Below are 57,671 nucleotides of genomic sequence, written 5' to 3'. Positions count from 1 at the left end.
GGAACCGGAGAACGCACCGGAATTGACAACCAGCTTTTTAGTTTAAATCCGCTCAACACAAGTGATGTGGCCGGAGTGAAGAACTATTTTGAAGACAGTAATAACGGTAAAACTTTGGGTGTATCCAATCAGTTTGACGGATCAGCCGGCGGTAATGTATCGACCTATGAAATTACCGGTTTGAAAAATCAATTTGACAACGCAGGATTATCGCCTAAGTTTGGCTGCCGAAATATCTTTAGTGCCTACTCAGCCGGCGAACAAGTTGGGGTTGAAAATCAATTTTTAAGTAGTGATAATTCATCGCACTACGGCATCAAAAGTACCTTTGAAGGCAGCGGGAACCTAGCCCTTACATATGGATCATACAATTATTTTAGATCAGGGGTTAATTCATACAAATATGGCAGTTACAACTTTTTTCAGAGCACATCGAATGATGACTACGGGCAATATAATTATTTTGAATCCTTTGGTAGAAACACAGCGCACTACGGATTGCTGAATCGTTTTAATGGAGATGGAGGCAACATGGTTGGGGTTGAAAATGACCTTTTATCTTCTGGAACGGCACATGCTATAGGTGTTTCAAATTATATTATTGCCCCCAATGGTGCTCATGGCATTTATACGTTAATAGATGATTCAACAACGGATAATACCCAATACGTTTTTGGAAATTATGCCCAAATCAACGGAAGCGGTTTAACTAGGTATTACGGCAGCTATGCGCAATTGAATAATAGTAATGCCGCTTCTACAGAAGATCGATTTGGATATGCGGCTGAAATATCCAGCGCTGGTGGAACAGGAACAAATTATGGTATTTATTCGATGGTTCCGGATGATAGCAATAGCTACAGCGGTTACTTCTTAGGACGAGTCTCCATTGGCCCGAATGATGGTTTTTTCGGAACAAACAATTACATCATGCCACTGCAACGCGGAACCAACGGACAAATCATGCAAACCGATGCCTCTGGGAATGTTACTTGGCAAAATCCTTCATCTGTAATGGGAAATGTAGGTTGGCTGTTGAACGGAAATTCGGGGACGAATCCGGATACTCATTTCATCGGAACTTCTGACAATGCCGATTTGGTTTTTAAGAGAAATGCCACGGTTTCTGGGAAAATAGGTATAAACGCAACTAGTTTTGGTTTATCGGCTTTAGGTTTATCTGCTACAACATTAAACAACAGTGCTTTTGGCAAGAGTGCTTTATCGGCCAATACAACAGGCGATAACAATTGCGCCTTTGGGCACAGCGCTCTTTTGTCAAACATAACCAGTAATTCTAATTCAGCATTTGGTTCTGCTGCATTGCGCAACAACAATGCGGGTTCCAATAATTCAGCAGTAGGTGCCTTTTCTTTATATTCCAATCTTTCGGGAAATTTCAATGTAGCACAAGGAATTGCCACAATGTATTACAATAGTTCAGGGAGTAGTAATGTTGCCATCGGTAGTTCTTCAATGTATTCAAATAACAGTGGAAACAACAATACTGCTGTCGGAACTAATACTTTGTATACCAACACGGCTTCAGATAATGTGGCTGTTGGAAACAATGCCTTATTTGGCAATTCCTCAGGTACACCCAATACTGCTGTGGGCTCTAATGCAATGTCGCAAAATAGCACCGGTAACAACAACGCTGCCCTTGGCTATTACGCTCTTGCCAGCAATTCTACAGGAAATCAAAACACGGCCATTGGCGTTGATGCTTTAAGGGTGTCAACGGCGAATAACAATACCGCGCTTGGATATCGAACAGCCTACCAACAAACCGGTGGAACCCGAAATGTGGCTATTGGTTCACTGGCTCTGTCAGGTTTGACCAACAACAGTTTTAATACCGCGGTGGGCAGCTCCACTTACATTACCGGGAATTTTAGCAATTCAATGGCTTTGGGCGATGGAGTAACTGTTACCGCTAATAACCAAGTGCGTGTGGGTGATACCGGAATTGCCAGCATCGGCGGTCAAGTAGGTTGGACGACTTTGTCAGACAAACGTTTTAAAGAAGATATTCAAGAAAATGTTCCCGGACTGAGTTTCATAAGCAAACTCAAACCAGTAACCTATCATGTCAATGCCCGAAAAGTTTATGATTTCACGCACAAAGACCAATCTGATGATGAAAAGGTTGCCTATGTAAGCCAGCTTCCAAGTTCGGTATATTCAGGGTTTTTGGCTCAGGATGTCGAAGCCGCTGCCCAATCTATCGGCTATGAATTCTCCGGAGTGGACAAACCCAAAAACGAAAACGATTACTACGGATTGCGCTACGGTGAATTTGTAGTTCCGCTGGTCAAAGCTGTACAAGAACAGCAACAAATCATCGAACAACAACAAAAACAATTGCAAGATTTAGCTACAAGACTTGAAAAATTAGAGCAATTCATCAAACGTTGATGCCTCAAAAGTTAAGGTAAAGGTACTGCCAGCATTTTTTTCAGATGCTACCTTAATCGAACATCCGATAGCCCGGGCCAAATCGCGTATCAGATGCAGCCCTAATCCCGATTTGACGCCGACGATTTCGCTTTCGTCATAGAGCGCCTTCAGTTGCTCTTGATCGGCACCCGGGCCATTATCGGTGATGCTCAAAAAAATTTGATTGTCTTGGGTAAACGCCTTCCAAGTAATAGTAGGATTCGGTGTTTGCGAAAGCGCTTTTAGTGCATTTCCGGTCAGGTTCCGAACAATGGTTTTCAGGTAGTTTTCATCGGTTGTCAAAACCAGTTGGCTCGCGTTTTCAAAGTTGATTTTGATTTTTTCACTGCTAAAATAAAGCGCGGTATCTTGGAAGATTTTCTCGACCGAAACGGTTTTAAAATCAGGTTTAAAATGCTCCATTTGCCCTTTGCTCCACAGCAACAAATCCTCCATCGAATGCAGTAAATTTTCTGCTGATTCTAGTGTAGTTTCACTCAATCGTTCGCGGGTTTCTGAATCCAGTAAATCAGGACTGTTTTTTTGTAGGTGTAAAAAGTGAATCAAATTCGAAATTGGGCTGCGTAAATCGTGATTCAAAATACTAAAAAAACGGGTTTTATTGCGGTTTGCTTGTTTTAATTCGGCATTCAAAAGTTGCAGTTTTTCGTTGTTTTTTTTGCGGTTCCGACTCTGATAAAACAGTAAGCCTCCAATGATGACCAAAAAAGCAATTCCTGAGAGGAAGAACCATTTTTGTTTTTCTTTGGTTTCGATTTTCAGTTGGTTGATCTTGATTTCACGGTCGCGCAATTCGATGGCTCTTTTGTCTTCGAGGTTTTTGATGGTTTCCTTGTTGTCAGAATTGTACATCGAATCTTTAAAAATAGTACAACGCTCGAAATATTCTAGGGCTTTGGCATAATTGCCTTTGAGTTTTTGGGCTTCATATATGCTTTCATAATCGTCATACAAACCGCGCAAGCTGTTTAACTCGCGGTGCAATTTTGCCGCTTTTTCCAAATAAAAAATAGCACTGTCTATAGATTTTCGATTGTTCTTTTCTTGTTTTGCTATCTCGATATATGAATCGCCAATTACTCCAAAACTAAACGAAGTATTGTGCTTTTTACCAAGTATCGAAGGATCAGTTTTGAGCGACGCCTGACTGTAATGAATCGCTTTTTGGTATTGTTTCATTTCTAAAAAAACCAACGCCAAATCAGACAGTAAACGCGATTCGAGATTGGCATCTTTTTGGGCTTTGATGAGTGTCAGACTTCGATTCAAATAGTCGAGTGATTTTTGATTCTCTCCGAAATTGTAGTAGACGGTTCCAATGCCTCTTAAAATAATTTCTTCTTTAAAATTACTGACGGTTTTACTCACTTTCAATGCTCGATTATAACTCTCTAGGGCTTCTTTGTTTTTACCAAAACCGGTATACAAACTTCCCATTGAGATCAAAACCTTGACAATCCCTTTTTTGTCATTTGTAGTTTCAAATAATTTTAAAGCCTGGTGATACGTGGCTAGCGCTTGAACATAATTGCTCTCTTCAAGATATACATCGCCAATGGAAAAATAAATATTGGCGCGAATTTTCGGATTCTTAGTGTTGCGCAAAGCCAGTTGAAAATTGGAAAATGCTTTCGAGCGATGGTACAAACCTAAATAATGTTCTCCTAGAAGAAAATAAGATTGTGCTACACCGTCATTCCAGTTGAGTTTCTGAGCCAATTCGAGGCTTTTTCTTAAATATAAAGTGGTTTGGCTAGAATCAGCTGCCGGGTAACCTTGAGCAATTTGGTGGTAATAATTGACTTTCAAAGTATCGTCTTTCATTCTCGAGACTTTGCTGATCCATTGACTTTGATGGCTTTGAGAAACCAACAAATAAGGAAAAAGCAATGCAAAAAAGGCAACTATCTTTCTCATAATAAACTCGTTGCAACGGCTTTGTAACTTCTGCCAATAGGAATAGAAACCCCATTATTCAACACAATTTCATGGGTAAGTTTTTTGTCGACATACTGTTTTTGAACGGCAAAACTTCGGTGAACTCGAACAAATGACTGAAAATGACTTTCCTTCAATAAATTGCCGATTCCAGAAAATACACAATGCCTTTTTTGATGGGTTACGACCAAAGTATAATCTTTCAAGGCTTCTAAATACAATATCTCGTGGAGTTTTACTTTGGTTTGCTCTTGGCCTTCTTTGATGTATATCGTATCGCCTCCAATACTCGATTCAAAAAGTTGTGCTTTGAGTCTGATTTCCATAAACTCTTCAATCCGACGCATGGTTTGGGTAAACCGATCGCTCTTGATTGGTTTTACCATAAAGTCTAAGGTTTCCAATTCGAAACTCTCTAGGGCATGTTCTGGGTGCGATGTGATGAAAATACAGACCGGTACTTCGCTTGCTTTTTTCCGAAACTCTAAACCGCTCATTTGGTCCATGTCAATGTCTAAAAAAAGAATATCTATCGATTCTTTTTGAATGATTTTCAAAGCCGAAACCGCCGACTCAAAAACACCAAGAATGTTTAGGTTTTCAAATTTTCTAGCATACGAAAGTACCGTCAATCGATCGATTTCATCATCGTCAACAATAATACAGTTTAGTTTTCTCATACTCTAAGAATCTCTCAAATGTAAAAAAAATTGCATTCATGTCGTTGGTCTATTTAAAATGTCGTTGGTCTATTAGTGGTTTTTTATTAAAAAGGAAAGTGGCAATTTGGTTGATTAAATTCATAGTATGAAAGCCAAGCTACTATTTATAAGCTCTTTTTTGATGGCAAATTATTGTTTTTCTCAAGTGGGAATCAACACGACTTTGCCCAATGCCCAATTGGATATTAGTTCAAGCAATCAAGCCACGCCCAGCAATACTGACGGATTGTTGGTTCCGAAAATAGATGCCTTTGCGGCCACGAACCCAACTGCGGCGCAACAAGGAATGATGGTGTATTTGACCACTGACATTACTTTTTCGGGCAACCCAAAGTCTAAAGGATTTTATTATTGGGACAATACCACTTCCGATTGGATTGCTGTAGGAAATAATCAAACATCGGGTTGGTCAATTACCGGAAATTCTGGAATTAATGCAGCAACACATTTCATTGGAACTACAAATAATGCTGATGTAGTTTTTAAAAGAGGAAACACTCGCGCTGGATTATTAGCATTTACAACAACTTCATTTGGAACCAATGCCTTGAATCCGTTGTCGACAGGAATTGAAAACGCGGCTTTTGGTTCTAATGCACTACTGTCTAATACAACCGGGCAGCAGAATGTGGCCTTGGGCAGAAATGCGATGTTTAGTAACACCACAGGAAATAGTAACACAGCAGTCGGATTTGCCACTCTAAGTTCCAATACAACTGGATATTACAATTCAGCCTTTGGTCAAAATGCGCTGATTTCTAATATATCGGGGCACAATAACGCTTCATTCGGTTTTAATTCGATGCAACTAAATACCACAGGAGACAATAATAATGCTTTTGGAAATCAATCACTGGCTAACAATACAACAGGCAGGTTCAATACTGTTTTCGGAAATTCATCTATGTATTCTAATACGACCGGGCAGTATAATGCGGCTTTTGGTACTTTTGCTTTAAATGCGGCAACTACCACAAACGGATTATCGGCTTTTGGTTATTCGGCTCTTGAAAAGAATACCTCAGGAACAGAAAACGCTGCTTTTGGTTATTTTTCCCTTCGAAATAATACTACTGGCAATGTCAATTCGGCATTTGGATATAATTCGCTGTCTTCAAATGTGACTGGAACTGGCAATTCGGCTTTTGGAAGATCAACTTTAGCATCCAACACAACAGGTCAAGGAAACTCGGCCTTCGGAAACAGTTCGCAATTATTCACTACCACAGGAAGTAATAATTCTTCCTTTGGTAGCACTTCATTAATTGACAATACCACCGGAAGCTTGAATTCGGCTTTTGGAGCTTACGCAATGACCAATAACACCACGGCATCGGCCAATTCCGCTTTTGGTTCGTATACTTTGTTTTCAAATACGATTGGTAATTCCAATTCGGCTTTCGGTAATTCGGCGCTTGGAGCTAACACAACAGGTGCTAGAAATGCTGCTTTCGGGAATAGTGCATTGAACGCGAATACAACGGCAAACGACAATGTTGCTTTCGGTTATAACGCCTTGCTTTCCAATACAACCGGAACTAGCAATACTGCCGTTGGAGCTTCTTCATTGTCGACTAATACTGTTGGAAATGAAAATTCGGCTTTTGGTTATCAATCATTAGCGAACAATACCGCTAATGGCAATTCGGCTTTTGGTTTTAATTCGTTACGATTAAATACTACAGGATTTGGAAATTCCGCTTTTGGTAGCTCTGCATTATCAGCAAACACAACGGGTAATTCTAACGCAGCTTTTGGGTCATTGACTCTTTTGGATAATACAAACGGACAAAGTAATAGTGCTTTCGGAATTGCATCCATGCTAAATAACACAACAGGAAACTCAAATTCAGCTTTTGGCGCATCATCATTGAATGTCAATACAACTGGCAATAATAACTCGGCATTTGGCTTTTACGCATTAGAAAACAATACAGCAAGTGGGAATTCGGCGTTTGGCTTTGAATCGATGAGAGCCAATACCACTGGAACTAATAATGTTGCTTTTGGTACAAATTCATTAGACTCAAATACAACAGGTAATAATAACTCAGCAGTTGGATATGGATCTTTAATCAATAATACTACAGGAACTTCAAACTCTGCTTTTGGATATAATTCAATGCAAAATAACACCATAGGAAATGAAAATATTTCAATTGGGGTGGCTTCTATGGCTGCGAATGTATCTGGAAGCTTAAATACGGCTATTGGTGTTCTTGCTTTAGCGGACAATTCAACAGGAGTTTCTAATGTTGGGATTGGAAGCGCTTCTTTAGATAGTAATACAACGGGGGCTTCAAACTCTGCCGTGGGTTCCTTTGCTTTAAGATCAAATTTTACCGGTTCTAACAATTCTTGTTTTGGTTATGAAGCCGATGTTGCTTCGGGAAGCTTAACCAACGCTACTGCCATTGGATATCGAGCAGAAGTAGCTGCTAGCAATGCAATGGTTTTGGGAAGCATCAACGGAATAAACGGTGCAACAGCAAGTGTCAATGTCGGCATTGGAACTAATGCACCGCAAACGCGATTGGACATTCAAGATGAAAATGTAACCACTACTTTTGGTGTTGATGGGAATTTATTAGTTCGTACCAACAATCCGCAAGCAGCCGATATTGGGGGTTCGATTACCTTGGGCGGAATGATTGACGATGCGGCTTTGCTACAACGAAATTTTGCCTCAATCGAAGGAAGAAAAACCAATAGTGTTCTCAATAGTAATTCAGGCTATTTGATGATGAAAACCAATAATGCGGGCGCTTTGTCAGAACGAATGAGAATTACTGCAACGGGCGACGTCGGCATCGGAACCGCAACACCTGGCGGACAATTCGAACTTTCGTTAAACGAAGGCAGAAAACCCGGTTCAACTACGTGGACAGTCGTTTCAGATAGCAGATTAAAAACAGTTGATGGTCATTATACCAAAGGCTTGAACGAAATCATTCAATTGCAACCCATTCGCTACCATTACAAAAATAATGGCGACCGAAAATTTGAGCAAGAAGTGTTAGATACTGAATTCGCCGGATTCATTGCTCAAGAAGTCCAACCGCTTTTTCCGGATGCCGTTCAAGTCGATGATGACGGATTTCTCAATTTCAACATGCACAGCATTTTAGTGGCTTCAATCAATGCGATCAAAGAGCTGAATACAAAAACAACCGCTATAGAACATCATCAATCCGAAGTGGAGCAACTCAAAAAACAGGTCGAGTTGCAACAACAAATCAATCTGGAGTTGCAATCGCGTTTAAAAGCCTTGGAAGAAAAATGGAAGCAGTAGTTTGTAGTGAGCTATATCCGTATTATTGCGCTTTGTGTTTTTCCGAGCCAATCTATAAGTTCTGACAATCATTTGCCAAATACTACTGTTTTGTTTTTTTAGATTCTTTTAGCTTTTTAATCCTAGCTCGATTCGCTACATTTGACCCATGAACATCGAATCGCAATTACAGAGAATATCGAGTTTCCAACACCTAGAACTGCTGGCCAACCAAGTGGTGGAAGGCTTTATATCGGGCATGCACAAATCGCCATTTCACGGATTTTCTGCCGAATTTGCCGAGCATAAAGTTTACAATTCCGGCGAAAGTACCAAGCACATCGACTGGAAATTGTTTGCCAAAACCGATCGTTTATACACCAAACGTTTCGAGGAAGAAACCAATTTGCGTTGTCATTTAATTGTAGATAATTCCTCATCGATGCACTATCCGAAGCTAAAAGATGGCCAACCGTTCTACGAAAGCAAAATTGGCTTTTCGGTACTGGCTTCGGCGGTGTTGATGAACTTACTTAAAAAGCAACGTGACGCCGTAGGATTGAGTTTATATTCTGACACTTACGAATATTATGCGCCCGAGAAAGGCAGCGATCGCCACCACCGCATGTTGCTCAGTAAACTCGAAGAAATACTCGATTCACCTGCCACAACAAAAACCACCGATACCTCAACGTTCTTGCACCAAATCGCAGAGAAAATCCACCGCCGTTCGATGATTGTGCTTTTTACCGATATGTTGCAAACCGACGACGACAGCAAACTATTCAACGCCTTGCAACACCTCAAACACGACAAGCACAAAGTGGTTCTGTTTCACGTTATCGACGACAAAACCGAATTGCATTTTGATTACGACAATGTACCTCGCAAGTTTATCGATATCGAAAATGGTGAAGAAGTGACGCTTTTTGCCGACAACGTCAAGGAAATTTACGAGAAAAACGTTGCAGCCTATTTCAAAAAAATCGCCGAGACTTGTATTCAGAATAAAATCAAGTATGTTCCTGTGAATGTAGGTGCCGATTTCGAGAAAATCCTGACCACTTATTTGGTTGAAAAACAATCGTTTGGTTAAGCAAAAATTAAATTCAAAAATATTTTCACCCAATCGCTTGCAGATACAAAAATCTGTTCTATATTTGCAACCGCAATCGCAAGATCGCGCACAATGATGCAGAGGTTTGGTAGTTCAGTTGGTTAGAATACATGCCTGTCACGCATGGGGTCGCGGGTTCGAGTCCCGTCCAGACCGCAAAATTGGGAAAAGGTTTTCGGAAACGGAAACCTTTTTTGTCCCAAAGGCGAACGCCGAAGATAGTTGTGTTGTTTTCGCTGCGACTTTGTAACTCGCAGCTGGTTTAGTAGTTAGACCAATGAAAAGCTTTCCACTTTTGTGGATGGCTTTTTTGTTTTTTAGGCCACACCGAAGCCAAACAATTTTCAGTACTTTTAAAATAAAATTGTACTTTTAGCCAGTCTTAAACCCTAGTGGCTTGCCCAGATGAAAAAACGAATTGCCTTATTGATCCTGATTTTGCTGAGCATTTCTTCCTGCCAGTATTTCACCAATCAGGTTCCCGACGAGAAAACGCTGCTGGAAAAAGAACTCAAAAGCATCAATTGGACCCAAGTCGATGAGCTGCCTCAATTCGCCTCTTGCGATTCCGTGGCAGACAAAACCCAGAAAAAACAGTGCTTTTTTGAGTATCTCACCCAACTCATCCAACAAAAGCTCAATGGCGACACGCTTAGTGTTTTATATCCGCAACTCGACACCATCAACGTAAAAGTTACCGTTTCGGCCGATTCGAACCTCGTTTTCGAGCCACAACTCGACTCGCTTTCTTACGACACAGCCAAAATCGACAGCATCATCAAAACCCGCCTAGTCGATTTCCCGAAAGTCAGCCCGGCCATCAAACGCGGCATTCCGGTCAAGACGCAATTCGTCCTTCCGGTGATTTTGAATGTCGAAAAACGTTAAGGAATTTATTTTTTAAGAAGCTGTTCCGGCTGTCCGCTATATCTTTTGTGTGGAGGCCAAATCGCACAGAAAAGCACCAACCGAGGCACAAAAGGATGCCGCTGCCATCCGGGCTAGGGCTTTGCGTTATCTTTTGAACTTGCGGCCTTTCCAAGTATAATTTCCAAACCAGGAGAACACCGCGACACTCACACAAAAAAACGGGTAAATCACACTCGCAGGCAAAAGCCACCATAAACTTTTAGTTTGCAAAAATCGATTGGTTTTATAGAGCAAAATTGCATCGGTGAAGAACTTCAATCCAAACAAGGCGACCAGCATTTCAGGGGCCAAAAGCCGAGAGCCAAGAATCGTCAATCCACAACATACAATCAGGGAAAAGTTCGCCAAAAACACGATCACAGCCAAATCTTTTCCAAAAACACTGTAATAATTCCCGGTTTTTGAAGCCCAACGCACCCGCTGTGAAAATAATGCGGCCCAACTTGATTCGGGTTTTGTCCGTACAATAATTTCAGTCGATTTCAAGAAACTAACTTTATCCGGACATTCACGCATCGCCTTTTGCAACAGAAAAACATCATCACCGCTCGCGATTTGATTGTTGCCGACAAAACCGTGTAGCTTGGTGAATAAATTCTTGGTATAACACAAATTCGCGCCGTTGCACAAAAAGCCCAAGCCCATTCCAAAACTTCCGATCGTCGTGCCTTGCAAACTCATCAAGTCCAGTTGCTGGAAATGGTGTAGCAACGTATGCTTGGCATCATATTTCACTGCTCCAACAATTAGCTCCACTTCGTGGCTTTGAATGTGTTGATCTAGAGCCAACAACCAATTTTCGGGCAACAAACAATCGGCATCAGTAGTAACAATCCAATCGTGTTGCACTATAGGAACCGCGCGCGAAATCGCATCTTTCTTCGGTGAATCCGACAACCGGATATTTTCTAAAAGCGTGGTTTGAAAGACGCCGTTTTCCATGCGCCAATTGTAGATTTGCTTTACCGAATCGTCACCCGAAGCATCGTCCACCAAAATAATTTCGAACAAATCTTTCGGGTAGTTCAGGTTTTTAATGCTTTCTAAAAGTAAAGGCAAATTCCGGCTTTCATTGCGAAACGGAACCACAAGGGCGAAAAAAGTTCTGGGCTGAACTGCTTTAAAAGGCGTTGATGTTATTTTGCCAAAACCAATGATCAGCTGGGCCATCGTGAGCACATACACCAGCATGATTAAAAAAAACACAAGTATCATGGAGTTGGTTTGAGTTTAAAATTCAAGACATAATAACTGCCAATCACCACCGGAATGACCACATTGAGCAACCACATCAGCGTGGTGATAAATATAACAATCCACTGGTTAACGCCCAAAAAACCAAAGAAATAAACTGCCACACTGCCTTTCACAGCAAAATCTAGGAACTGAAAACTCGGTAACGATGAAGCCAGAAAATAAACACTAGTCACGGCCGACATTACCAAAAAATAAGGCAATTGCACCTGAAAAGCCAAGAGCAAAAAATAATATTGGTGCGAAAAAACCAAATAACGGCACCAACCCAAAACCACATTTTTCTGATGAACAGGTTTGGGAATTTCATTGATTTTGCGAATCAGTTTTTCAATAGAATAGCCTTTGACAGTGAATTTTTTTAAGAAGAAAGAGCCAAGAAACAAGAACAAACACAATCCGGTAACAATAGCCACGGCTTGCGAAGTGATGATGGGATATTGCGTGTTGAAATACAACAGCCCTAAAATCCCGAAAACTACCGTGAGCAACATTTGAATGCCATTACAAACCAGGTTCAGAAACACGATTTTTTTGGCCTTTGCCTTTTCGTAAAACAGGGCTTTTCCGGCATATTCACCCAAACCATTCGGGGTAAAAATCCCGGCGGTCAAAGCCCCTAAAACTTGGGCAGTGGCTTGGCTTAAGGAAATGCTTCGGAACGACGACACCAGATTTTGCCATTTTAAAATCTCAAAAAACCGGTTCAAAAAACTGAGCAGCAACAAAAATAAAACGCCGCTTATTGAGTAATTTTTCTTGAACAAAACCACAAATTGCTGCCAATCCAATTGTGGGTTGTCCGACAGTTGTTGGTAAATAAAGTAAAAAGCCGCACAAACAATTAAAACTTTAACGGCAAAGACTAGGAATTGTTTAGCTTTGTTGGGAATTGCAATCATCGCTGCAAAGTAAAGCAATATAATTCCAAAGCATTCAAAACGCGTCAGGATTTTCAATCAATAATCTGTGAAAATCTGTGCAATCTGTGTTTCAATATGGCAAACGAACGCATTATCTTAGGCATTGATCCCGGAACGACTATTATGGGTTTCGGCATCATCAAAGTCGTCCATAAAAAAATGGAATTCCTCCAACTCAACGAATTGATTTTGAGCAAATACGACGACCATTACACCAAGCTTAAAGTGATTTTTGAACGCACGATAGAACTCATCGAGACGCACCATCCGGATGAAATTGCCATCGAAGCGCCTTTTTTCGGAAAGAACGTCCAGTCGATGCTTAAACTGGGTCGCGCTCAAGGTGTAGCCATGGCTGCCGGATTATCGCGCCAAATTCCCATTACCGAATACGAACCCAAGAAAATCAAGATGGCCATTACCGGAAACGGAAACGCCAGCAAGGAGCAAGTAGCCAAAATGCTCCAGCAGTTGTTGGGCTTGAAAACGCTTCCTAAAAACCTTGACAGCACCGATGGCTTGGCGGCTGCGGTTTGTCATTTCTTTAATTCGGGAAAAACAATCGGCGAGAAAAGTTATTCAGGCTGGGATGCGTTTGTGAAACAGAATGAAGAACGAATTAAAAAGCAGTAAGCATTCGCACTAACTCCTAACTACTAATTACTATTTCATGAACATCCAACAATACTTCGACTATTGCCTATCTAAAAAAGGAGTGACCGAACATTTCCCGTTCGACGAGGATACTTTGGTTTTTAAAGTAGGCGGAAAGATGTTCGCACTCGCTTCGCTCAAAGAATGGGAAGCCGGAAACCCTGCCGTGAATCTTAAATGCGATCCAGTTTGGGGTGAGGAATTACGCGCGCAATATGATGACATTCAGCCGGGTTACCACATGAGTAAAGTGCACTGGAACACCGTCAAAATTAACCGCGAAGTAAACGATGCTTTCCTGAAAGAACTTATTGACCATTCTTACGAATTGGTTTTTAAAAGCCTCACAAAAAAAATACAAGCGGAAGTTTTGTCCGGCAAGTAAACAAAAACCCGACAGTGATTTTGCCGGGTTGTTTTTTTTAAAGTGTTCTCTTTTGTTTTTCGAGAAAGCCGTTGGCTTGCAATTCGAGCAGTTCAGTGGCCTTTTTGCGCTGCAACTCGTAGAGTTTTTTATCTTGGGCTATATCTGCATATACTTTGTCGTGCATGGAAGCGCTGGTTTTTACCAGTAAATCACGTTGGTATTTGTCTTGCGATAGTGTGGCTTTGAGCGCAGTTTCGATGTCTTCTAGCTTAAAATCGTATTCGCCTTTTGGAGACAGCAGTTTGGCAATAATCGGTGAAGTTTCTATCGCAAAAAACAGCAGCATGATAAACAGCGAAGGAACCAGAGGCAATTTGCCCAAGGCGTTGATGCGCGCCATGAGCCCGTCGAAACCGTCAATGATTGGCTGGGTTTGTGTGACTTTTTGGTCCAGATCGGCTTGTAGGGTTTTGATTTTTTTTTCGTGTTCGGCAATTTTTGTCAAGTTGTTTTTGCGCAAGGTATCGAGTTCGGCTTTGGCCTGATCGTGCTTAGCGATTTTTTCCTTGAATACAGGGCCTTTCCCCATTTTCATAGTGCCTTTTGTGCCTTCTGCTTCGGCAATATAGGTTTGATAAAGCGAATTGACTTCTATTTCTTTTTTAGTGATTTCAGATTTGAGGCTATCGATTTTTGTCTGGTTCTTATCGAGGTCAGATTGGAAATAACCCGCAACTTCCTTCTTATTGTTCAGCGCCATAGCATTCTTTTCTTTGAGTAGCACCGTGTTGATTTCCTTCTCGAAAATTTTAATTTCAAGCGGTTTTGAAATCACAATAGCAATGATAATCGCCAACAGAATCCTCGGTGACGCTTGCAGGAATTCGCTCAAGAAACTATCCCGCTTGCGGATGGTAGAAACAATAAAACGGTCGAGGTTGAAAATTAAAAAACCCCAAACAACACCGAAAAGGATTGCAGGGTAAACACTGTCAAAAACTGTGAAAAGCGCATACGCACTTGCAATAAAGGCCATTACAGCAGTAAAGAAAACTGTGGCGCCAATGCCGACGAACTTGGTTTGTTCGCCCTGGGAGCAATCCCGAAGCAGGTTTTTGTCGGCGCCAGAACAGAGAATAAAAAACGATTTTAACATGATGATTGATTTGATGCCTTAGTTTCCCGAGGCTGATTTTTTGATGATGATTTAGTTTATGTAACGCCGAAATTTTCAAGTTGTTACAGTCTGGAATTTATTTTTTAACCGTTGCGGCCAAAATGTGTTATTTTGCAAGGCATTATGAAAACCACTTTTTCGCTACTCATTATTGGCACCGTATGGCCTGAACCTGCTTCTTCAGCGGCTGGTTCGCGCATGTTGCAACTCATAGTTTTGTTTCAGAAACAGGGTTGGAAAATCACTTTTGCCAGTGCTGCAACCGAAAGCGAATGGAGTTTCGATTTGGCTTCACTTGGGATTGAGAAAGTGGCGATCCAAATGAATGATTCTGGTTTTGACCGTTGGGTTAAGGCGCTGCACCCGATGGTTGTTTTGTTCGACCGCTTCATGGTGGAAGAACAATTCGGCTGGCGTGTAGCAGAAAATTGCCCCGATGCTCTGCGAATGCTAGACACCGAAGACCTGCATTGCTTGCGGGCCGCGCGGCAAAAAGCTTTTAAAGAGAAGCGCGACTTTAGACTTGATGATTTGTATTCCGATACCGCCAAAAGGGAAATCGCCAGTATTTTAAGGTGCGATATCTCTTTGATTATTTCAGAATTTGAAATGGAATTGTTGCAAAACCAATTCAAAATCGACTCAAATCTGCTGCACTATTTGCCTTTTTTGGTCGATGAAATTGATGAGACAATAACCAAGAACTGGATTGGGTTTGAAGCGCGGCAAGACTTTATTTTTGTCGGGAATTTTCTGCACGAACCCAATTGGAACACCGTACAGTATTTAAAAGAAACCATTTGGCCGCTGGTGTATCAAAAATTACCCGAAGCTTCGATGCGAGTTTATGGTTCTTATCCGTCGCAAAAGGCGCTGCAATTGAACCAGCCTAAAGAGCGGTTTTTGATAATGGGAAGAGCAGAAAATGCGGCTAAAGTAGTCGGGCAAGCACGTGTTGTTTTGGCTCCGATTCGTTTTGGAGCGGGCGCGAAAGGCAAATTGCTCGAAGCGATGCAATGCGGAACGCCGAGTGTCACTACTAATATTGGCGCTGAATCAATGTGCGGAAGTATGCCATGGAACGGAATTATTGCCGACTCACCCGAAGCCATTGCTGAAGCAGCTATCAGTTTATATGTAGACGAAAAATCATGGAATCAATGCCAACAAAATGGGGTTGCAATTGTAAACAATCGGCATAAGCAATCTTTGTTTGAAAACGACTTTATTGAACGGATTTTGAGTGTTTACCAGACGGTGAAATCGCATCGACAGGCCAACTTTTTGGGCTCGATATTACTGCATCACACCGCAGCGAGTACCAAATATATGTCGCGCTGGATCGAGGCCAAAAATAAAAAGTAGTCAGTTGGTTTCGGTTTCTTGAACCAACGTCCCGTTTTCATATTTTTTGACGGCAATCGGTTTGCCATTGGGATCAAAATAATACCACTGGTCGAAATAATACCAATGCATCTCGGTCTCGGTTACCACCAACTTGGTTTGGCCTAGGGACGAAATAGCGCCATTGTCGTGATAGGTAGTCACTCTGCAAATCTCATGTTCATATTTTTCTTTTTTGATGAGGGTCTTCCCGGCATAGTACTTCCAGGTTTTCTTTTCCATACCTTTTTTGTATTTTCCTTTGGTAAGGTAAACAATGCCATTGACTGTATCGCGGTAAACCCAACGCCCTTGTTTCTGCTTGTCCTTGTATTGGTTGATTTTACAGCCCACCCCACTTAGGATGAGCAGCAAACAGGCCGCTATTTTTATAAAGCGCATTTTCTTAAACCGTTTAATTTAGATATGGAATCGGGTTTTTACAGAAAGTTATTGACAAAGGGTTCAATGGCTCGCTTTATAATCGATTATCCGATCAAGAGCCAAAAATTCCTGACGGCCATGGTTTGCGTTAGGGATAGCAGTGGAAATCCTTTTGCGCTGGTGTTCAGCGTAAAAGATTGCAACGGAAAGCCCGGCCCGCAGGGAAACGCCCAAAGAATAAACACGAATTCCACCAATTGACACGAAAAATTAGTGCTAATTAGTGGAATTCGTGTTAAGATTTATTGGCTGAGCTCCACGAAATACTTGTAAAACAGCGGAATGGTTTCGATGCCTTTAAGGAAGTTAAAAATCCCGAAATGCTCATTTGGCGAATGGATCGCGTCGGAATCCAGACCGAAACCCATGAGGATCGTTTTGCTTTTGAGTTCTTTTTCAAACAGCGCGACAATCGGAATGCTGCCGCCAGAACGCACCGGAATAGCCGGAACGCCGAAAGTTTCCGTATAAGCTTTGTTAGCCGCCTTGTAGCCGATGCTGTCAATCGGGGTTACGTAACCTTGCCCACCGTGGTGCGGTTTTACTTTGACGGTAACGCCTGCCGGAGCGATGCTCTCGAAATGTTTGGTGAACAATTCGGTGATTTCTTCCCAATCTTGGTGAGGCACCAATCGCATCGAGATTTTTGCGTAGGCTTTGCTGGCAATGACAGTTTTTGCACCTTCGCCGGTATAGCCGCCCCAAATGCCGTTGACATCTAAAGTTGGGCGGATGGAATTTCTCTCGTTGGTCACATAGCCTTTTTCGCCATAAATGTCGTTGAGGTCTAAGGCTTTTTTATATTTCTCCAAATCAAACGGAGCTTTGGCCATTTCGGCACGTTCGGCGGCAGATAATTCTTCTACTTTGTCGTAAAAACCAGGAATGGTAATGTGGTTGTTTTCGTCGTGTAGGGAAGCGATCATTTTCGCCAATACATTGATCGGATTGGCTACCGCGCCGCCATACAATCCTGAATGTAAATCTCGGTTCGGGCCGGTTACTTCGACTTCTACATAGCTTAGGCCGCGGAGCCCAGTGGTAATTGAAGGTTGTTGGTTGGAAATCATGCCGGTATCGGAAATCAGAATGACGTCGTTTTTGAGTTTTTCCTGATTGCGCTCTACGAACCAGCCCAAACTTTTCGAGCCGACTTCCTCTTCACCTTCAATCATAAACTTCACATTGCAAGGTAAAGTATTCGACTGTACCATATATTCTAAGGCTTTGACGTGCATGTACATCTGGCCTTTGTCATCACAAGAACCTCTGGCGAAAATGGCGCCTTCTGGATGGATTTCGGTCGTTTTTATGACAGGTTCGAATGGCGGTGAAGTCCAGAGGTCCATCGGGTCGGGTGGTTGTACATCGTAATGGCCGTAGACTAAAACGGTGGGCAAGTTTCTATCGATGATTTTCTCTCCATAAACAATCGGATAGCCTGGAGTGTCACATATTTCGACTACATCGCAGCCGGCCTTTTCGAGACTTTCTTTGACCGCGTTGGCGGTGTCGATGACATCTTGGGAATAAGCTGGATCAGCACTTACCGATGGAATTTTCAGAAGCTCGATCAGTTCGTTGATAAAGCGGTCTTTGTGCTGCTGCACATAGGATTTTATATTGTCCATAAAATTTTTGAAATTGATAGTTTCAAATATACAAATACGGGGTTGGAAATTCCAAAATTCAAGAACTAAATTCCAACTGAAAACTGGGCATTTGAAAAAAAAATGGAATTTGGAATTTGTTGTTTGGTTATTTCAAAGTTATGGCTATATTTGCACCCAGTTTTCGCGGGTATGGCGAAATTGGTAGACGTGCCAGACTTAGGATCTGGTGCCGCAAGGCGTGTAGGTTCGAGTCCTATTACCCGCACAGAAGAAAGTCCCTAAAATGTTCAAAGTTTTAGGGATTTTTTGTTTTTTTTGGCCTATTCGTTTCTTCTTTAAATTACAAGATATGATGAAGATAAAATATTTATTGCTGCCGATGTACCTGCTCGCCTTTTCGGGATTTGCACAAGAAATAGTGCCGCAACCTGAATCCAGTTTGGTAAAGATGTATGCTGTGAAAGATTATCCCGACGGGTTCTACATAACTATCGACGACTTCATCCAAAAAAAGCGAACACCATATCCTTTACTGCTCAAAAGAACTGTGCGCGGTATGAAGCCAATTGCTTTTGACGTTGATGCAGACCAGTTGTTTTTTATTACCAAATCGGACTCTACCAAACTGAGCAATGTATTTGCAGTTTCATTTCGCGGCAGCTTATATATTGAACAAAAGTATTTCACGAAGTATGCTAAGAAAGGCAATAAAAATGAAGAAGGAAGCAACCCCAATTCCTATCACCGCGTTTTAAAAGACGGTCGGTTTCTCTATATGGAGGGTGTTTTCTTTAACGCATGGAAAAAAGGCTTCGCTTACGGAATGGGCGGCGCTGTTGGAGGAGCTGTTGCCTCAAGTATGGATGAATTGAAAGCAGTAGTGTTCGATGTCGACAAAAAAGAATTTGATTTCATTAAAGATTGCGAAGACTTCAATATATTTTTAACCGAAAGGCAAGCAGCCGAAAAAGTAGATTGTAAAACCTATTCTATAGAGAAAGTGCGGGAAGCTATTGACAAGATTATCAAATAAATTTCATTGCCAATAAAAAAACCGCCTCAAGCCGAGACGGTTTTAATAGTTGTCTTTTTTTTGATTTTAATTAACAGGAACCTTATAGAAAACCCCTTCCTGTAAATTCACTACAGGTTGACCTTCTGAATCAGGGTCTTCATTAAAAGCATTAAAACGGAAAGTACCTGAAACGGTATTGCCGTCATATTGTGAAATGACTACTTCACCATCCCCAACTCCGATACCGGTTTTATAAATAAATTGCTCTGTTGGAGTTGTTAATATATAGGAGGCATAATTTACATTGTTGGTACCTAAGGCGTAACGAACAAAAGTATTCTCGTTTCGTGGGTCTATTGAAAGCGGTGGCAGTTGAATTCTCAAACTCATAATTTCAGTCAGGGTAACTGCTTCAATGGTCAGTTTGCTGCCTACACCAATGGTAGCTTTGGCATTTCCGCCTTCCCACAAACCATTATCTTTAATGCCTCTGAACACTCCGGTATTGTCATTTCGTATGTCTTCACCGCACGAAGCCAAAGTGGCGGCAATGAATAGCAAACAAAGAATTTTTTTCATTCGTTTTTAAATTTTGAGAAACAAAAATAACTTTTTAAAGGATATATTCTAATGAAATGCCGAAAAAAAACACCGTTTTACATTTAGTCTTGAAAATGAGGATATTATTTTCTTTTAAAAATCAGTTTCGAATTAGTATTTTTCATTTTAAGTCGTATATTTGCGCCCTCAATTAACAGAGGTCGAGTACCTCAAAATTTAATCATAAGATTATGTCTGTAAAAATTAGACTTCAAAGACACGGTAAAAAAGGAAAACCTTTTTACTGGGTAGTAGCGGCAGATGCTCGCTCAAAAAGAGATGGTAAATACCTTGAGAAAATCGGTACTTACAATCCAAACACGAATCCTGCTACAATCGACTTGAACCTCGAGAGTGCAGTTCAATGGTTACACAACGGGGCACAGCCTACTGACACGGCAAGAGCTATCCTTTCATATAAAGGAGCTTTGTTAAAGCATCACCTTGACGGTGGTGTACGCAAAGGCGCTTTGACCCAAGAGCAAGCTGATGCTAAATTGGCAGCTTGGTTAGAGGCTAAAGCTGGAAAAGTAACTGCCAAGAAAGAAAACCTATCAAAAGCACAAGCAGACGCTAAAGCCAAGGCTTTGAAAGCAGAGAAAGCCGCTAACGAAAAACGTATGGCCGCAGCAGCACTGGTAGAAGCTGCAACAGAGGAAGCAGCTGTTGAAGAAACAGCCGAGGAAACTGCAGAAGCTCCAGTAGCAGAAGCAGAAGCACCAGCAGTAGAAGCTACGGCAGAAACTACTGAAGAAGCTCCAGCAGCAGAAGAAGCTAGCGAAGAAGCAGAAGCTTAATCATAGCCGCGATCATGCGTAAAAAAGATTGTTTCTATTTAGGCAAGATTGCTAAAAAATTCAGTTTCAAGGGCGAAGTCTTGATTTATCTCGATACCGACGAGCCCGAAGCTTACCAAAACATGGAATCAGTGTTTGTTGACTTTAACAACAACCTGATTCCATTTTTTATTGAACACAGCGCACTGCACAAAAACGATTTCTTGCGCGTGAAATTCGAAGACGTCAAGACAGAGTCTGAAGCCGATCAACTCATCGGCAACGAAGTGTATCTTCCACTGAAAATGCTACCCAAGCTCACCGGTAACAAATTTTACTTCCACGAAGTTATTGGTTTTGAAATAGAAGATGAGCGTTTAGGTGTTTTTGGCATTATTCAAAGTGTCAACGACAGTTCGGCCCAACCTTTATTTGAAGTTAAAAACGGCGAGGTGGAAATCCTTATCCCGATTATCGACCATTTTCTGGTCAAAATCGATCGAACTGGCAAAAAAGTCATCATGAACCTGCCCGAAGGGTTAGTAGAAATGTACTTGTAAGACAGTAGTTAGGTAATTTTTTCCATCATCTTTTCCGGATGTGCCAAGGCTTTGAATCCGAATTTTTCATATAGAAAGTGTGCGTCGGAAGTGGCAAGTCGCCAAATTTTAACTTGCTGTAGTTGCGGTTCGCTCATCATCGCCTCGATCAACATTTTCGAATAGCCGTGCCCGCGATGCTTTTCGTCAATAAAGACATCCATTAAATAAGCAAAAACCACATAATCAGTAATCACGCGGGCAAAACCAATTTGCTGTTGGTCAAGGTAAATCCCAAAGCAGAACGAATGGTCAATAGTGGTTTGTACTTCTTCAATGGTGCGTCCGGCTGCCCAATAAATATCTTTGAGAAAGTGCTGGATAAAAGCGATATCCAGTTGGGTTTTATCGGTAGAAACGGTAATCATTTTTAACTTTCGATAGCGTAAAGTATAGGTTTGCTTGGGCTGGCGTCGTTTTCAAAAGAAGCTATTTGGAGATTAAGCAAATAACTGCCGTCTATTACAGAATCTGGAACAAAAATCATTTCGGTGATGGTGGCGTTCATTCTCGCATCGGCATTGAGTTCATGGACGTTTTTGACATTCCAAAATGCCTTGTGTGCGAGCAGCTTCCCCTCGTCGTGTTCTTTATCGACACTGGGCAAATCTATGAGCAAATGTTCTATGCCCGTTTCGCGCATGAAATTAGCCGCAGCCGCTTCTAGATAAGGCGGATTTGTGTTGGAGTAATTCTGGTGCAGTTTAGAATCGTCGTTCGGCAAAGTGCGGATAACAATAGCTTGTGGTTTTTTCCCGGCAAGGGCTTTTTCGACCTGAATTTTGGTAATCACCCAATCGTCGGCTTGCCATTCGGGGGCAATCGACACGAGTTCAGTGGTAAAGAAAAACTGCTTAAGCGCTTGATTCACACTGTAAAAATCGCGCGTGATATGCCCCAAACATTCCGTGTGCGTGCCATGACCGTGCGGATTGAAAAAAATATTGTTGAAATTCGTCGATGAGCTGCCTTCGGAGACTTTTCCAATCCAATCACCGAAACGAACCGGCTCAATCACAGGCTTGTCGATGTACCACGCAATCGGGTTTTGGTCAGTATTGGTCAGTGGGATAGAAACATCAATCGGGGCAGCCAAATCAATTTGATAAGTCTGTTCTAAATGGGTAATGGTTGCTTTCATTTACCGAGTTCACAAGTTTTTAAAATAGAAAATTTGCCGATAGTAGCCCATCAGCGCAATAAAAGCATCATGATAAGACCCCTTTTATTCTACTTGGTTGAGATAAGCCACGCCCATCCATACCAGACCTAAACCTAAACCTATGGGCGCGGAAAGCGACATTGAATCGGTAAAATAACCGATGAGAGCACTGACAATGACGCAACAGAAAAACACAGTGAGCGCTTTCAAGAACCCAGGTTTCTTGGTTTCGTTAATCGCTTTTTGATACAGGCTGGGCTTGGTTTGATTTTCCATAATGGTACTTTTTAAAAGTTAGTTCATTGTTCTGTTCTCATCATTGAATATTAGATTTTGGGCTGATACTGTCATTGTTCAGAAGGAAGTTCCTGAAAATCTTGGAGTTGATTATTCCAAATTTATCAAAAATAAATCACTGGCAATACCATCGGTTAAAAACTTTCCTTTTTGAGTGGTTTTTAAAGTTTTATTCTCCAAGCAAAGTAATCCTTCAGTGATAAATTTTTTTGCTTGTTTTTGTAGATAGTTCAAAGCCGATGTGCCGAATTCATTTTCAATGCGTTGCAGATCCACACCCCAAATGGTGCGTAGTCCGGTCATGATATATTCGTTGTAGCGATCGGCTTGCGTTAGAATTTCAACTTCGCTAGGTAGTTTACTTTGTGTCATCGATTTCAAATACAACGCATTGTTGGCAACATTCCAGCTTCGGGAATTTCCGTCGTAACTGTGCGCCGATGGACCAATGCCAAGGTATTTCTTCCCAAGCCAATAAGCCGAATTATTCCGAGAGAAATAACCCTGTTTTCCAAAATTTGAGAGCTCGTAATGCACATAATTCTCCGACTGTAGTTTCTCAACCAAGATTTGAAACTGTTCATGCGCCATTTCATCACTAGGTTGTGCAATACTTCCGGTTGCAATGAGTTTTTTAAGTGCAGTTTTGGGCTCGACTGTTAGTGCGTAGCTTGAAATATGCGGAATACCGAAGGATAAAGCCGTTTGAATATTTTGGAGCCATTTTTCGTGACTTGCTCCGGGAATGCCATAAATCAAATCGATAGAAATGTTCTTGAAGTATTTTGTAGCTTCTGTTAGACAGGCTTTGGCTTGGTTGGCGTTGTGGGCGCGGTTCATTAATTTCAAATCTTCTTCAAAAAAAGATTGAATTCCGATAGACAATCGATTGATTTTGTTTTGTAAAAGTTCAAGAATTCGCTTTGAAGATAAATCATCAGGGTTGGCTTCGAGCGTGATTTCAGGATTTGAAGTCACTTTATAATTTTCATAAATGGTATCCAGCAGCAAGTTCAACTCAGCTATATCTAAAACCGATGGAGTACCGCCGCCGAAATATATCGTTTCTACTATTTCATCTTGAAATTCCCCAGCGCGCATTTGAAGTTCTTTGACCAAAGCCATGACCATCTCATTTCTCTTTTTCATCGAAGTCGAAAAATGGAAATCGCAGTAATGACAGGCCTGTTTGCAAAAAGGAATATGAAGGTATATGCCAGACATTCTAGTAGTTTCTGTTATTGGTTTTTAAAACAATCAATTAGAAATTGGCTTTATGTAGTTTTTTGGAAAGCTTGCGCCGCTTCAAGAATGCAATCCGGAATCGTTCGAAACTCCAACCCCAATTCCGACTTTATTTTTGCATTATCATAATGATGTTCTTGGTGCAAGGTGCGCGCGGTAATTCGGCTCAAGGTTCTTTTTCTACCAGACAATAAACTGATTATTTTATCAAGCCTCCAATATATTTCGGTCATCCAAGGTTTGGCGTAACGGTTCGGGATTTTCACTTGTAAAGCTTCGGCAATTAACTTTAATACAATTTCATAAGATTGGTTCGCTGCCACGACGATATATCGCTGCCCGTTTTGCTCACTTTCCATACTTTGAATGAGGCTCTTGACGACATCCTTCACGCCTACCCAACCGGTGATTCCTTTGGTGTAAAACGAAAATCCATCTGCAATTTGCGAAAACAATTTTCCGCTGCCACTATCCCAAAACCCCGGCCCGATAATCACACCGGGATTAATGATACGCACCGAAAGCCCTTCTTGCCATCCGCGCCAAACTTCCATCTCGGCCCCATATTTTGAAATCGCATAATCAGAATGTTCGACCTCAGGGTTCCATTCTGTGGTTTCATCGATAATTGCTTCGTAGGACTTCAAATCGCCCAAGGCCGCGATCGAACTCACATAGCAAAGTTGCTTGACGCCAAAGGCCAATGACAGGTTAACGACGTTCGCCGTGCCTTCGATGTTGGTTTTACGCAACGCATTTTCATCGGCCGGATCGAAAGAAATCAAAGCAGCACAATGATACACTTGTTCGATGTGGTGGAAAGCCAGCTCCAAAGCCGGAATATCGAGAATGTCGGCCCTAACCCATTGGACTTGCTCAAACAGCGGCAACTTCCCATAAAACTGAAACAAAGATTTGACTTTACCGAGCGACTTTTCACTGCGGTAAATCGCCCGAACCTGCTGCCGGTTTTCAAGTAATTGCAACACTAAATGTGATCCGACCAAGCCGGTGGCTCCCGTTACTAATATCATGTGGTAAAAATAAGGTTTAATCGTCGAATGTGGTACCAACAGGCAAAAAATAGGGCAAAAAAACCCGTCTTCGGTTGGCATTAAATTTTATCTTTGCGCAAAATTTACCTGAAATGAAAAACATAGTAGCCGAATTGCAATGGCGCGGATTAGTACACGATATGATGCCCGGCACCGAAGAGCAATTGCTCAAGGAAATGACGACCACTTACATCGGTTTTGACCCCACTTCTGATTCGTTGCATATTGGTAGCTTGGTTCCGATTATTTTGCTCGTGCATTTGGGCCGTTTCGGACACAAACCGATTGCTTTGGTGGGCGGCGCTACGGGAATGATTGGCGATCCTTCCGGAAAGTCTGACGAGCGCAATTTGCTCGACGAAACGACTTTGAATCACAACGTGGAAGGCATCAAACGAGTGCTTTCGAGATTTATCGATTTCAATTCTACTGCTGAGAATGCGCCTGTTTTGGTGAACAACTACGATTGGATGAAAAACTATTCGTTCATCGATTTTGCTCGTGAAGTAGGCAAACGCATCACGGTCAATTATATGATGGCCAAAGATTCGGTCAAGAAAAGGCTTTCCGGTGAAGGCGAAGGCATGTCGTTTACCGAATTCACTTACCAACTCATTCAAGGATACGATTTCTATCATTTACACAAACACTATAATTGCCTGCTTCAAATGGGTGGCAGCGACCAATGGGGCAATATTACTACCGGAACCGAGTTGGTGCGTCGTATGAATCCCGAGGGTGCGAAAGCTTTTGCGATGACTTGCCCACTGATTACTAAGGCCGATGGCTCGAAGTTCGGAAAATCTGAAGGCGGTAATATTTGGCTCGATGCCGATAAAACTTCGGTCTATAAATTCTATCAGTTTTGGCTCAACACCACCGATGTTGATGCCGAGAAATACATCAAGATTTTCACTTTCTTGGATGAGGCAACAATTAATCAACTCATAGAAGAGCATCAGGCTGCACCGCATTTACGAGTATTGCAACGAAGGCTGGCGGAAGAAGTAACCACTTTTGTACATTCAAAAACCGAACTCGACAAAGCCATCCAAGCTTCGAATATTCTGTTTGGAAACGCTTCAGCCGACGATTTGAAACAACTTGACGAAAGTACTTTTTTAGAAGTTTTCGACGGCGTGCCGCAAGCAAAAATTGCAAGAACAGACCTTGAAAACGGAATGGATATCGTTTTGGTACTCAATGAAAAGTCGGGTTTTTTAAAATCCAACGGAGAAGCCAGAAGAGCACTGCAAGAAAATTCAATTTCGGTCAACAAAGAGAAAGTAGGCGAAGGTTTCACACTTACCAAAAACGATTTAATCAACAACCAATTTGTGTTGTTGCAACGCGGCAAGAAAAACTATTTCGTGCTTCGGGTATGCTAACCCATCACCATTAAATTACATCCGCGGATATCGCTGTGGTCAAAACGTCCTAATACTTCGAAAGTGGTGTTGGGATATTTTTTGCCCAAATCCTGCGTGGCAATGAATGAGCACGAATTCACATTCGCCAAGTCAATTACATTGATACCGCCGGTTTTGCCAGCCGCGACATAGGCCAGCGCATCTTCAGTATCGCGAATCAAGACTTGCATCCAAGGCGGACATTCAAAAACACCATCGCCTAACGAATACGCTTGCGATAAAAGCTCGGTCATGCCATATTCGGAATGTATTGCATTCACGCCAAAACCTTCACAAAGTTGCCGGTGCAAATCCTCCCGAATGAGTTCTTTGCGCTTGCCTTTCATGCCGCCGGTTTCCATGATGATAGTATGGTTAAGCCGGTAGGTCTGCTTTTCGATTAAATCCAGTAGTGCATAGGTAACGCCAATAAGAATTACGTTTTGTCCGGCTTGGTCTAAGGAAATCAACTTTGAAATCAACTCCTGATCATTGCGCAAATAAAAACCGCTGTCGGGATTTTGGCTCAAACGAATTAAATCCTCGACCATATAAATCAACGACGAACCTTCGCGCTCAAGATAAGACGGAAGCAGCGCCAGAATTACATAATCTTCGATGTTGCCATAAGCGCGAGAAAATCCTTGACGATAACTTTCCTCGTACCAGCATAAATCCGAAATTAAGTGTTTACTAGTGGTGGTTCCTGTGGTTCCGCTGCTGGTAAAAATTTGTTGTATTGGCTCATTTCCAGACACCACCTCGTGGCTTTTAAAGAACTGAATCGGTAAAAACGGAATCTGCTCAAGTGATTTGACGGCCTGTTTGTCTGTTTTCAAATGATCGCAAAAAGTCCGATAGACCTCGTTGTTTTCGTATTGATAACGGAACACTTTCAGCGCCATTTTTTCAAATTGCTTTTGGGTAGAAATCGAGAATATGTCGGCTGGGGAAATCAAGTGGAATTTTTTGTAAAAATAAGCAATATGCCCATAAAAAAAGCCCTGACTTTCGCCAAGGCTTTTTTAATATGTTTAAGTGAGAATTACTTCACCATCAATTTGCTGGTAGCAGTTTTACCGGCTTCAGTAATTTTAAGGATGTAAGCACCCGATTTCAATGAAGCCACATTGATTTCGTTGCTTGCTGTAGTGGTATTCAAAACTTGTTTTCCTAAGATGTCATAGATGGCTACGTTTTTCTCAGCGTTTGCTTGAGTGTTGATGAACAATACGCCTCTAGTCACTGGGTTAGGATAAACGCTCAAACCAGGAATTTCGTTTTGTTTTACGGTCAATAATTGCGCTGTTGTTGTAGCCACAGTCAATTCATCGATAATCATTGTTGGCGTAGCATTGTTGTCTTGTCTCAAGATGAAACCACCAATTTGAGTGATTGCAGTAGCAGGAGTGGCAGTTAAAGATGCTGGAGTGCTGGCACTAAATGAAGTCAAATCAGGATTGATCCATGCACTTAAAGTGTTAGAAGCAAAATCATAACCCATTACTACAAATACTACATCACCAATATTTCTTAATGTAGCATCATAATTTGTTGTAAATGATGGTGCATCAAGACCCAATTGGTATTGTGTTCCGGTTCTTTTAAAGAACATACGCGCTTTGAAAGATCTTGAAGCATCAGTAAATGCAGCAAAATAAGTTTCCGCAGCATCAACAGACGCAGCCAAATCAGTTACATTCATCATGAATGAAGCATAAATAGTTCCTTCAGTAGTTGATGTAAATGGCGAGTAACAGTCAATTCCTGAACCTGTAAAAGTTACCGAATTCCCTGCTGAAGTTGCGTTAGGATAGTTCAAACTTCCAGCAGCAACCAAGATATTATCCCCTGAATTGATGTTGGTCCATTGTTCTTGAGCACCTAGAGAACTTCCTTCAGCATAGTTGAATCGATCTCTCATTGGCAAAGCATTTATTGGCTTGCACTCAGGAGAAGCAACACCAGCACTTAAATTACAAGTGCCTCCAATAACTGTAGCTGAGAAAGCAGTTCCTTCTGGAACGCCTGTGATTACAATGTTTCCGGCTTCTACAGAAGAAGGGCTATCTCCTCCAACACTTCCTACATTTGGTGTAACAGTGTAAGCGGCATTACCACCACCGGTGTAAGGAATGGTTACCGTATAAGTATCTATACCTAAATTATATCCATCGCAAACTGCAGTTGCAGTTCCTAGTACTAAAGTACAAGAAGCAGAAACGTTGCTCAACTTAATATCATCAAGTCTAAATTGTGCTGTAGAAGTGGATTTGAAACGGATAGAAAGCGTTGCAGATGATGGAATCACACCTCCGCTAACTGTAGCTAATGTCCAACCTGTTCCTGAAGGTGTGTAAGTAATTGGCGTCCAGTTGGTGGCATCAGTACTTACTTCTACTGTTAACACATTGGTTACTGGGCTTGGGGTATTAATTCCGAATGACAATTGGATATCAGCAGTGTTGTAAGGTGCAGTATTCAAACCATCGATTTGGAAGTACTCGTCAACAGCGTTGATAAATACGTTTCCGGCACCAGTAGCTCCGTTATAACCCGAAGAAGGCAATGAAGCTCTAACATCACCAGTTCCTGAATAAGCGATAGGCGCTGAATTTTGGAAAACATTGTCAGCAATGGCTGTCGTTCCTGATGGAGTTCCCATGTTCTCAGCGTAAAAAGTCTGTCCAAAAGACGCAGCACTTACCACTGATAATAGTAAAATGTAAAGTTTTTTCATTTTTAAGTTTTTAAAATTCAAGACTACAAATATAGGAAGTATTTCCTATGAAGAAAATAAATTAAGGTAAATTAAAGACAAAGAAATTGGTTGTTAAAAAAACAACTACTTAACAATCAGCTTTCTAGTAGCTGTCGCTTCTCCTTCGCGGATTTTAATGATATAAACCCCTGGAGATAGGCTTGCAATGGAAAGCTCTTTCGCATTGATAGTCGCCTGTAAAACTTTTTTCCCAAGAACATCGAAAATTGTGATGTCTTTGTCTAAAGAAGTTTTTGAAGTGATGAAGATTTTACCTGTATTGACCGGATTCGGGTAAAAACCCAAAACCTCTGCGCCTGTAACTGTGGGTCTGTTATCCTGCGCCGAAACCTTCAGCGAGAACAAACAAAGCCCCAAGGCAATTGTATAAAGGTAATTTTTCTTCATGGTAAAATTCAATGCGGTAAAGATAGAAATTAAAATTAAAACAAAATCATAAAAAAACACCTCTGAAATTAGAGGTGTTTTTTTATGATCATTTGAAAATTAGTTCAATAAATTCACGCCCTCTACGATGGTCCAAGCTCCTGAAGTGATTGTCGCTCCGGTAGCTGTGCTGCTCAAGGTGTAATCTGCTTCTGCAAATACTGGGGTAATACCACTGGCTCCAGTATATTGAGGTGTGCCATCGTTGATTTTAACATTAATCAATTTGATTTTGTGTCCGTTGACTTGATCATTGTTGGTAGCCGCATCTTGAATTCTTACTGCTGTAGCTCCGGCTGTAGTGTAACCTGAGATTACAATGTTGGTGAATTCTCCGTTTCCTTGCTTTTTGAATTGGATAGCATCGTATTCTGCCGCTGAACTTCCACCTTCTGTAACGGTACCGGCAGCTCTTTTTAAAGTGATATTGTTGATTTTAGGCCAAAAATCGTTATTGACACTTTTAGCTTCTATTTCCATTCCAAAGTTTCCGGTTCCTACTTGTGAAGCATACCAATTGCTATTGGATTGTCCGCGCCAGCCGTCTTGCCAGTCAAACGAATCGTCGCTGTTTCCATAAGAAATAAGGTTGGTTGCGCTTACCGTTCCGCCATAAAATTCGTAACCGTCATCAGCACCTTTATATGAAACTAAATTCTCTAAAACCGTTCCTGAACCAACTGAATAAAACGAGAAACCATTCATTTCGCTGGTTCCATCAGTGATTTTTTTACCAGCATACTCCACGCGAACATAACGCAAAACTCCGCCGTTGTGAGCCGCATTGCTTCCGCCATAAGTGTACGCAGTTCCAGTAACTGAACTAGTAAGCCCATCTTCTGAAGTAGCAGAAGCTACACCACTGGCACCTACAATCGGAGCATCTCCATACATAATAATTCCACCCCAAGAACCAGGAACTTTTGTAGTATGAGTGAAAACAATCGGGTCGGCAGCAGTACCATTCATGAGCACTTTTCCGCCATTTTCAATCACTAGCGCATCAACGCCATCGGTTACATCGGCAGTGATTACTGAACCCGCATCAAAAGTAACTGTCACTCCAGATTTGATTCGAACTGTACCTTTTAATGTATAATTCCCTTTAACGTAAACTCTGTTCGCGCCAAAATCTCCAGAAATTTCTCCGGTAGGCGTTGGAGTGCTGCTTGAACTTTCGTCATCCGAAGAACAAGAAGTGAAGATGCCAGCCATTACAGCTAGACTAAGAAGTAAATTTTTACCCATGATTTTTGAGTTTAGTTTTTGAGATTGTTGAATTCTCGATTTCATTTTGAATATCGTTTAAGTTGTTGAGCAAAAATAATTTCTCGTTTTATTAAAGCTGTTAACCCAACATTGCATTATGATTATAAAAGCGTCAAGTGAATGTAAAGTCTGCGTTAAAACACAAACGTTTTCTTAACCTAAAGTTTAGAAGGTGTAATTGATGCCTAATGAAAATCCGGTGCCTCTTTTGAATTCACGCACGGTCAAATCACTCTCGGTAATGGTCTGCTGGCTTTCATCGCCGAGTTCTCTTTTGAAACTTGGATTCAGGATGTTGTCGATGGCTAGTTTCGCTTCGATGTTTTTCGATAATTTACTTGACCAAACAAAGTCGAGTTTGTGGAACGGCTTCTCATAGATATGGTCGATTCCTGCAGTTCCAACTGCATAAATTCTTTCGCCAGCCACTCCGTAAACCAATGAAATCGTGTTTTTCATGTCTTCATTGAATTTGAACTCATATTTCAAATCTGAATTCACGAGCCAATTGGACGCGCCTTGTAAAGCTCTGGAACTGCTGTTTTCCAATGGATTTTTAACGCGATCCACCTTTACTTCACTTTTCATGATTGAAGTATTGAAGCCCCAAGAAAAATTGTTCAAGACCGCGCTGAGTTTGTTCAAAGGCAAAATCATTTCGAGTTCAACTCCATACAATAAAGCACTTTTAGAATTGGCATAAGTGATGATTTGACCACCACTACTAGCTGTTGGGATAAATATTCGCTCAATCGGATTCTGGATTTGCTTTCCGAACAAACCGACCACAAAAAGTTGGTTGTTCTCTGGGAACATTTCATATTTCAGATCGAAATTCAAATTGTCACTGTTTTCAATTTTCGAGTTTCCGATTTCTACGGTTCCGTCAGGATTAACAAAATTCACCGGAAGAATTTCTATAGAAGTCGGGCGTGTGATGGTTTTCGATGCAGCAAAACGCAAATTGTTTTTTTCAGTTACCGCATATTTTACGTTGAGCGAAGGCAATACATCGACTTTGTCTTTTTTGAGTTTGCGATAATTTGCGTCGAAAGCATCGCCGGTTTGACGGTATTTGATCTCACGCAGGGATTGCTCTACTCGAATTCCTCCGTTGATATCCCATTTTTGGGCTACATTCAAAAACAAGTTGGCATAGCCCGATTGCACATTTTGATACAATTTCGAACGCCAGTCTCCGGTAGATTCTTCGGTAAATTTCACCAATCCGTTGGCTACATCATTTTGAATAGTTTCGCTGATGTTGTTGATTTCAACCGTAAAAGGATTCGCCAATAAAGGTCTGCCAAACACAAAACGGTAAGATGAAATTTCTTCGTGACTCATTCCGTTGTAACCTAGTGTTAGTTTAGTGTCTTTACCGTTGTCTTTCTCTTTGAGCTTTACCGCATATTCTAGCATGCCTGAGAAGAAACGATTGCCCGACACATCAAAATACTGACGGATTAAATTATCCGCACCATAAGTGGTGATAATTTCATTCTCATTGATTTTCTCGCCGGTGATTACTTTTCTGTCTGGCAAATTGTAGGTAGTTTTTACCATCGAAAATCCACCTTTTAAAGCGTGTTTGCCATTAGCTGTAAGTTTGTAATTGGCCAAAATTTGGTTGTTCCAATATTTAGTCTCTTCGAATTGATTGAGTCGAATCAAAACATTCGGGTTGGTGTTCAAACTGTTCTTATAACCCAATTGGTCTTGAATGGTGCTGCTGGTGGAGCGAAGTAAGAACGAATTGAAAGCCACATCAAAACGCTCTGATTTATATTTCACACCTGCCAAACCTGAAAGTGAAGTCGTGTAATTATATTTCGAGGTTTTGAAATTATTGTCATAGTTGCCTTGTCCTTGATTGAACGTACGGTCGATACCTTCCAGCACTTGGTATTTGTTTTCAGCGTTCAACGAAAAAATGTAGCTCACTGAACGGTTCTTATCTAAACTGAATTTCTCGGTGTGCAAAAATCCGATACCAGAATTGATCGGGCTGGTTGAATTATCAACGTCCCACGAATTTTGTTTGCTTGAAGAATTGTACTGTTCTGGTGTAAGAATTTTTCCGGAAGGCACGCCGCCAAAAGCAGCTGGAAGTTCTCGGTCTTTCTGAAGCAATCCTAAAAACCCTTGTGTGGTGTTGGCATCTTCAGAAATTAAGAAATCGCGGCCGTTGTTATTGGTAGTATAACCCAAACTCGTGCTGATTTTGGTTAGGCTGGCTCTAGGCTGCGACGTTTCAATATTAATGGTCGCTCCAGCAAAGTCACCGGGAATATTGGGGTTGAAAGTTTTATAAACATTGAGTACCCCAACAATATCAGTAGGAAACAAATCCAATGGGATAATCTTTTTAAAAGGGCTGTTCGAGGGTGCCTGTAAATCATTAATCAAGAGGTTGTTGTAACGCTCTTCCAACCCACGAACGAACAATCCGCGCGATTCTGTTTTGGATACTCCGGTGATTTTGGTTAATCCCTCCTGAACGTTGCTGACGCCTTTTCTAGCCATTTCCTGTGCGCCGATGCTTTGCTTAATTTCGACCGCTTTTTTCTGGTCTAGGAGCAATGCGGTTTCTTTCTCGCGTGATCCAGTAGCTTTCACCACAACATCTTCTAATTTGTAACTGCCAGAACCTAAAGCTCTATTGACTGTAATAGTTTCTCCAGCCTTAACATTTACAGGTACTTCGACATTTTCGTAACCTAAGAAACTCAAAACCAAAGTGTAGTTTCCGGCTGCTACCGACAAGGAGTATTTCCCGTTTTCGTCTGTTTGGGTTCCGATAGTCGAGCCTTTGATGGCGGCATTGGCAAAAGGTAATGTAGCGTTGTTGGCATCTTTATCGGTGAGTGTTCCAGTAATGGTTCCTTTGGTTTGCGCAAACGAAATCACACCTATAAATAGCAAAAACAATATCAGTTTGGTTTTCATTTCTTTGGAATGTTAAATTTTCGGCAAAGAAACGCCTGCGTTGTAAAGTTCGTGTTACTGGGTTGTTACGTTTCGGTTGCTTTAAGATTACCTAATTGTTAACAAATTAAATTACAGTTAAGCGCATTTAACCATATTCTTTTATCTTTACTTTTACAATCGCAAACCCAAACCATCTGGGCAGAAAGCTAGCTGCCACAGCAGGGTTTTATAGATTAATTTGCGTTATGAAGAAAAAAGACATCAAGATTTTACTGGTCGATGACGAGGCGGACATTCTAGAAATTGTCGGGTATAATCTATCTCAGGAAGGTTATCAAATTGTTACGGCCTCCAACGGTAAAGAAGCGATTGTAAAAGCCAAAAAAGAATTGCCGCACTTGATTATTATGGATGTCATGATGCCCGAGATGGACGGCATGGAAGCTTGTGAAAACATCCGCAAAATTCCCGAGCTTAGCCAAGTAATCATTACCTTTCTGACCGCACGCAGTGAAGATTATTCTCAGGTGGCTGGTTTTGATGCCGGCGCCGACGATTACATCACCAAGCCCATCAAGCCGAAATTGCTCGTGAGTAAAGTCAAGGCGTTGTTGCGACGATTAAAAGGCGATGAAAATAAAAATGCTGAAACCTTGAATGTAGGCGATATCGAAATCAATCGCGAAGAATATAAGATTATCAAAAATGGCCGCGAGATTGTATTGCCCAGAAAAGAATTTGAACTTTTTTACTTGCTGGCTTCCAAACCTGGAAAAGTTTTCAAACGCGAAGAAATCCTTGATAAAGTTTGGGGCAACGAGGTCATCGTCGGCGGTCGTACCATCGATGTACACATTCGCAAACTGCGTGAGAAAATCGGCGACGATTTCTTCAAGACCATCAAAGGCGTCGGTTACAAATTCGAAGTGTAAGGAAGTAGTTTTTAAGCTATCTTTGAAGCAATTTCGGGCCACTGACCAACTGCAAAATGGGCGTTAAATTTAAAAAGACTTATACTTTTGCCGGTATCTCGGCGCTCTACATCACCTTTTTTTCTACGGGTGTTGTGGCTTTTTTGACTTACTTTTTCTTCGAATTTTCTTGGCTGTTCTGCTGCTGTTTTGCCATCGCTGTGGCTTTCTTCGCGTTTTTTGTTATTCAGTACCGTGCAGAACATTTTATTTATCGAAGGGTCAAAAAGATTTATGACGATGTGTCATTGCTCGAATCTACTACTTTCCGTAGCCAGCCCATCACTACTGATATGGAAACGTTAACCCGCGAAGTACAGAAATTCGCCACCGATAAAAAACTAGAAATTGAAATGCTCAAAGTGCGTGAGGAGTACCGTCGGGAATTTATCGGCAATGTATCGCACGAATTAAAAACCCCGCTATTTACGGTTCAAGGCTATCTTTCTACCTTGCTTGACGGTGCGATGAACGACAAACAAATTCGCAAGAAATATTTGCAACGCGCAGAAAAAGGAGTCGAGCGCTTGATTTATATCGTGCAAGATTTAGACATGATTTCCAAACTCGAACTCGGCGATTTGAACCTCGAAATCCATTCGTTCGATATCGTCAGATTAGTACAGAACGTTTTTGATCTGCTCGAAATGGAAGCTTCCAAAAAAGACATCCTACTGCTGTTCGATATGAAATACCACAAACCCATCATGGTATCGGCCGACAGTGAAAAAATAGAGCAAGTGCTCATCAACTTGGTGATGAATTCCATCAAATATGGCAAAGAGAAAGGCTCGACCGAAGTCAGTATCGAAAGCCTGACCGACAAGAAAGTCATCGTTCGCATTAAAGACGACGGTGAAGGCATCGAGAAACAACATATTCCGAGGCTTTTTGAACGTTTTTACCGCGTCGACAAAAGTGGCGCTCGCAGTGAAGGCGGTTCGGGTTTAGGATTGTCGATTGTGAAGCACATCATTGAGGCGCACAACGAGAAAATCTATGTAGAGAGTGAGTTTGGCAAAGGCTCAGAGTTCTCCTTCACGCTCGAAAAGGCAGAATAATTGTTTCCAATGAATCGGTTCGGTTAGAAAAGTCGGCTTTTGATACAAGTCTAACTCGAGTAATTTGTCAAAGCTGAAATCTTCCTGCTTACAAGACGGAAATACGCCGTGTTTCTTCAATCTTTTAGCTAAATATTCCTGTTCGAATTGTCCGGGCGTCGGGATTAAAAAAGCCTTCTTGCGCAGTTTTACCAAATCCATGATGGTAGTATAACCCGAGCGACACAGTACTATTTTGCTCTGGTTGTAGGCTTGTTCCAATTGCTCCGAAGTCATGAAATTATAGAACGTTACATGCTCAATCTGGATTTTGGATTGCTGCAAGGCCATCTTCCCGCACACAAAAATTACCTTTCCCTGAAACGTGTCAATTTGATCGCGAAGCCGATGTTCAAACATACTGCGTTGTGGTTCAGGCCCAGACAAAATGACCATTAAATCGTATTGCGGCGGAACTTCTTTTTGCTCCAATCGACTCAGTGGCCCTAAATACTTAATGTGTGGCTGCGACTTTTTCAGATGGCCGAGTTTTCCGGAAAGATTCGGCTTTTCTTCGAGATCCGGTACCCAACATTCGTCGAATTTCTTAATGATGCGCTGGTGCAATTGACTAGAGAACCAAGTCGTGTTTCCGCTCAAGACGTTGAGTTGGTGCGTGATAAAAACCGATTGCACTTTTTTGTGGTAAACCCCAAGGCGGTTGTCTGAAATAATACCAACCAAATTGTGTTCTTTCACCCATTGCTTAACGATTTTCTTTTCTTCAAGAATGGCTTCGTACATCTTGGGCAGGTGGCGCAACATTTTCCACTTGAAGTCTTGCCCGTCTTTGGGATACTCAATTTCGTAGGATGGCAATTCGAGTGTTTTGAGCGTTGGAAATTCTTTGCGCAATAACGCCAAAGCTTCGCCATCGGAGGCCAAAATCGGCGTATATTGGTTTTGCACCAGCGCCCGAATAATCGGAATACAGCGTGTGGCGTGACCCAAACCCCAATTAAGCGGGGCAACTAAAACGTTCTTTTCCATCAGAAGAAATTCAGCAACATCAACTTAAAAACGACGCAAAATAAAAACATTCCGCATCTTGTATATTTCCTTAATTTTGCCAAAACATTAAATAATATCGTGGGAAGTAAAAATAAGCTAAAAAGATTTAAGGAAAATGAAACCTTCCAGAACGTTTTCCAACCTTCGCGCGAGGAAGTCATCTCCGGAAATTTTCCACTAAAGGGCCACTGGAACAAGGATTTCTTTAAAAACAACCATCCGTTGGTACTCGAACTCGGTTGTGGCAAAGGCGAATATTCGGTGGGCATGGCCGAGCGCGACCCAAACACCAACTTCATCGGCATCGACATTAAAGGGGCCAGATTCTGGCGTGGAGCCAAAACAGCCATCGAAAACGGCTTACCCAACGTAGCTTTTCTGCGCGCGCAAATTGAACTCATCGACCACCTTTTTGCTGCGGGCGAAGTAGACGAAATTTGGATTACTTTCCCCGATCCGCAAATCAAATACAAGCGCACCAAGCACCGAATGACCAACGCTGAATTTCTGGCGTTGTATAAGAAAATCCTCAAACCTGATGGCGTGGTGAACCTAAAAACCGACAGCGAATTCATGCACGGTTATACCCTGGGTTTGCTCCACGGCGAAGGCCATCAGGTGTTGTATGCCAACCACGACGTATACAAGAACCACGGCAGCCCAGAAATCGTGACCTCTATTCAAACCTTTTACGAAAAACAATATTTGGAAAAGAACAAGGCAATTACGTATATTCGTTTTAAAATCAAATAGATGGCTTTGGTCTTACCGCTTTTTCTGGGCTTTTGCATTGCTTTTCTGGCGGTCATCCTCCCGGGTTTGATTAACATGACAGCGGCAAAAATCAGCCTACAGGAAGGCCGCTCACAAGCCATCAGTTTTGCAGCCGGAGCGTCGGTGGTTGTTTTTTTCCAAACCTATTTGGCGGTTCTTTTTGCTCGGTTCATCAGCATCCATACCGAAATTATTGCCATGTTGCAGGAAATCGGCATCCTAATTTTTCTTGGGCTGAGCATTTACTTTTTCTGGATCGCCAAGAAACCGAAAAATGCCAAAAAGGAAATCAAGATTAAAGGCAAATCCAACCGTTTTTTCTTTGGTATGTTGCTCTCTATGATTAATTTTCTGCCGATTCCATTTTACGTTTTTGCCTCAATGAGCCTCGCTTCTTCCGGGTATTTTAGTTTTGGCCGATACGAGATTTTTGATTTTGTGTTGGGCGTTGTGCTAGGCTCTTTTACCGTGTTCTACCTTTATGTAGTGGCGTTCAAATCGATTGAGAAAAAAACACAACTGCTGATGCAGAACATCAATACAATTATTGGCTCTGTAACCCTTGCTATGGCCCTTTTTACCTTATTCAAACTGATCTATCCTTAATATGGAAGCCAATTTTTTCGAACGGGTTTACCAAGTGGCACGGCAGATTCCTTATGGCCGCGTCACTTCTTATGGTGCCATTGCCAAGGCTTTAGGCAGCGGACGTTCGGCAAGAATGGTCGGTTGGGCGATGAATGCTTCGCATAACCTAGACGATGTTCCGGCGCACCGCGTAGTCAACCAAAAAGGAATCTTAACGGGCAAGCACCATTTTGACGGTACTAATTTAATGCAGCAGTTGCTCGAGAGCGAAGGCATCAAAGTGGTCGATAACCAAATTGTGGATTTTGAGAAGCATTTCTGGAAACCCGAGGTAGCAAACAGCTAATAGCTTACAGCTGACAGCTAAAAACCCCAACAAAACTTTGGCAGTTGTTCGTTTGCTCACATCATAACTTCTTCACTATCTTTGCAATCTAAAATCAGTTTAAATAAAATTAAACCGGTAACGATTTTTCCAAATGAAATTAGACAGAAAAGAAATCCTTAAAGCGCTCGAAACCATCACTGTGGCGGGCGAAGGTAAAAATATGGTCGAAAGCGGTGCGGTCACCAATGTGCTCACTTTCGGCGATGAAGTAGTGGTAGAACTCGTGCTGCACACCCCAGCGATGCACATCAAGAAACGCGCTGAAGACGATATTCGCAAAACCATTCACGATCTGGTCTCGCCCGAGGCCAAAGTCAAAGTCAATATCAAGGTAGAAACGCCTGAGAAAAATGAGGTCAAAGGCAAATCGATTCCCGGAATCCAAAATATTATTGCCGTAGCATCAGGAAAAGGCGGCGTAGGAAAATCAACTGTTACCGCCAACTTAGCGGTTACTTTAGCCAAAATGGGCTTTTCAGTCGGTGTACTCGATGCCGATATCTACGGGCCTTCGATGCCAATCATGTTCGACGTAGAATCTGAAAAACCAATTTCCGTAGAAGTCGACGGCCGCTCGAAAATGAAACCGATTGAAAGCTACGAAATCAAAATCTTATCAATTGGGTTCTTCACTGCTCCAAGCCAAGCCGTAATCTGGCGTGGTCCGATGGCAGCCAAAGCGCTGAACCAAATGATTTTTGACGCCGATTGGGGCCAGCTCGATTTCTTGCTCATCGATTTGCCGCCCGGGACCGGAGATATTCATTTGTCAATCATGCAATCTTTGCCGATTACCGGAGCTGTCGTGGTAAGTACACCACAAGCCGTCGCGCTGGCTGATGCCAAAAAAGGAGTTTCCATGTTCCTTTCAGAAAGTATTAATGTTCCCGTTTTGGGAATCGTCGAAAACATGGCTTACTTCACCCCTGAAGAACTACCGAACAACAAATATTACATCTTCGGAAACGGCGGTGCGAAAAACCTCGCCGAAGATTTACAAGTACCGTTCTTAGGCGAAGTGCCGATTGTGCAAAGCATCCGTGAAGCCGGAGATTACGGTCGCCCTGCCGCCATGCAAACCGCCTCGCCAATTGAAAAAGTATTCGAGGAAGTCACGCGCAACGTAGTGCAAGAAGTCGTTCGCAGAAACGAAAACCTGCCACCGACTGAAGCCATCAAGATCACAACCATGGCCGGCTGTTCGGCAGTAAAGAAATAGATTGTTGTACGGCAGAATTTTAGGATGCGTCTTAAAATCTTACCGTCTTACAGTCCTATAATCCAATAATAAAAAAGATGACAACAGAAGAATTGACCTTTAACGTAGAGAAAGCGCTCGAAGAAATCCGGCCGTTTTTGAATTCCGACGGAGGCGACATCAAACTGGTCTCGATCGAAGAAAACAAACACGTCAAGGTGCGTCTGGAAGGCGCTTGTACTGCGTGCAGTGTCAACCAAATGACGCTCAAAGCCGGTGTGGAAACCACCATCAAGAAGTACGCGCCACAGATCGAATCGGTCGTCAATATTGCTTAAAATCGGGGCGTGACCACAAGGGTCGGGCTTTCCACTGTATCTTTTGTCCTGAGTACAGGCCAAAAGGATGCTGTTGCAATCCCTCACGCTACTGGTTTCGCTAACTGATAATTGTCATAAAATGGGCGTGGCGGTTTTCCGAACTTCGCAGCGCAAATGCAGAATTACAACCCATGATTAAAACAGACATACTCATTATCGGCGCAGGGCCAACAGGGCTTTTCGCTGTTTTCGAAGCCGGGCTTTTAAAGCTCAAATGCCACATCATCGATGCCTTGCCACAAATCGGCGGGCAACTTTCCGAACTCTACCCCAAAAAACCCATTTTCGATATTCCCGGTTTCCCGGAAGTATTGGCCGGTGACCTGATTGACAATCTTATGGAGCAAATCAAACAGTTCCAACCCGGATTCACTTTGGGCGAGCGAGCAGAAACCATCGAGCAGCAAGAAGACGGCACTTTCATTGTCACCACAGACAAAGGCACAAAACACCACGCCAATTCTGTAGCCATTGCCGGTGGCTTAGGAAGTTTCGAACCAAGAAAACCACTTATTGAAGGTATCGAATACTACGAAGACAAAGGCGTACAGTATTTCATTAAAAACCCGGAGCAGTTTCGCGATAAAAGAGTCGTGATTTCCGGCGGCGGCGATTCGGCTCTAGATTGGAGCATTTTCTTGGCCAACGTAGCTTCAGAAGTAACTTTGGTTCACCGCAGGAACGAATTCCGTGGCGCGCTCGATTCGGTCGAGAAAGTACAAGAACTCAAAAATCTTGGCAAAATCAGGCTCATTACACCAGCAGAAGTTGTGGGTCTAAAAGGTTCGGAGCAACTAGAATCCGTGCATCTTGAAATCGAAAACGGCGAACCACTTGACATTGAAACGGATTATTTTATTCCACTTTTTGGCCTCACACCCAAACTCGGCCCGATTGCCGATTGGGGCTTAGAAATCGAAAAAAACGCCATCAAAGTAAATAATGCTTTAGATTATCAAACCAACATTCCGGGCATCTATGCCATTGGCGATGTGAACACTTATCCCGGAAAACTCAAACTGATTTTGTGCGGTTTCCACGAAGCGACACTGATGTGCCAAAGCGTGTATCAACGCATGAACCCCGGCAAAAAATATGTGCTTAAATACACCACGGTTTCCGGAGTTGACGGTTTCGACGGCAGCAGAAAAGAAGCGGAAAAGGCCGTTGTAAAAGCGATAGAGTAAATATTAAAACAGACGTCAAACCAACGCAAATACCCTAGCCCGGATGGAAACGGCATCCTTTTGTTCTGGGGTTCAGAACAAAAGATAGAGTGTACAGCCGGATTAGCTTCTTAGAAACAATATGGATATCACCATTAAGATTACCGACCGCGATGGCGTAACCCACGAAGTTCAAGCGCCAACCGACATGAACATGAACCTGATGGAACTCGTGCGCGCCTACGAACTCGCCCCGGAAGGCACCATCGGGATTTGCGGCGGTATGGCCATGTGCGCCTCGTGTCAATGTTATGTTTTGAACCAGGTGCCGCTGCCAGAAAAAAATCCGGATGAAGAAGCCATGCTTTGGGAAGCCTTCAATGTAAAGGAAAACAGCCGGCTGGGTTGCCAGATTCATTTGACCGAGGAGCTTGACGGGTTGGAAGTTGAATTGGCTCCGGAGGTGTAAGAAACTTTTGCAACCTACTTTTTATCAGACAACACCTCATTGAACGCCGCTTCATAACTCGCACTAACAGGAATTTCTTCCTCGCCAATATAGATGATTTTGTTGCGCACCTTCTCTACTCTAGCCATCGGAACAATATAGGAACGATGCACGCGCAGGAATTCGTTGCCCGGTAATTTCTCGAGCATACTTTTGAGCGTCATTCTGGCCACAATGGTTCGTTGGTTCTGAATGTGGATTTTAAGATAATCATCCAAGCCTTCGATAAAAAGAATATCTGAAATCAGGATTTTGTGCAGGGTATAATCTGCCCGAATGAATAGGTACTGCATTTCGGTCGATTGAATCTTGTGACGTGTTTCATAACTGACTTTGGCTTTTTCTATGGCTTGCAGGAAACGGTCGAATGAAAAAGGTTTGAGTAAATAATCGGTGGCGTTCACATTGAAACCTTCGACGGCATATTCGCTGAACGCGGTAGTAAAAATCACCATCGTATGCTGCTGGATTTCGGCGAAAAATTCCATGCCATTTTGAGTGGGCATTTGGATGTCGAGAAAAATCAAATCGACGGGTTGCTTTCTCAAATGCTTGTGGGCTTCGGCGGTTTTGGTGAAGGTTTTCTCGAGCTGAATATACGGCACGCGCTGACAGAAATTCTCGATTACTTTGAGCGCCAACGGCTCGTCGTCTAAAGCAATGGCGCGGATCATAACCAACTGATTTTTAGTCTGACGCTGAACGAATCCTCAGCATCGGTGAGTTGTAGTTCGTGTCGGCCCGGATAAATGAATTCCAAACGTTTGCTGGTGTTCTCGATGCCTTGTTCGGTGATATAATCTTCAGGGAAACTGATTTTGACCTTCTTGTTGAATACGTTCAAAGTGAAATCTTCTTCGGTGATGCGAATGCCAATTTTTACCGACCAATCTTCTTCTGCGTTCACGCCGTATTTAAAAGCGTTTTCGATGAAAGGAATTACTACCAGCGGAGCAATCGACTTGCCTTTTACGTTTCCATCGACGATATATTCCAAATTTGATTGGTCTGTAATGCGGAGCCGTTGCATGTCGACATAATCGGTGATGTAATTGATTTCTTTCTCCAATGGCACCAGTTCGTTGCTGCTTTCGGTAACCACATAGCGCATCATATTGGAGAGTCGGATTACCGCATCAGGCGCTGCATCTGATTTGTCTAGAGTCAAGGCATAAATACTGTTGAGTGTATTGAATAAAAAATGCGGATTAATCTGGGCTTTCAAATACGACACCTCGGCTTGCAATTTCTCGTGGTTCAAAGCCAACAATTGGTTGTTGATGCGCAAGAGAAACGACAATGACAACACCAGCAGAAACTGGAAAAAAGAACCGCCATCGGGCAAACGGAAAAAGAAACTTTCAGCTTGAGGCGGCATTGGCCTATGATGGAACGACCGACCAAAATTCGGGAACATATATTCAGGAACGGCCACGACAATCGCATAAGCAGCGGCTACGAGCATAACATACAGCCATATTTTCTTTCGGAAATAAAACTTCGGGATCAGCCAGTAATAATTCAGGTAAAAGAAAATCACCAACAGCACATATACTGTAAAATGCCGCTGAAAACCTTCCACATACAGAAAATCCAGGCGAGTATTGAAGTCGGGCGAAGTAAAAACCGGAATGCTCAAAAACGTCAGCACGCCGAATACTTGCAGCAGCAGGAAATTGACTTTCTTTTTCATAGTTGTTTAGTGGTGCCAAAGCTAAAGATAAAACCTGTTGCTATGAAAAATTTGCGACCAAAGAGACCTTTTCAGCGGTAAAGCATCGAATGTTATTCATAGGCAATCCGCTCTCTGGCTATTGGCAGGATGCGCTCGACAAATTTAGAATAGGCCAAGGCTGAAGGATGCAAACCATCAGAGGCAACTAATTCAGGAGTGAGTAACCCTTGTTGGGTAATGTCGGTAATATTGATAAAAGCGATTTGATTCTGATGACAATACGTTGCCGCAAAAGCATTGTAGGAATCAATTTCACTAGAAATGTTTGCTGCCCCTTGACCATAAGGCGTATAAGCATAATCGGGAATCGAAACCACCACCACCTTACTTTTATTCCCTTTAGCTAAAGAAATGGCTCTGGTGACCAATGCAGGAAATTCTGATTCGTATACTGAAAATGGTTGGCGTTGGTATTGGTTATTGACTCCAATGAGCAAGGTAACCAAATCGTAATGGCTAGTGAGGTTTTCGCTCTGGATGGCGTTCATTAAATTGGTTGTAGTCCAACCTGTTTGGGCTATTATTTTAAGTCTGAAAGAATCTCTAGGAAAAACAGATTGCAATGCTACCTTTAATTGCTCTGGAAACCGACAGCTTTCACAAACGCTTTGCCCAATCGTATAACTATCGCCTAAGGCCAAATATTCATATCGTTTGGGTACCGAATTTTGAGCAGACCAATAAGGATTCTGATCTTGATTGCAACTGCAAAACAACAACAGATTAAAGCAAGGGATTAATATTTTGAACCACCAATTCATGAGTTATCGCTTTGAAGAGTCTACTTAAAACTGGCTCTAAGCCAAAGCCGCTTTAAGCATGATTTGTTCTTCGATGGCATCCCAAAGGCCGATTCTTTTTTCTAAAGCTAGAATTGAAGTTTCTTCCACTTCCTGCCATTTGTGGGCATCGTCTCCGCAAAGTTCAGCTATCATTTTCATCGCCATTGGGCCGTGCTCGTCAGCGTCAAGTTCGATATGTCTTTCGAAGTAGTAAATCAACTCACGCAAATCAGTTTCTGGGAAATTTTCCTGGAAATTGCGCAAGATTTCGGTAAACATCGCCGGAATCAAATCTTCACGACCAAAAGTAAATGCCGCTGCAATTTTATGGGTTTTGCCTTCTTCAATCGTTTGGAAAGTAAAATCCAGAAAAGCTTTGATGTTCGGATGCAAGTTGCTTTTTTTTATCGCTACGAAAATATTCCGCAACTCGGCAATGTCGGCGAGCAGCTTATCAATTCCGCTGGTATCGGCACCGCAAGAAATCATGGCTTGGTGGTACATCTCGAAATGGCTTTGGCGTTTGCCATCTAAAGTCAAATCGCTTTCTTCGCCAAGTACGATTTCATTAATCAGGTAACGCACTTCTGCATTCTTAGTAGCATACCAAGGTGTTGTAGTACAAGTGAGTTTCTGCTGCAAAGCTTTGAGCAAAGACATGAAATCCCAAACGGCGAAAACGTGGGTTTCAAGGAAACAATGCAAATCTTCCGGGGTTTGGACTTTCTCATAAAGCGAATGATGGAGCAATTGCTTTTTATGCAGCGCAATCTGCTCGTTGATGGTAGCAATAGTCATGGCAATTTTTTACGTAAAAGTAAAAAAGCCTCCCAAAAAGGAAACTTTTTATGTGAATTTTAGGATTTGTTTATTATTTGATGCTACCGTAAAAACTTATTGTCTAGTCATAAATATATGTGCCGCAGCCCGATTCAGGAGCAGCCGGCATAGTGATTTGTGTGGCGGTGAAGCTGGAGACAGGGAAAATTTCTTCCATCAGCTCTACTGGGGAAACGTCATCCGGCCGTGCATTATATGTCAAAATTATGTAATCATTTCCAGAAGTTGTCCAAGTGGTGGGCCCTTCACCCGGTAGCCAAGTTTCGCCAATGTAGAGGCTTCCTGGTACGCTCCATGTGCCGTTCGCGTTGAGCGTAATCGGGGAAGAATATTGCTCGAAGTTGCTGAAGCAATTGCTTAATGACCAAGTGTGGCCTTTCAAAACATCGAACAACGTACCTGTAACAGGAATTTCTTGAGCAGCGCAATCACCTTGGCCCTTTACCATAAGGGTATTGGTTTGTGCAATTTCGACTTTTCCGTCTTCAAGGTAATTTAAATTGTACTGTTCTCCGCCTAACATAAGCCCAAAATAACTCCAATAAACGCCATTGCCTTCTAAGCTGTTAAAAGGGCCTACAGAATTCAGCATTGTGTCGAATGGTGATTCATTGGTTACAACTTGTCCATTTCGAATTATTCTACTTGTTCCTCTCAAAGGCACGGTTCCCAAATATCCATAGGAGCCAAACCAGCCGTTGTAACAACAATTGGAGCCTTCAAACTCTTCAGCATAAATACCATAACGAACGGTCGGCCCTTGTTGTGTGACACAGAAGTTGTAGCTGTTTTCTTGATCAAATGTTTTTCCATAGTTGCCCGAAGCGTCCCTGCCGACGACTAAAGGGATTTTTTGCCAAGGTGCATCTTTGTAATAAAACGTAATTTTTCGATCTATCGGATAAGCGGTCGAAACCAGCGTTGAACTATTTGCGGAGATAACGCCGTTTCCGTCGACGCTGATTTCACCCCCACCACTTAACTCTATTATGTCGGGAACGGTTACATATGATTTGGATACCGGAAAAGTGTTGTTCGGGACATAATAAGCTTTGCAAGCGTTAATCAAGATCGGCCGTCCCGCAGAACCTGCTTTGTAAAAGCGGGAAGGGAAAGTACTTGGGATAACCGAAAAAGCATAGATCGTATCTGAAGTAATTGACGCGGTGGGGTTGTTTACAAACACCTGCAAAACTTGTGGGAGGTAGATATCGCCCACTCTAAATCGTATCACAAAAACACCGGTTTGTGATGACGTCATAATGTTAGTTCCATTCCATGTCAATCCGCTGCCGTTTGGAAACTCTAAAGTGACAGCATTGTTGTTTACTATTTGTCCCGAGTCATTATAAAGTTTAAAGGAGAACGGTTCCGTAGCATCTGTATTAAGGAAAAGCATGTTGCCAGTTATCCCTAAATCGATTTGCGAGGCACTGTTGCTAATCAATGTTGAATTGGCGACGACATCGACGTTAATAGAACGGACACTGTGTACATTGTCGGTAAAGCTAATTTCACAACTGCCGATGCCTATTGCAGTTACTGTTCCATTACTCACAATTGCTACAGTACTGTCCGAGGTTGACCAAGTTAGCGCGACGGAAATTGCGTTACCATTCTCGTCAAACGCTTTGACCGGAATAGTCGCGTAATTGCCTACATGAAGCATCAAGTGATTGATTCCCGAATTCAATGCGCCGGGGATCGTGGATTTGGGTTGAATGGTCTGTTGCGTGACGCTATCACTGCTGCTACAAGAAAAAAACAAAACCATCTGGAAGATGGCTAGTAAACAGATAAAACTTCTCATGGGATGAACAGAGTTAAATTAGGTTACAAGTCAGATTCGAAAGTAACAAAATTATTTTTACATCCAAAAAAAGGCGACCAATCCGACTTCCACGACCCCTAACATTTTTATGTTTTTTTTGAAGTGTGTATTGGTTTGATATTGTATCCGATAAATATGAAGGTATCCTGAAAAAGGAGTCTTGCTTTACAAACTTTAATACTTGTCGATTCTTTATTTGAAAGCCGGAATTCCCGTAATATCCGCTCCGGTAATGAGCAAGTGGATATCATGCGTTCCTTCATAAGTAATCACCGATTCTAGGTTCATGCTGTGGCGCATGATTGAATATTCTCCGGTAATTCCCATTCCGCCTAAAATTTGTCTGGCTTCACGCGCGATGTTGATTGCCATATCGACGTTGTTTCTTTTCGCCATCGAGATTTGGGCCGTAGTCGCTTTGCCTTCGTTTCTCAAAACGCCCAATCTCCAAGTCAGCAATTGCGCTTTGGTGATTTCGGTAATCATCTCGGCCAATTTCTTCTGTTGCAACTGGAAAGCCGCAATTGGTTTGTCGAACTGGATTCTTTCCTTAGCATAACGCAAAGCCGTGTCGTAGCAGTCCATCGCAGCTCCGATCGCGCCCCAGGCAATGCCGTAACGAGCAGAATCTAAGCACATCATTGGTGCGCCAAGGCCTGATTTTCCGGGCATTAAGTTTTCTTTCGGCACTTTCACATTGTTGAAAACCAATTCTCCGGTAGCCGAAGCACGCAACGACCATTTGTTGTGCGTTTCCGGGGTCGAGAAACCTTCCATACCGCGCTCAACGATGAGTCCGTGAATTCTTCCTTCTTCGTTTTTCGCCCAAACCACAGCAACATCAGCAAACGGTGCATTGGAAATCCACATTTTGGCGCCATTCAAAAGATAGTGGTCGCCCATGTCTTTGAAGTTGGTTACCATACCGCTTGGGTTCGATCCGAAATCAGGCTCAGTGAGTCCGAAACAGCCCATGAATTCGCCAGTAGCGAGTTTTGGCAAGTATTTTTTGCGTTGTTCTTCAGTTCCGAATTTCCAAATCGGATACATCACCAATGAAGATTGCACCGACGAGGTAGAACGCACACCAGAATCGCCGCGCTCAATTTCTTGCATAATTAATCCGTAAGAAATCTGATCTAGTCCGGCACCGCCATATTCTTCAGGAATGTAAGGCCCAAAACCACCAATTTCGCCCAAACCTTTAATAATTTGTTTCGGGAATTCGGCACGTTGCGCGTAGTCTTCAATGATTGGCGATACTTCGCGTTTTACCCACGCACGGGCAGCGTCGCGCACTAATTTGTGCTCTTCGGTAAGCAAATCATCGAGTTGGTAATAATCTGGAGCTTGGAATAAATCTGGTTTCATAAGGAAATGTTTTCTACTTAAATTATTCGCGGCAAAAGTAAGTAAACCGCCTTGATTCCCCAACGAAAACGTTTGAATATTTAGCAGATTTGTGAATTGTTCAGGCTGGTGATTTGGGCAACCCGCAAGCGGCCGCGCTGTTCGCTAATATCTTTTGCTTTTTTTCAAAAACCAAAAGGATGCCGCTGCCATCGCTGTTGCACGCGCGGAAATGACTCGTCAAGAATTTACCTTTTTGACCCGCGTAGCCGCTTTTCCCTACTACGCGCAATATCGTATTTCACAAAATAAATAATATCTTTAACCTTGTGCATTAAATCGTTGCAAAAGGATGAAAAGAAAAATCTGCCTAGTAGAAGACGACCGCGACCTGCGCGAAGCCTTGTGCCTGATGCTCCAGTATACTGAAAACTACCAAGTCATCTCGGCTTTCCAAAATGCTGAAGAAGCCCTTCAAGGCATTCCGCTCTTGCAACCTGATGCCGTGCTAATGGACATCAACCTGCCGGGTGAAAACGGAATTGAGTGCGTGCGCAAACTCAAATGGCAATTTCCCAAACTGCTTTTTATGATGTGTACTTCATTTGAAGAAGATGAAGTGATTTTTGAAAGCCTCAAAGCTGGCGCCAGTGGCTATATTCTCAAAACCGACGGCCCGGCCAAAATCATCAAAGCGCTCGACGAACTTTTTGATGGCGGCAGCCCAATGACCAGCAGTATTGCTAGAAAAGTAGTCGCCAGTTTCTCTCGAGTAACCGCCGGAAACAAAGCTTTACAAGAGCTCACGCCGCGAGAACGTGAAATTCTCGACTCCTTGGCCCGCGGCAAAATGAACAAAGAAGTCGCCGCCGATATGGATATTAGTGTTGGCACAGTACGCAAACACATTCAGCACATTTACGAAAAACTGCACGTGAACACGCGCGTGGAAGCCGTAAATCTGTATCTAAAAAGATAGCATGAAAAAACTTCTGATTTTAACTTGGAGCTTGTTTTCGGTATTGGCGCATAGTCAATTGCCTGAAAATGGCAAAGAAGAAAAAATCAGAAAAGCCTTTTCACAAGCAGAAGCCTACCTAGAAAAAGACGAAATCGATGTGGCGCAAAAATGGCTCAACCTCGCCCAAGATCTGATTGACCTTGAAGCTGTTGATACCATGACTTGTTATGTGAACAGTTTGCAATCGGAATTGTTTTATTATACCGCCTTGTATGAATTCGGGAAAAATCAAGCCCAAAAAAGCATTGATGCCGCCACTAAAATCAATGATCCACTACTGGTCGCGGATGCCTATTTTTTTAAAGCCATCAACCAATTCGAACTCAAGGAATTCGCCAACGCCGAAAAAAGTTTGCAGTTGGCCCGGCACTATTATCCGCTAAATCCTCGGAAACACACTTTGCGCTCGGTCATTCAACCCGATCATATTGCCAATAATCTGGCACAAGTAAAACTCAAAATCAACCAACCCGATTCGGCTTTATACTACAATAGAAATGCTTATCGCTATGCCCAAAAAACCAAGAGCCGTCGAGGTATTCCGAACTGCGAACAAACTTTCGGAGAAATCTACCTCTACCAAAACCGGCCCGACAGTGCGCGGTATTATTTCAGCAAAAGTATCCTCTCGGCCCGCAACAGCGCTTACTCTGATTTGGAGCTCATCGGTTACGGATTTCTGATGCAATGCAATGCGCCAACCTTGCCTAACGACGATTATTATTACCAATCTGGGCTGGAACTTATGCAGCGCAAAAGTGTCAATTTGGCCTTTCGGAGGTTGTTTTTCGAAAAATCTTTATTGGCCTACCGCGGACAAAATCCGGAAAAGGAAAACTTCATCCTGAACCAACTCATCGTCCTCAATGGCGAAATATCCGAGCTGAACAATTACTTTCTGCAAAGCATCACCAAAGATTACATCAAAAACGAACACAAAATCCTCTCGCTCGAAGTACAGCGACTCAAGAAAGAGAAAGATATCGTTTTTTTCCAACTCCTGATGGCCATTTTCTTTGTACTAGCATTAATTCTTACGGTAATTATCATTCGGCGTCGCAACAAAATCAACCTACAGCTCTTGCAACAGAAAAACGAAATCAGCAAAGACCTGCACGACGATATCGGCAGCGGATTGTCGAGTATTTTAATCCATTCTGATGTGTTGCAAAAACAAACCGCAAATACGCCGGAGCTGCAACTGCTTTCCGATAAAATCAATCAAACCGCCACAGAAATCTCCCAGCGCGTAAGCACTTTTGTTTGGTCGCTCAATGACAAACACAACACCGTGGCCAGTTTTACCGACTATTTTTTAAGTTACGCCGAGAATTTGTTTGAAGGAACTTCCATCGATTTCCGATGCCATTCAGACTTAGGGCCATTGCCAGAGAAACCCATCGATGGGAAATTGCGCAAGAATTTATTTTTAGCACTCAAGGAAATCCTCAACAACACGCTAAAACATGCACAAGCCACCCAAGTTGAAGCGCGAATTACCGGACTGCGAAACCATTTGCACATTACCCTGTGCGACAACGGAAAAGGTTTTCAACGCGAGAATGCCTTTGGTAACGGGCTCACTAACATCAGGAACCGCATTGAAGAATCAGGTGGCAAAATTAGCTTTGAGCACACCGGCGGATTACGCATCGTAATTGAAATCCCGTTTTGACCTATACGCGCTTTGGCGTATTTGTTAAGGCTTTTTTCTGCGTAACCTATAAAAAATCAGTTAAATAGCAGCCTATTGTACGCCCAATATCGTATTGTGGTTTTTGAACGAATCGTTGAATTTTACTTCGTTCTCAAAACATTACAGATTAGGTATGGGCAACAAAATTTTAATTCTCAATTTGGTGTTATTCAGCGCCATGTGTGTTCGGGCTCAAGTCGGAATTAATACAACCGTTCCCAATGCTCAATTAGAAATTAAATCAAGTAATGAAGCGGCTCCGGTCAATACCGATGGGCTTTTAATTCCCAAAGTAGACACTTTTCCGGCTACCAATCCAACGGCAGCACAGCAAGGTATGATGGTGTATTTGACCACCACCTCAGGAAGTGATGCTCCGGGGTTTTACTATTGGGATAATGCAACAGTTGATTGGAAACCCATAGCAGGAACAAATCTTGGCACACTCGACCAAGCGTATGATTTTGGTGGTTCGGGTAGCGGCAAAACTATTACCGCTGATGCTGGTGCGGTAACGATTGAAGGCACCGACGGTTTGGTGGTTAAAGGGACTTACAATTCCGGTGCATTGGCGCCTTCGGGAATTGGAACAAGAATGGTTTGGAATCCCAGAAAAGCGGCCTTTCGTGCCGGTAGAGTGGGTTCGAATGAATGGGATGATGCTAATATAGGATTTGAATCGGTCGCTTTTGGGAATCAAACTACAGCCAGCGGTTCTTATTCTTCGGCATTTGGTTGGTCTTCTGAAGCCAGCGGAGTGGATGCTACTGCTTTCGGATTAGGAACAAAATCTACTAATGCACACACTTTTGCCGCCGGTTTTATCACCCAAGCCAATGGTTTTCTTTCAACAGCTTTCGGAGATTCGGGTATCGCCTCAAGTTATGGAGAAACCGTTTTTGGAATTGGAGCCACGACCTACACCCCTTCAACCAATGGAACTACACAATTTAGAGTGGCCAATAGCACAGACAGATTGTTTGTAGTTGGCAATGCTATTGATGCCAATTCGAATTTTTTTGTCGAGAACTCCGAACGCAGCGATGCGCTGATTATTCTCAAAAGTGGGCTAACAAGACTGCCATCGACTACCAATGCAATGATAACAGCTGCCGATGGTAAAGCGGTAGTTACCAAAGAATATTTACAAAGCAACACATCCGGAACACTCGACCAAGCCTACGATTTTGGTGGTGCAGGTTTGGGTCGAACTATAACTGCTGATACAGGTGCCATTTTAATTGATGGGACGGATGGTCTGGTTTCAACAGGAACTTCTGGTAGTGGCGCAGTTGTACCTTCGGGAGCCGGAACACGTATGGTGTGGAACCCCAGAAAAGCAGCTTTTAGAGTGGGGACAGCCTCTGGAACAGAATGGGATGATGCCAATGTTGGAACCAGTTCAATAGCTATGGGTTTGGGAACTAGGGCATTCGGTATAAGTTCTGTTGCATTAGGAAGCAGTAGCTCAGCATTAGGAATGGGTTCGGTTGCTTTTGGTTGGAGCGCAACAGCCAATGCCACCCAATCGACAGCATTCGGTCTTGGAACGAATTCTAATGGGATTTACTCGACAGCATACGGCTACGAGACAATTGCCAGAGGTCGTGCTTCAACATCATTTGGTGTGAATAACGAAACGCAAAGTTTTGGAGAAGTGGTTTTAGGTATAGGAGCAACTTTGTATACACCTTCAACGAATGGGGCCAATCAATTTAGAACCGCTAACGCATCTGACAGGTTGTTTGTCATTGGGAATGCAATTGATTTGGACAATGATGACACAGTAGATGCCGCAGAAAGAAGTGATGCTATGGTCGTGTTGAAAAACGGGAATATTGGTATTGGTAATTCAACTCCATTACATAAGTTGGCGATAAAAGACAATTCTACCTCTACAACCATTGGTCAATTGTATCTTGAGCAAGAAGGAGCCGGTGATGCCGTTGTGCACATAGGTAGCACTGGCGCAAGACACTTTAATATGGGCTTAGATACTTCGGCGGATAGTTTTAAAATTGGTACCAGCGCGACAGCAGCAACAGCAGTAACAACGGGAACATTAATGACCGTTCAAGCCACCGGCGAAGTCGGTATCGGTACCGCCACTCCAGCCGAAAAATTACACGTTTCCGGACCAGCAGGATTAACAACTGTTCGTATAGCAAACACATCGGGTGTTGGCGCAACTTCCAACGTAGCGTTAGATTTCTTTCGAAGCACCGCTGTGAATACCGATTGGCGCATTTATAACATTGGCCCAAATTTAACTGTTGGAAACAGCGGTGATGATTTAGCTACGGTCACAGATTTGTATCAATTTCAGGGCGCTCGTTTTATGCCTATGAACGACGGTACCCAAAGTTTGGGTCAAGCAGCCAACCGCTGGAATACCGTTTTTGCTACCAACGGAACCATCAACACCAGTGATAGAAGAGAAAAGAAAGAAATTCAACCGCTGCATTATGGTTTGAATCAGCTCATGCAATTGAAGCCGGTTTCGTTCAAATGGAATAATCAACAAATTGACAACGGCAGTAAACATTTGGGTTTTATTGCGCAAGATTTAAAAGAAGTGCTCCCCGAAGTTGTGGTTGATTCAGAATGGATTGAAGTTGAAGGCCAAGGTAAAGTTTGGAAAAAAACTCCGCTTCTGGGCGTAAATTATGCCGAAGTGATTCCGGTTTTGGTGCAATCAATACAAGAGCAACAAGCCATTATCGAAGCCCAAAAAAAGGAAATAGAACAACAAAAAAATCTACTTGAATCAGTCTTGCAACGGTTAACAGAGTTAGAGCGAAAATAGTTAGCAGTTCAATTGTGCGATTGAACAACCGGATCAACAGCTTTTGCTTTGGAGTGCTGTGGGTTCGGTTTTTTCATGGTTGAAGAATATTCGCCCGCGCTACATTTTCAAATAAAAATCTTTCGTTAAGCTGATATAATCGTCAGTATACTCATGACGACTAATTTCAATTACCAATTCGTCGGCTTCTAAAACAGGCATTTCGTAGCGTTTAAAAGCGAGTAAACTGCGTACAATTGGTGTGGTGTGTGAACCTTTAACCCGCGTTACTTTTACCGGAAAAAGCTCGACTTGAGCGCACAACGCAATGAATTTTTCTTCTTCTTTAAACGGGATGATGACCGCAAAAGTTCCAGTTTCTGAAAGCAACAATTGCGCGGCTTCCACCAAATCTTCAAAAGGCAAGGCGTCTTGAAAACGCGCTAAATCTCGTTGTGGGTTATCGGTTTTGTAATCTTCGGAATAAAAAGGCGGATTAGAAACAATTAAATCGTACTGATCTTCGGGTTCGTCGATGAATTCATCCAGACCGGCGTGAAAGCAAAACAACCGGTCGGCCCACGGCGAATTCTCAAAATTTTCAACGCATTGTTCGTAAGCGTCTTCGTCGATTTCGAGTGCATCGACCTGATCGGCGGCAGTTCTTTGGGCTAACATTAAGGCAATGATTCCGGTTCCGGCGCCAATGTCGAGAATCGAATTAGGATGGTGGTCAATCGGTGCCCAAGCGCCAAGCAATACGCCGTCGGTGCCCACCTTCATGGCGCATCGATCTTGGACTACACTGAATTGTTTGAACTGAAAAGTACTCATGGTTTTTATTTTTTGGGCGTGCCCCTGCGGGTCGGGCTCTACGCGGTGCGCGGCACCCAGCTGCGATCCCTCACGCGGACTTGTCATGAAGTCGAATTTTGCCGTTAACCGCTAGCCCTGATGGAAGCGGCATCCTTTTTTGGAGCATCGCGGAAAAAAAGATACAGCGAACAGCAGGTTCCCGGCTCCTGATACTGAAATTACTGCACTTGCCCGGCCTCTTGGTTATTGGCTTTATTGGCACTCGGCGCTTTAAATTCAGCTTGTTTTTTCTCAGTTTCTATACGCTGAGCCACTTCGTCGTACATTTTTCTGTACTGTTCGATTTGCGAAATATAATACCGATTGCTCAGCGCGAACTGCACGCTGTCTATTTTGTATTTTTTAAAAATATACTCTTTGGGCTGGATGTTCTGGTTTTGCGGCGCGTAAGGGTTTTGGGCTTTGATGGCTTCTAAAATGGAAAGATCGTAAAGAATATTTACCATGGTTTCTTGGTCGATCAGGTTGGAGGGTTTTTCCACGGCGTTGTGATTACAACCCACCAACAACAGCATGGGCACTAGCACAAGAATTATTTTTTTCATCATTTCAATTTTCGGTCAAACAATAGGCGTTTCCCTGCCTTGATTTCTTTTACTTTAAAGTTCTCGTAAACCAATTGCCCGTTAACAAAAGTATGGGTAATTCTTGAGGCGAATGTGGTGCCCTCAAACGGAGACCAACCGCACTTATACAAGATGTTTTCCTTCTTCACGCTCCAGGGAAGCCCGGTATTTACTATCGCCAAATCTGCGTAGTAACCGGGTTTGATGTAGCCTCTTTTCTGAATTTTAAAAATCTGCGCCGGATTGTGGGCCGTTTTCTCGACGATTTTCTCGATGGAGATTTTGCCTTGTTTGTGCGCTTCAAATAACGCCACTAGTGCGTGTTGTACCAGCGGACCGCCCGAAGGTGCTTTCTGATAAGACTGTTGTTTTTCTTCGAGTGTATGCGGGGCGTGGTCGGTGGCTATCACATCGATGCGGTCATCGAGCAATGCTTCCCACAGTGCCTCGCGGTCGGTGGCGGTTTTCACAGCCGGATTCCATTTGATGAAATTGCCTTTGCTGGGGTAATCGGCATCGGTAAACCACAAATGATGGAGGCAAACCTCAGCGGTAATTTGCTTGTCTTGCAACGGAATTTTATTGGTAAACAAACCCATTTCTTTGGCCGTTGACAAATGAAAAACATGCAAACGCGCACCGGTTTTCTTGGCCAGTTCAATGGCTTTTGAAGACGACAGATAACAAGCTTCTTCGCTGCGGATTAAATGGTGTGCGCTCACCGGTATGTCGTCTCCGTATTGGGCTTTGTACTTTTCTAGGTTGTTTTTAATGGTCTGCTCGTCTTCGCAATGCACGGCGATGAGCAACCGGGTCGAGGCAAAAATTTTCTCGAGCACGGCCTGGTTATCTACAAGCATATTTCCGGTAGAAGAGCCTAAGAAAATCTTGATGCCCGCCACATTCTCTGGATTGGTTTTGAGTACCTCGTCCAGATTGTCATTGGTGGCACCCATCATAAAAGAATAATTCGCATAAGATTTCTGGGCTGCGATTTGGTATTTTTCTTCCAGAATTTCCTGAGTTACGGCATTGGGAACTGTGTTGGGCTGTTCGATGAATGAGGTAATTCCGCCCGCCACTGCTGCTTTTGATTCGGAAGCAATATCGCCTTTGTGGGTGAGCCCGGGTTCGCGAAAATGCACCTGATCGTCAATCATGCCCGGAATGAGGTAATTGCCTTGGGCATCTATGATTTTGGTATTGGCCGATTTGGGTGAAATTTGCTCGGCTATGTCGATGATGAATTCGCCTTGAATCAAAACATCGCCTTCGAAGATTTGGCCCTCGTTGACGATTTTGGCATTTTTAATTAAAGTCGTTTCCATTAGAGTTGGTTGAATAATTTACGGATGCGCAGCGAAATCACGCCCAGCACTGCTTCTTTAATAATGGCGTTGCTCATTTTAGATTGGCCTTTGGTGCGGTCGGTGAAGATAATCGGCACTTCAATGATGCGGAACCCTTTGGCGTAGGCGCGGTATTTCATTTCGATCTGGAACGCATATCCGACAAATTTGATTTTATCGATCCCGATGTTTTCGAGTACTGCTCTTTTGTAACAAATGAAACCTGCGGTGGCATCGTGAATTTTCATGCCCGTAATCAGTTTCACATAAACCGAAGCAAAATAAGACATCAAAACCCGACTCAGTGGCCAGTTGACCACGTTAACGCCGGTCACATAACGCGAACCTATCGCTAAATCGGCTTCTCCGAAATGACAGGCTTGGTAGAGTTTTTCCAGATCGACCGGATTGTGCGAGAAATCGGCGTCCATTTCAAAAATGTATTCATACTGCCGTTGCAAAGCCCAATGAAAACCGTGTACATAAGCGGTACCAAGACCGGATTTTTTGCCGCGTTTTTCTAGAAATAATCGCCCAGAAAAATCTTCTTGCAAAGCCGAAACTTTGGCTGCGGTGCCGTCGGGTGAATTGTCGTCGACGATTAAAACATCAAACGCATGATGCTGTGAAAACACTGCCCGAATGATGGTTTCAATGTTTTCAATTTCGTTGTAAGTCGGGATGATTACCAGCGCGTCGTTCATGGTCATGAGCGGATTTCGCGACAAAAATAAACTTTTTACCGCAGTTGCTCCTTAAGAAAACTATAATAAAATGGGTCGGTTGATTTTTGAGGTTCGAGAAACTTCTCAAGACGGTCCAAATCGATTCAAAGTTGATGAAAAACAAAATCGGCGTTCGGTTAATTTTACTACTTTTGCGGCATGATGGAAACGATTCTACAGCCTCGAAATATTGGCGCCACAGACTGGGCCAC

General features: G+C 42.6%; 53 protein-coding genes and 2 tRNA genes (2 of these 55 running past the window's edge). 26 read left to right on the top strand and 29 right to left on the bottom strand.

Annotated elements, in window-relative coordinates:
• Positions 1–2,418, top strand: the 3' portion of a protein-coding gene (locus G4D82_RS05795) for a tail fiber domain-containing protein (protein WP_166335478.1). Its footprint begins 651 nt before the window's first position; only the last 2,418 of its 3,069 coding nucleotides appear in the window; its start codon lies off the left edge, out of view; its stop codon occupies positions 2,416–2,418.
• On the opposite strand, the gene G4D82_RS05790 is transcribed toward G4D82_RS05795, so the two are convergent.
• Together G4D82_RS05790 and G4D82_RS05785 are read right to left on the bottom strand one after the other, a co-directional pair.
• Positions 2,395–4,377 (bottom strand): tetratricopeptide repeat protein, encoded by a 1,983-nt coding sequence (locus G4D82_RS05790; protein ID WP_166335476.1) that lies wholly within the window; start codon positions 4,375–4,377, stop codon positions 2,395–2,397. The genes G4D82_RS05795 and G4D82_RS05790 overlap by 24 nt on opposite strands.
• Entirely contained in the window at positions 4,374–5,078 is a 705-nt protein-coding gene (locus G4D82_RS05785; RefSeq protein WP_166335473.1) for a LytR/AlgR family response regulator transcription factor, read from the bottom strand. Before G4D82_RS05785 ends, G4D82_RS05790 begins: the two co-directional genes overlap by 4 nt.
• A gap of 127 nt (positions 5,079–5,205) precedes the next feature.
• Here G4D82_RS05785 and G4D82_RS05780 point away from each other — a divergent pair, with 127 nt between their 5' ends.
• The 4 genes from G4D82_RS05780 (at position 5,206) to G4D82_RS05765 (ending at position 10,396) form a co-directional block, all read left to right on the top strand.
• Positions 5,206–8,412 (top strand): tail fiber domain-containing protein, encoded by a 3,207-nt coding sequence (locus tag G4D82_RS05780; RefSeq protein ID WP_166335471.1) that lies wholly within the window; start codon positions 5,206–5,208, stop codon positions 8,410–8,412.
• A 148-nt stretch (positions 8,413–8,560) separates the two neighbouring features.
• Positions 8,561–9,487 (top strand): DUF58 domain-containing protein, encoded by a 927-nt coding sequence (locus G4D82_RS05775; RefSeq protein WP_166335468.1) that lies wholly within the window; start codon positions 8,561–8,563, stop codon positions 9,485–9,487.
• A 103-nt stretch (positions 9,488–9,590) separates the two neighbouring features.
• Positions 9,591–9,664: transfer RNA gene (locus G4D82_RS05770), tRNA-Asp, on the top strand.
• A gap of 249 nt (positions 9,665–9,913) precedes the next feature.
• Entirely contained in the window at positions 9,914–10,396 is a 483-nt protein-coding gene (locus G4D82_RS05765) for a hypothetical protein (protein WP_166335466.1), read from the top strand.
• Between the two features lie 126 nt (positions 10,397–10,522).
• On the opposite strand, the gene G4D82_RS05760 is transcribed toward G4D82_RS05765, so the two are convergent.
• Entirely contained in the window at positions 10,523–11,653 is a 1,131-nt protein-coding gene (locus G4D82_RS05760; protein ID WP_166335464.1) for a glycosyltransferase family 2 protein, read from the bottom strand.
• Positions 11,650–12,594: a hypothetical protein gene (locus G4D82_RS05755; RefSeq protein WP_166335463.1), complete on the bottom strand. Its 945-nt coding sequence runs from the start codon at positions 12,592–12,594 to the stop codon at positions 11,650–11,652. The genes G4D82_RS05760 and G4D82_RS05755 overlap by 4 nt, the downstream gene beginning before the upstream one ends.
• Before the next feature lie 96 nt (positions 12,595–12,690).
• Between G4D82_RS05755 and ruvC the strand changes: the two genes are divergently transcribed.
• The gene (gene ruvC, locus G4D82_RS05750; RefSeq protein WP_166335462.1) at positions 12,691–13,248 is read left to right on the top strand and encodes a crossover junction endodeoxyribonuclease RuvC; all 558 of its coding nucleotides are present in this window, start codon (positions 12,691–12,693) and stop codon (positions 13,246–13,248) included.
• 37 nt (positions 13,249–13,285) lie between these two features.
• A complete protein-coding gene (locus G4D82_RS05745) occupies positions 13,286–13,654 on the top strand; it encodes an MmcQ/YjbR family DNA-binding protein (RefSeq protein WP_166335461.1) in 369 nt (122 codons plus the stop codon).
• 37 nt (positions 13,655–13,691) lie between these two features.
• On the opposite strand, the gene G4D82_RS05740 is transcribed toward G4D82_RS05745, so the two are convergent.
• Positions 13,692–14,792 carry a DUF4407 domain-containing protein gene (locus tag G4D82_RS05740; protein ID WP_166335460.1) on the bottom strand — a complete coding sequence of 367 codons (1,101 nt, stop codon included), beginning with the start codon at positions 14,790–14,792 and terminating at the stop codon, positions 13,692–13,694.
• A 132-nt stretch (positions 14,793–14,924) separates the two neighbouring features.
• Here G4D82_RS05740 and G4D82_RS05735 point away from each other — a divergent pair, with 132 nt between their 5' ends.
• Positions 14,925–16,178, top strand: coding sequence for a glycosyltransferase (locus G4D82_RS05735; protein WP_317167559.1), 1,254 nt, complete (start codon positions 14,925–14,927; stop codon positions 16,176–16,178).
• Here G4D82_RS05735 and G4D82_RS05730 read toward each other — a convergent pair whose 3' ends face one another.
• Positions 16,179–16,598, bottom strand: a complete 420-nt coding sequence (locus G4D82_RS05730) for a hypothetical protein (protein WP_166335459.1) — start codon at positions 16,596–16,598, stop codon at positions 16,179–16,181.
• A 284-nt stretch (positions 16,599–16,882) separates the two neighbouring features.
• Positions 16,883–18,271, bottom strand: a complete 1,389-nt coding sequence (locus tag G4D82_RS05725; protein WP_166335458.1) for a dipeptidase — start codon at positions 18,269–18,271, stop codon at positions 16,883–16,885.
• 165 nt (positions 18,272–18,436) lie between these two features.
• On the opposite strand from G4D82_RS05725, the gene G4D82_RS05720 reads away from it, so the two are divergent.
• Both G4D82_RS05720 and G4D82_RS05715 read left to right on the top strand, forming a co-directional pair.
• Positions 18,437–18,518: transfer RNA gene (locus tag G4D82_RS05720), tRNA-Leu, on the top strand.
• An 84-nt stretch (positions 18,519–18,602) separates the two neighbouring features.
• The gene (locus tag G4D82_RS05715) at positions 18,603–19,286 is read left to right on the top strand and encodes a hypothetical protein (RefSeq protein ID WP_166335457.1); all 684 of its coding nucleotides are present in this window, start codon (positions 18,603–18,605) and stop codon (positions 19,284–19,286) included.
• 66 nt (positions 19,287–19,352) lie between these two features.
• Here G4D82_RS05715 and G4D82_RS05710 read toward each other — a convergent pair whose 3' ends face one another.
• Positions 19,353–19,847, bottom strand: a complete 495-nt coding sequence (locus G4D82_RS05710) for a DUF6252 family protein (RefSeq protein ID WP_166335456.1) — start codon at positions 19,845–19,847, stop codon at positions 19,353–19,355.
• A gap of 212 nt (positions 19,848–20,059) precedes the next feature.
• Between G4D82_RS05710 and G4D82_RS05705 the strand changes: the two genes are divergently transcribed.
• Complete coding sequence (locus G4D82_RS05705) at positions 20,060–20,665, top strand: 30S ribosomal protein S16 (RefSeq protein ID WP_166335454.1); 606 nt, start codon at positions 20,060–20,062, stop codon at positions 20,663–20,665.
• Between the two features lie 14 nt (positions 20,666–20,679).
• The gene (gene rimM / locus G4D82_RS05700; RefSeq protein ID WP_166335452.1) at positions 20,680–21,204 is read left to right on the top strand and encodes a ribosome maturation factor RimM; all 525 of its coding nucleotides are present in this window, start codon (positions 20,680–20,682) and stop codon (positions 21,202–21,204) included.
• 8 nt (positions 21,205–21,212) lie between these two features.
• On the opposite strand, the gene G4D82_RS05695 is transcribed toward rimM, so the two are convergent.
• From G4D82_RS05695 to G4D82_RS05675, 5 genes are all read right to left on the bottom strand, one after another.
• Entirely contained in the window at positions 21,213–21,611 is a 399-nt protein-coding gene (locus G4D82_RS05695) for a GNAT family N-acetyltransferase (RefSeq protein WP_166335450.1), read from the bottom strand.
• Positions 21,612–21,613: 2 nt separating this feature from the next.
• The gene (locus G4D82_RS05690) at positions 21,614–22,384 is read right to left on the bottom strand and encodes a cyclase family protein (RefSeq protein ID WP_166335447.1); all 771 of its coding nucleotides are present in this window, start codon (positions 22,382–22,384) and stop codon (positions 21,614–21,616) included.
• A gap of 84 nt (positions 22,385–22,468) precedes the next feature.
• Positions 22,469–22,681 (bottom strand): hypothetical protein, encoded by a 213-nt coding sequence (locus tag G4D82_RS05685; RefSeq protein WP_166335445.1) that lies wholly within the window; start codon positions 22,679–22,681, stop codon positions 22,469–22,471.
• Positions 22,682–22,792: 111 nt separating this feature from the next.
• Positions 22,793–23,926, bottom strand: coding sequence for a radical SAM family heme chaperone HemW (gene hemW / locus G4D82_RS05680; protein WP_166335443.1), 1,134 nt, complete (start codon positions 23,924–23,926; stop codon positions 22,793–22,795).
• A 50-nt stretch (positions 23,927–23,976) separates the two neighbouring features.
• A complete protein-coding gene (locus G4D82_RS05675; RefSeq protein ID WP_166335441.1) occupies positions 23,977–24,981 on the bottom strand; it encodes an NAD-dependent epimerase/dehydratase family protein in 1,005 nt (334 codons plus the stop codon).
• Positions 24,982–25,094: 113 nt separating this feature from the next.
• On the opposite strand from G4D82_RS05675, the gene tyrS reads away from it, so the two are divergent.
• Complete coding sequence (gene tyrS / locus G4D82_RS05670) at positions 25,095–26,390, top strand: tyrosine--tRNA ligase (protein WP_166335439.1); 1,296 nt, start codon at positions 25,095–25,097, stop codon at positions 26,388–26,390.
• On the opposite strand, the gene G4D82_RS05665 is transcribed toward tyrS, so the two are convergent.
• The 5 genes from G4D82_RS05665 to G4D82_RS05645 all read right to left on the bottom strand — a co-directional run bounded on the left by G4D82_RS05665 (position 26,387) and on the right by G4D82_RS05645 (position 33,837).
• Entirely contained in the window at positions 26,387–27,370 is a 984-nt protein-coding gene (locus tag G4D82_RS05665) for a LuxE/PaaK family acyltransferase (RefSeq protein ID WP_166335437.1), read from the bottom strand. The two genes, tyrS and G4D82_RS05665, sit on opposite strands and share 4 nt — an antisense overlap.
• 86 nt (positions 27,371–27,456) lie before the next feature.
• Entirely contained in the window at positions 27,457–29,151 is a 1,695-nt protein-coding gene (locus tag G4D82_RS05660) for a T9SS type A sorting domain-containing protein (protein WP_166335435.1), read from the bottom strand.
• Between the two features lie 105 nt (positions 29,152–29,256).
• Positions 29,257–29,580: a T9SS type A sorting domain-containing protein gene (locus G4D82_RS05655; RefSeq protein WP_166335433.1), complete on the bottom strand. Its 324-nt coding sequence runs from the start codon at positions 29,578–29,580 to the stop codon at positions 29,257–29,259.
• A 99-nt stretch (positions 29,581–29,679) separates the two neighbouring features.
• Complete coding sequence (locus G4D82_RS05650; RefSeq protein WP_394352282.1) at positions 29,680–30,912, bottom strand: hypothetical protein; 1,233 nt, start codon at positions 30,910–30,912, stop codon at positions 29,680–29,682.
• Positions 30,913–31,053: 141 nt separating this feature from the next.
• On the bottom strand, positions 31,054–33,837 hold the full coding sequence (locus tag G4D82_RS05645) for a TonB-dependent receptor (RefSeq protein WP_166335430.1): 2,784 nt from the start codon (positions 33,835–33,837) through the stop codon (positions 31,054–31,056).
• Between the two features lie 227 nt (positions 33,838–34,064).
• Here G4D82_RS05645 and G4D82_RS05640 point away from each other — a divergent pair, with 227 nt between their 5' ends.
• Together G4D82_RS05640 and G4D82_RS05635 are read left to right on the top strand one after the other, a co-directional pair.
• Positions 34,065–34,751, top strand: coding sequence for a response regulator transcription factor (locus G4D82_RS05640; RefSeq protein WP_166335428.1), 687 nt, complete (start codon positions 34,065–34,067; stop codon positions 34,749–34,751).
• A gap of 56 nt (positions 34,752–34,807) precedes the next feature.
• A complete protein-coding gene (locus tag G4D82_RS05635; RefSeq protein WP_166335426.1) occupies positions 34,808–35,851 on the top strand; it encodes a sensor histidine kinase in 1,044 nt (347 codons plus the stop codon).
• Here G4D82_RS05635 and G4D82_RS05630 read toward each other — a convergent pair.
• Positions 35,816–36,880, bottom strand: a complete 1,065-nt coding sequence (locus tag G4D82_RS05630; protein ID WP_166335424.1) for a glycosyltransferase — start codon at positions 36,878–36,880, stop codon at positions 35,816–35,818. The two genes, G4D82_RS05635 and G4D82_RS05630, sit on opposite strands and share 36 nt — an antisense overlap.
• Positions 36,881–36,979: 99 nt before the next feature.
• Between G4D82_RS05630 and trmB the strand changes: the two genes are divergently transcribed.
• The 7 genes from trmB (at position 36,980) to G4D82_RS05595 (ending at position 41,864) form a co-directional block, all read left to right on the top strand.
• Positions 36,980–37,654 carry a tRNA (guanosine(46)-N7)-methyltransferase TrmB gene (gene trmB / locus G4D82_RS05625; protein WP_166335422.1) on the top strand — a complete coding sequence of 225 codons (675 nt, stop codon included), beginning with the start codon at positions 36,980–36,982 and terminating at the stop codon, positions 37,652–37,654.
• A complete protein-coding gene (locus G4D82_RS05620; RefSeq protein ID WP_166335419.1) occupies positions 37,655–38,281 on the top strand; it encodes a lysine transporter LysE in 627 nt (208 codons plus the stop codon).
• Between the two features lies 1 nt (position 38,282).
• Positions 38,283–38,609, top strand: a complete 327-nt coding sequence (locus G4D82_RS05615) for an MGMT family protein (protein WP_166335417.1) — start codon at positions 38,283–38,285, stop codon at positions 38,607–38,609.
• A 133-nt stretch (positions 38,610–38,742) separates the two neighbouring features.
• Entirely contained in the window at positions 38,743–39,870 is a 1,128-nt protein-coding gene (locus G4D82_RS05610) for an Mrp/NBP35 family ATP-binding protein (RefSeq protein WP_166335414.1), read from the top strand.
• A 77-nt stretch (positions 39,871–39,947) separates the two neighbouring features.
• Complete coding sequence (locus G4D82_RS05605; RefSeq protein WP_166335412.1) at positions 39,948–40,187, top strand: NifU family protein; 240 nt, start codon at positions 39,948–39,950, stop codon at positions 40,185–40,187.
• Between the two features lie 173 nt (positions 40,188–40,360).
• A complete protein-coding gene (locus G4D82_RS05600; RefSeq protein WP_166335410.1) occupies positions 40,361–41,416 on the top strand; it encodes an NAD(P)/FAD-dependent oxidoreductase in 1,056 nt (351 codons plus the stop codon).
• Positions 41,417–41,537: 121 nt separating this feature from the next.
• Positions 41,538–41,864: a 2Fe-2S iron-sulfur cluster-binding family protein gene (locus G4D82_RS05595; RefSeq protein WP_166335408.1), complete on the top strand. Its 327-nt coding sequence runs from the start codon at positions 41,538–41,540 to the stop codon at positions 41,862–41,864.
• Between the two features lie 14 nt (positions 41,865–41,878).
• Here the strand turns inward: G4D82_RS05595 and G4D82_RS05590 are convergent, their stop codons facing one another.
• The 6 genes from G4D82_RS05590 to G4D82_RS05565 all read right to left on the bottom strand — a co-directional run bounded on the left by G4D82_RS05590 (position 41,879) and on the right by G4D82_RS05565 (position 48,462).
• A complete protein-coding gene (locus tag G4D82_RS05590; protein ID WP_166335406.1) occupies positions 41,879–42,577 on the bottom strand; it encodes a LytR/AlgR family response regulator transcription factor in 699 nt (232 codons plus the stop codon).
• Complete coding sequence (locus tag G4D82_RS05585) at positions 42,574–43,596, bottom strand: sensor histidine kinase (protein WP_166335404.1); 1,023 nt, start codon at positions 43,594–43,596, stop codon at positions 42,574–42,576. The genes G4D82_RS05590 and G4D82_RS05585 overlap by 4 nt, the downstream gene beginning before the upstream one ends.
• 92 nt (positions 43,597–43,688) lie before the next feature.
• Complete coding sequence (locus tag G4D82_RS05580) at positions 43,689–44,399, bottom strand: SGNH/GDSL hydrolase family protein (protein ID WP_166335402.1); 711 nt, start codon at positions 44,397–44,399, stop codon at positions 43,689–43,691.
• Between the two features lie 36 nt (positions 44,400–44,435).
• On the bottom strand, positions 44,436–45,218 hold the full coding sequence (locus G4D82_RS05575; RefSeq protein WP_166335400.1) for a DUF3050 domain-containing protein: 783 nt from the start codon (positions 45,216–45,218) through the stop codon (positions 44,436–44,438).
• Positions 45,219–45,321: 103 nt separating this feature from the next.
• Positions 45,322–46,932: an Ig-like domain-containing protein gene (locus tag G4D82_RS05570; protein ID WP_166335398.1), complete on the bottom strand. Its 1,611-nt coding sequence runs from the start codon at positions 46,930–46,932 to the stop codon at positions 45,322–45,324.
• Positions 46,933–47,283: 351 nt separating this feature from the next.
• The gene (locus G4D82_RS05565) at positions 47,284–48,462 is read right to left on the bottom strand and encodes an acyl-CoA dehydrogenase family protein (protein ID WP_166335396.1); all 1,179 of its coding nucleotides are present in this window, start codon (positions 48,460–48,462) and stop codon (positions 47,284–47,286) included.
• Between the two features lie 331 nt (positions 48,463–48,793).
• Here G4D82_RS05565 and G4D82_RS05560 point away from each other — a divergent pair, with 331 nt between their 5' ends.
• The 3 genes from G4D82_RS05560 (at position 48,794) to G4D82_RS05550 (ending at position 53,964) form a co-directional block, all read left to right on the top strand.
• Positions 48,794–49,420 carry a response regulator transcription factor gene (locus tag G4D82_RS05560; protein ID WP_166335394.1) on the top strand — a complete coding sequence of 209 codons (627 nt, stop codon included), beginning with the start codon at positions 48,794–48,796 and terminating at the stop codon, positions 49,418–49,420.
• A 1-nt stretch (position 49,421) separates the two neighbouring features.
• Positions 49,422–51,137, top strand: a complete 1,716-nt coding sequence (locus G4D82_RS05555) for a sensor histidine kinase (RefSeq protein ID WP_166335391.1) — start codon at positions 49,422–49,424, stop codon at positions 51,135–51,137.
• A 154-nt stretch (positions 51,138–51,291) separates the two neighbouring features.
• Positions 51,292–53,964, top strand: coding sequence for a tail fiber domain-containing protein (locus tag G4D82_RS05550; protein ID WP_166335389.1), 2,673 nt, complete (start codon positions 51,292–51,294; stop codon positions 53,962–53,964).
• Between the two features lie 99 nt (positions 53,965–54,063).
• Here G4D82_RS05550 and G4D82_RS05545 read toward each other — a convergent pair whose 3' ends face one another.
• The 4 genes from G4D82_RS05545 to G4D82_RS05530 all read right to left on the bottom strand — a co-directional run bounded on the left by G4D82_RS05545 (position 54,064) and on the right by G4D82_RS05530 (position 57,438).
• Positions 54,064–54,777, bottom strand: a complete 714-nt coding sequence (locus G4D82_RS05545; RefSeq protein WP_235924309.1) for a tRNA1(Val) (adenine(37)-N6)-methyltransferase — start codon at positions 54,775–54,777, stop codon at positions 54,064–54,066.
• Positions 54,778–54,977: 200 nt separating this feature from the next.
• On the bottom strand, positions 54,978–55,364 hold the full coding sequence (locus G4D82_RS05540; protein WP_166335387.1) for a DUF4296 domain-containing protein: 387 nt from the start codon (positions 55,362–55,364) through the stop codon (positions 54,978–54,980).
• Positions 55,364–56,713, bottom strand: coding sequence for a dihydroorotase (locus G4D82_RS05535; protein WP_166335385.1), 1,350 nt, complete (start codon positions 56,711–56,713; stop codon positions 55,364–55,366). The genes G4D82_RS05540 and G4D82_RS05535 overlap by 1 nt, the downstream gene beginning before the upstream one ends.
• Complete coding sequence (locus G4D82_RS05530) at positions 56,713–57,438, bottom strand: polyprenol monophosphomannose synthase (RefSeq protein ID WP_166335615.1); 726 nt, start codon at positions 57,436–57,438, stop codon at positions 56,713–56,715. The genes G4D82_RS05535 and G4D82_RS05530 overlap by 1 nt, the downstream gene beginning before the upstream one ends.
• 180 nt (positions 57,439–57,618) lie before the next feature.
• Here G4D82_RS05530 and G4D82_RS05525 point away from each other — a divergent pair, with 180 nt between their 5' ends.
• On the top strand, positions 57,619–57,671 hold the beginning of the coding sequence (locus G4D82_RS05525; protein WP_166335383.1) for a DUF4271 domain-containing protein. 613 nt of this gene lie beyond the right edge of the window; the window shows 53 of its 666 coding nt (coding positions 1–53); its start codon is at positions 57,619–57,621; the stop codon falls past the right edge of the window.

Origin of the sequence: Flavobacterium lotistagni (genome assembly GCF_011392125.1) — a bacterium.
In the GTDB taxonomy this organism is placed as follows: Bacteria; Bacteroidota; Bacteroidia; order Flavobacteriales; family Flavobacteriaceae; genus Flavobacterium; species Flavobacterium lotistagni.
The sequence above is the reverse complement of the archived record's forward strand: the minus strand, read 5'-3'. Positions and strand labels throughout refer to the sequence as shown.

What these genes read in the sequence shown, in the direction of transcription:
- G4D82_RS05590 (WP_166335406.1), bottom strand. Translation starts at nt 42,577, where the DNA reads ATGATCCGCGCCATTGCTTTAGACGACGAGCCGTTGGCGCTCAAAGTA.
- G4D82_RS05690 (WP_166335447.1), bottom strand. Translation starts at nt 22,384, where the DNA reads ATGAAAGCAACCATTACCCATTTAGAACAGACTTATCAAATTGATTTG.
- G4D82_RS05540 (WP_166335387.1), bottom strand. Translation starts at nt 55,364, where the DNA reads ATGAAAAAAATAATTCTTGTGCTAGTGCCCATGCTGTTGTTGGTGGGT.
- G4D82_RS05650 (WP_394352282.1), bottom strand. Translation starts at nt 30,912, where the DNA reads ATGAAATCGAGAATTCAACAATCTCAAAAACTAAACTCAAAAATCATG.
- G4D82_RS05600 (WP_166335410.1), top strand. Translation starts at nt 40,361, where the DNA reads ATGATTAAAACAGACATACTCATTATCGGCGCAGGGCCAACAGGGCTT.
- G4D82_RS05685 (WP_166335445.1), bottom strand. Translation starts at nt 22,681, where the DNA reads ATGGAAAATCAAACCAAGCCCAGCCTGTATCAAAAAGCGATTAACGAA.
- ruvC (WP_166335462.1), top strand. Translation starts at nt 12,691, where the DNA reads ATGGCAAACGAACGCATTATCTTAGGCATTGATCCCGGAACGACTATT.
- G4D82_RS05705 (WP_166335454.1), top strand. Translation starts at nt 20,060, where the DNA reads ATGTCTGTAAAAATTAGACTTCAAAGACACGGTAAAAAAGGAAAACCT.
- G4D82_RS05630 (WP_166335424.1), bottom strand. Translation starts at nt 36,880, where the DNA reads ATGGAAAAGAACGTTTTAGTTGCCCCGCTTAATTGGGGTTTGGGTCAC.
- G4D82_RS05710 (WP_166335456.1), bottom strand. Translation starts at nt 19,847, where the DNA reads ATGAAAAAAATTCTTTGTTTGCTATTCATTGCCGCCACTTTGGCTTCG.
- rimM (WP_166335452.1), top strand. Translation starts at nt 20,680, where the DNA reads ATGCGTAAAAAAGATTGTTTCTATTTAGGCAAGATTGCTAAAAAATTC.
- G4D82_RS05730 (WP_166335459.1), bottom strand. Translation starts at nt 16,598, where the DNA reads ATGCGCTTTATAAAAATAGCGGCCTGTTTGCTGCTCATCCTAAGTGGG.
- G4D82_RS05755 (WP_166335463.1), bottom strand. Translation starts at nt 12,594, where the DNA reads ATGATTGCAATTCCCAACAAAGCTAAACAATTCCTAGTCTTTGCCGTT.
- G4D82_RS05640 (WP_166335428.1), top strand. Translation starts at nt 34,065, where the DNA reads ATGAAGAAAAAAGACATCAAGATTTTACTGGTCGATGACGAGGCGGAC.
- G4D82_RS05695 (WP_166335450.1), bottom strand. Translation starts at nt 21,611, where the DNA reads ATGATTACCGTTTCTACCGATAAAACCCAACTGGATATCGCTTTTATC.
- G4D82_RS05635 (WP_166335426.1), top strand. Translation starts at nt 34,808, where the DNA reads ATGGGCGTTAAATTTAAAAAGACTTATACTTTTGCCGGTATCTCGGCG.
- G4D82_RS05595 (WP_166335408.1), top strand. Translation starts at nt 41,538, where the DNA reads ATGGATATCACCATTAAGATTACCGACCGCGATGGCGTAACCCACGAA.
- G4D82_RS05535 (WP_166335385.1), bottom strand. Translation starts at nt 56,713, where the DNA reads ATGGAAACGACTTTAATTAAAAATGCCAAAATCGTCAACGAGGGCCAA.
- hemW (WP_166335443.1), bottom strand. Translation starts at nt 23,926, where the DNA reads ATGTCTGGCATATACCTTCATATTCCTTTTTGCAAACAGGCCTGTCAT.
- G4D82_RS05530 (WP_166335615.1), bottom strand. Translation starts at nt 57,438, where the DNA reads ATGAACGACGCGCTGGTAATCATCCCGACTTACAACGAAATTGAAAAC.
- G4D82_RS05765 (WP_166335466.1), top strand. Translation starts at nt 9,914, where the DNA reads ATGAAAAAACGAATTGCCTTATTGATCCTGATTTTGCTGAGCATTTCT.
- G4D82_RS05620 (WP_166335419.1), top strand. Translation starts at nt 37,655, where the DNA reads ATGGCTTTGGTCTTACCGCTTTTTCTGGGCTTTTGCATTGCTTTTCTG.
- G4D82_RS05545 (WP_235924309.1), bottom strand. Translation starts at nt 54,777, where the DNA reads ATGAGTACTTTTCAGTTCAAACAATTCAGTGTAGTCCAAGATCGATGC.
- G4D82_RS05790 (WP_166335476.1), bottom strand. Translation starts at nt 4,377, where the DNA reads ATGAGAAAGATAGTTGCCTTTTTTGCATTGCTTTTTCCTTATTTGTTG.
- G4D82_RS05585 (WP_166335404.1), bottom strand. Translation starts at nt 43,596, where the DNA reads ATGAAAAAGAAAGTCAATTTCCTGCTGCTGCAAGTATTCGGCGTGCTG.
- G4D82_RS05725 (WP_166335458.1), bottom strand. Translation starts at nt 18,271, where the DNA reads ATGGACAATATAAAATCCTATGTGCAGCAGCACAAAGACCGCTTTATC.
- G4D82_RS05715 (WP_166335457.1), top strand. Translation starts at nt 18,603, where the DNA reads ATGATGAAGATAAAATATTTATTGCTGCCGATGTACCTGCTCGCCTTT.
- G4D82_RS05775 (WP_166335468.1), top strand. Translation starts at nt 8,561, where the DNA reads ATGAACATCGAATCGCAATTACAGAGAATATCGAGTTTCCAACACCTA.
- tyrS (WP_166335439.1), top strand. Translation starts at nt 25,095, where the DNA reads ATGAAAAACATAGTAGCCGAATTGCAATGGCGCGGATTAGTACACGAT.
- G4D82_RS05550 (WP_166335389.1), top strand. Translation starts at nt 51,292, where the DNA reads ATGGGCAACAAAATTTTAATTCTCAATTTGGTGTTATTCAGCGCCATG.
- G4D82_RS05785 (WP_166335473.1), bottom strand. Translation starts at nt 5,078, where the DNA reads ATGAGAAAACTAAACTGTATTATTGTTGACGATGATGAAATCGATCGA.
- G4D82_RS05560 (WP_166335394.1), top strand. Translation starts at nt 48,794, where the DNA reads ATGAAAAGAAAAATCTGCCTAGTAGAAGACGACCGCGACCTGCGCGAA.
- G4D82_RS05615 (WP_166335417.1), top strand. Translation starts at nt 38,283, where the DNA reads ATGGAAGCCAATTTTTTCGAACGGGTTTACCAAGTGGCACGGCAGATT.
- G4D82_RS05660 (WP_166335435.1), bottom strand. Translation starts at nt 29,151, where the DNA reads ATGAAAAAACTTTACATTTTACTATTATCAGTGGTAAGTGCTGCGTCT.
- G4D82_RS05580 (WP_166335402.1), bottom strand. Translation starts at nt 44,399, where the DNA reads ATGAATTGGTGGTTCAAAATATTAATCCCTTGCTTTAATCTGTTGTTG.
- G4D82_RS05655 (WP_166335433.1), bottom strand. Translation starts at nt 29,580, where the DNA reads ATGAAGAAAAATTACCTTTATACAATTGCCTTGGGGCTTTGTTTGTTC.
- G4D82_RS05745 (WP_166335461.1), top strand. Translation starts at nt 13,286, where the DNA reads ATGAACATCCAACAATACTTCGACTATTGCCTATCTAAAAAAGGAGTG.
- G4D82_RS05645 (WP_166335430.1), bottom strand. Translation starts at nt 33,837, where the DNA reads ATGAAAACCAAACTGATATTGTTTTTGCTATTTATAGGTGTGATTTCG.
- G4D82_RS05675 (WP_166335441.1), bottom strand. Translation starts at nt 24,981, where the DNA reads ATGATATTAGTAACGGGAGCCACCGGCTTGGTCGGATCACATTTAGTG.
- G4D82_RS05605 (WP_166335412.1), top strand. Translation starts at nt 39,948, where the DNA reads ATGACAACAGAAGAATTGACCTTTAACGTAGAGAAAGCGCTCGAAGAA.
- G4D82_RS05760 (WP_166335464.1), bottom strand. Translation starts at nt 11,653, where the DNA reads ATGATACTTGTGTTTTTTTTAATCATGCTGGTGTATGTGCTCACGATG.
- G4D82_RS05565 (WP_166335396.1), bottom strand. Translation starts at nt 48,462, where the DNA reads ATGAAACCAGATTTATTCCAAGCTCCAGATTATTACCAACTCGATGAT.
- G4D82_RS05555 (WP_166335391.1), top strand. Translation starts at nt 49,422, where the DNA reads ATGAAAAAACTTCTGATTTTAACTTGGAGCTTGTTTTCGGTATTGGCG.
- G4D82_RS05780 (WP_166335471.1), top strand. Translation starts at nt 5,206, where the DNA reads ATGAAAGCCAAGCTACTATTTATAAGCTCTTTTTTGATGGCAAATTAT.
- G4D82_RS05740 (WP_166335460.1), bottom strand. Translation starts at nt 14,792, where the DNA reads ATGTTAAAATCGTTTTTTATTCTCTGTTCTGGCGCCGACAAAAACCTG.
- G4D82_RS05610 (WP_166335414.1), top strand. Translation starts at nt 38,743, where the DNA reads ATGAAATTAGACAGAAAAGAAATCCTTAAAGCGCTCGAAACCATCACT.
- G4D82_RS05575 (WP_166335400.1), bottom strand. Translation starts at nt 45,218, where the DNA reads ATGACTATTGCTACCATCAACGAGCAGATTGCGCTGCATAAAAAGCAA.